Raw genomic sequence first — 53,143 nt, forward strand, 5'->3', positions numbered from 1 at the left:
GTCATCCGGAGATCACCACGCAGGGCTGCCCTGTACCGATGGCATCGGCGAATTCGCGGGCGAACTCGGCCATCTCGGCCGGGGTCAGTTCGTGCAACGTCATCGTGCAGGCCACCTGCCACGGCGCGGACAACTCCGCGATGGTCGACGCCGTGCGTGCCTCGGGCGGGCGGGCGCGCGGGGTCGCGACCGTCCGGCCGGAGGTCAGCGAGGCCGAGCTGCGCGAGCTGGACGCGGCGGGCGTGCGGGGCGTGCGGTTCAACTTCGTGCGACGGCTCGTGGACGCCGCGCCGCACGAGGCGCTGAGCACGATCGCCAGGAAGATCGCACCGCTGGGCTGGCACGTGGTGCTCTACTTCGAGGCCGCCGACCTGCCCGAGCTGGCGGGCTTCTTCGGGTCGCTGCCCGCGCCGCTCGTGGTCGACCACATGGGACGGCCCGACGTGCGAAAACCCGTGGACGGCCCGGAGTTCGGCCGGTTTCTGCGGTTCGTCGAGCGCAACGACGTGTGGGTGAAGGTGAGCTGCCCGGAGCGCCTGAGCGTGTCCGGTCCCCCGGCGCTGCACGGCGAACGCCACGCCTACACCGACGTGGTGCCCTTCGCCCGCCGCGTGGTGACCGAGTTCGAGGACCGCGTGCTGTGGGGCACGGACTGGCCGCACCCCAACCTCACCGATCACATGCCCGACGACGGCCTGCTCGTCGACTACGTCCCGCGGATCGCGGAAACCCCCGCGCTGCAACGGAAACTGCTCGTCGGCAACCCGATGCGCCTGTACTGGCCCGGCGAAACCGCCTGAGCCTCCCCCTTCCCCGGAAAGGCATGCAATGCAGCACGCCAACGCGCTGAACCGGTTGAACCGGCTGCCGATCGGCCGGTTCCACAAGATGACCCTGTTCGCGGTCGCGTTCGCCTACTTCTTCGAGTTCGCCGACATCAACAGCTTCGCGACCACCGCGCCCAAGCTGATCAAGCTGTGGGGCGTGACCGTCGACCAGGTCGCGTACGTGACCTCGCTGTCGTTCGTGGGCATGTTCTTCGGGTCGATCGTGGCGAGCACGATCGCCGACCGGTGGGGCCGCAAGAACGCGCTGCTGCTGACCACTGTGTGGTTCGGCGTGTTCTCGTTCGCGGCCGTGTTCTCCTGGGACATCGTGTCGCTGGGCGCGTTCCGCGTCCTGACCTCGGCGGGGCTGTCGGCGATGACGGTCGTCGCGGTCATCTACGTCAACGAGCTGTACCCGGCGGCGAACCGCGGCAAGTACCAGGCCTACGCGATCGTGATCGGCATCTGCGGCACGCCGGTGACCAACCTGATCGCGAGCGCCGTGGTGCCGATCAACGACTGGTCCTGGCGGCTGGTGTACCTGTGGGGCGCGCTCGGGGTGCTGCTGGTGCTGTTCACGCGGCACCTCAAGGAATCGCCGCGCTGGTACGAAAGCCGCGGCGACCACGCGAAGGCCGACGCGGTGCTGCGGGAGATCGAGGCGCAGGTCGCCGCGGAGAAGGGCCCGCTGCCGGAGCCGGCGCCGCCGGTCGAGGAGGCCCCGGTGGCCAAGGCGCCGCTGCGGTTGCTGCTGCGCAAGAAGTACCTGATGCCGACGCTGCTGCTGACCGTCCTGTGGGTGACCCAGACGATCGGGTTCTTCGGGTATTCGAGCTGGGCGCCGACGCTGCTGGCCAAGGAGGGGTTCAGCGTCGAGAAGTCGGTGTTCTACGTGGCGCTCACGACGGTCGGCGCGCCGCTCGGGTCGTACCTGGCCGCCCTGGTCACCGACCGGTTCGAGCGCAAGTGGTGCCTGGTGGTGTTCGGCACGGTCATCGCGCTGTGCGGGCTGTGCTACGGGCTGACGTTCAACCCGCTGCTGATCGTCGTGTTCGGGTTCCTGGTGAACCTGTTCGAGCGCGGCTACACCGCACTCGGGTACGCGTACTCGCCGGAGCTGTTCGACACCCGCGGCCGTTCGCTGGGCATGGGCGTGTCGTACGGCCTGGGACGGCTGTCGAACGCGGCGGGGCCGCTGATCGTGTCGTCGCTGTACACCGGCAGCGGGTACCAGGCGGTGTTCCTGTTCATCGCGGGGACGTGGATGGTGGGCGCGGTCGTGCTGGCGATCTTCGGGCCACGCACCCGGCCGGCGAAGGCCAAGTCGCGAAAGGCGGAGTCGGCCGAGGTCTGACCGGCGACGGTCAGCCGGTTGCGGCTCGCCCGCACCCACGAGCGCGACTTCCACTCACCCGTGTCTCAGGACGGCACCCACCGAACACCGCATCAGCGTGGCGGCCAAACCCCCTTCCGTTCGTGCTGCTCGGTGTGATGGCTGTCCTCATCGGACGGACCGAGCACCCGCCACACGGGACGGACGTGCTGTACGCCGCGTTCGCGGCCGCTCTCGCGGTGGGCCTGGTGGTGGGCCTCGTGGTGCGCTGGGGACGGGCCGACGGCTCCGGCGAGACGGGAACCGCGACCTTGCCGGACGGCACGCGGACCTGTTCCACGCTGCACGACCACCCGCGCGAGCTGATCGGGGAGACCGAGCACGCCGGCCCGCTCCACGTCACCCCGGCCGCTCGGGGGAAGGTCCTGGCCGGACTGCCCGGTGGCGACGAGTTCGCCCCCGTGACCCGCACGCCGTACTCCTTGTCCCGGTCCTCGCTGAAGCGGCGTCTGCGCCTGCGCACGGTCGCGTTCGCGGCCGTCGTCGCCGCGGGGGTTGCGCTCGAAGGCGCCGCGGCCGTCCTGATCGGCGGGACCCTGCCGTGGGTGCTGGCGGCGCCGGTGCTGCTCGTCATCGGCGCCACCGCCCTGTGGCGAGCCCGCGTCGCGGAGGTGGTGCGGCTGCTCGCGGCCGGGCCGTGGACCTCGATCACCGCCGCGACGATGGCCACCGACGTCGACGGCGGGCCGGTGTCCGGGTGGGCGGTGTTCCCGGACGGGCTGCGCGGTCGCTTCCACATCGAGCACTGCCCGCCGGACGTCGCGGCCGAACTCCTGCGGCGGCGGCGGTTGTGGGTCGCGGGCGAGCCGCGTCCGGGCGACGTCGCGGTGGGCCTCCCGGAGGGCGACACCTTCGCCGTCGCCTGGCTCGCCGTGAAAGACCGGCGCGCAACCCAGCCCGATCACCGGCGCTCCTGACCCCCGCACCCGGCCCGCGGCGACGGCACGCAACGCCGATCACCCGCGCTTCTGATCTCCGAACGGCTCGTCCCGCTCCCGCACCGCCGCGCGGAAACCCTCCGTCCGCGCCCGCTCCTGGAAGGCGTAACCCTCGCGCGTGTGCCGCGAGATGCCGTCGAACACGGTGCTGATCATCGCCGAGTTGTGGATGCCCTGTGTGGTCAGCGCGCTGTTCAACGCCAGTTTCACCATCATCAGCTGGTTCACCGGCAGCAGCGCGATCCTGGCCACCAGCGCCTCGGTCACCTCGTCCAGCCGGTCCGCCGGCACGGACTCCACGGCCAGCCCCCACTCGGCGGCCTGCCGCCCGGTGATCAGGTCGCCGGTGAAGAGCAGCCGCTTCGCGCGCTGGTCGCCGAGCCGGTGGGCCCACAGGCCGGTCGCGGGCACGCCCCACACGCGGGTGGGCGGGTAGCCGATCCGGGTGTCGTCGGCGGTCACGATCAGGTCGCAGTGCAGCGCGATGTCCGTGCCGCCCGCCACGCAGAACCCGTGCAGCTTCGCCACCGTCGGCTTGTTCGCGTGCAGCAGGCTGGCGTAGCCGCGGTTGAACCGGCTCATCAGCGCGTAGTCGGCCATCGGGTCCCACTGCCGGGACGGGTCGTGGTTGCGTGCCTGCGCCGCCGCGTCCAGCACGGTCCCGGCGCGGTCCTGGCCTTCCGGCGCCGCACCCTGCTCGGCGAAGATCGACAGGTCGTAGCCGCCGCAGAAACCCTTGCCCCGCCCGGAAACCAGGATCACGTGCACGCGCGGGTCGAGGTCGGCGCGTTCCACCGCGGCGGCCAGTTCGAACGGGGTGTCGGCGGTGATCGCGTTGCCCCGCTCCGGCCGGTCGAACGTGATCCGGGCGATCCGCCCGGTCACCTCGTAGGTCAGGGTCCGGTAGTCCCCGGCGTGCTGCCCGGGCTCGCCGAACAGCGGGTCCGGCCCCTCGGTCCACCCGTCCCGCCACGCCGCGGGACGCGAGCCTGCGTCATCGGTCATCACCCGACCGTAGCGTCAGCCGCGCACCGGCAGCAGCCGCACGACCTGCAGCGCCGTCGCCAGTTCGGCGACCGCCTTCGGATCGCCGAGCCCGCGGCCGGTCAGCTCCTCGACCCGCCGCAACCGGTAGCGCACGGTGTTGGCGTGGCAGTAGAGCCGCTTGCCCGCCTCCGCGGCGGACCCGGCGCAGGCGAACCACGCGTCGAGGGTGTCGACCAGCACCTTCCGGTCGGCGGGCGGCAGGTCCAGCAGCGGGCCGAACACCGTGCTCGCGACCCGCTCGGCCTCCCCGGGCGCGGCGGCGATCAGCACGGCCACCGGGGCGTCGTCCCAGGGCGCGACGTCGGCCCGCCCGGGCGGCAGGGTGCCCAGCGCCAGCCGCGCGAGCCGCAGCGCCCGCGGGGTTTCCCGCAGGTGCGGGTAGGCGGGGCTGAGCCCGATCCGCGCGGTGGCCCGGCCGCGCAGCAGGTCCGGCAGCCGCTCCCCCAGCGACGGGTACGGCAGCGCCAGCACGCCGATGTGCTCTTCGGGCGAGAGCCGCCACGCCGAACGGATCCCGCCCGCCCGCAGCCGCGGCTCGATGCCGACCAGAGAGCGTTTTCCCAGCTCCGGGTTCTCGGCGGCCACGACCACGAAGCAGCCCTCGACCGGCAGTCCCAGCGTCTGCGCGGCCTCCCACAGGGTGTCCTGGCTGCCGAGCACACCGGTGAACAGCGCCTCCACCAGCATCGACCGCTCGTGCTCGCGTTCCAGCATGATCTGCGACGCGGTGTCCCGGTAGGCGTCGGCCATCGCGTCGGTGTAGGTCCCGACCAGCCGCCACACCGTCGCCGCGAAGTCGACCAGCACCCGGTCGTCCACCTCGGACGCCCGCGCCTTGGCCACCAGCGCGTCCCACAGGTGCGCGAACCCGACGCGGTAGGCCCGCACCACCTCCGGCAACGGGGCACCCTGCTGGGCGCGCTCGCGTCCGGTGGCCCACGGCGCGGACAGGTCGGGCGCGTGCTCGCTGACGAACTGCCGCAGGATCAGCTCGGCGTTGTCCCGCACCGACTGCCGCAGCGACCCGGCGGGCACCGGATCCCCGGCCTGGTAGAGCACGACCTCGCGGCGGATGCGTTCGGAAACCGCGTCGGCGAGGTCGTCGAGCTCGCCGAGCAGCGCGGTGACCAGGGCGTCGATGCCCGAGTTGTCCGTTGGCACCCCGGCAGCTTAAATGCGCCCGCTTTGTCCCCCGCCACAAAACCCCGCGGTGGTGAGTTGTCGCCGGGGACATGGGCTGCGGTGAACGGTTCACCGAGGATTGCGCCATCCGGCGCAATCCCGGCACCGCCGCCGGGCACGCGCCGCCCACCACAGGAGAACATCGATGCCACACGCTGACAACGACGTCGGCCGCCGGGCCTTCCTGGCCAGGATCGGGGTGCTGGGCGCCGCGGTCGCCGCCGGGAGCCTGCTCCCCGGGACGGCCACGGCCGCACCGCGACCGGTCCGCGCCGCGGGCGTGACCGACGTGGTCGCCGCCCTCCGCCCGGTGCTCGCCGAACTCGCGCGCGACACCCTCAACGGCCTGGTCGTGATGACCTGCCCCGGCCCGGACGCCTACTCCCGCGCCCAGGGCACGCCACGCACCGAACCGGGCGCGCTGGAGGCCAGGGCCACCGACTTCCTGATCAAGGCCCTCGACGAGTACGTGCCGTTCCCGGACCAGCTCGCCACGCCGCTCACGCAGAGCCTCGCCACCGGGCTGTCCGGCACACCACTGCCGTCCACGCTGCTGGACCTGCCGCTCAGCGGCGTGCGGACCCTGGACGCGGCCCTGCGCACGCTGCTGGAGAACGACGACACCCTGCCGCTGTCCTCGGTGATCGCGATGCTGCTCAACCTGTTCGCCACCGAGGTGAACCCGCTCGCGCTCGGCGGCGCGTTCCTCTCCCCGTTCGCGCGGCTGTCCTACGCCGACAAGTGCCGCGTCTTCGAACAGCTCGAAGGCCCGCACGCCGGCCTCGTCGCGCTGCTCGACGCGAACCTGCCCGAGCCGCTCCGCGCCTCGGTGTCCGGCGTCCTGCGGTTCGTGGCCGGCGCGGTGCTGGAGTTCGCCGCCTACGGCAGCAGCTGCGAGTGGGCGGTGTTCGACCGGGCCACGAAGACGATCAGCGCCCGCCCGGTCGGCTGGCAGCTGTCCGGCTACCAGCCGCACGGCGTGGTGCACGGCTGGGACGACTTCCTCGGGTACTACCAGGGCCGCACGAAGGTGGAGAACGTCTGATGCGTGACGTCATCGTCATCGGCGCCGGAGCGGGCGGCTCGGTGGTCGCCAAGGAACTGGCCGGCCGCGGCCTGGACGTGCTCGTCCTCGAAGCGGGCGGGTACGCCGACCCGGAGACCGACTGGACCCACTACGAGAACGACGCGAACAACCCGCTCACCGGCTTCATGCGGTTCGGGCCGGCGGACCGCACCCGGCCGGCGTGGTTCCGCGAGACCCCGCAGAACTCGCTGCTGTGGCAGCTGGCCGGGGTCGGCGGCACCACGCAGCACTACTTCGGCAACTCGCCGCGCGCCTACCCGGGCGTGTTCGCCGGCTACGACGGGAGCGACGCGGCCGCCTACGACACCGCGCACCTGTTCCCGTTCACCTACGCGGACCTGGTGCCCTACTACGAATGGGTGGAGGCCACCCTGCCGGTGCACACCGCGGCGATGGGCACCAAGGAGTCGGTGTTCTTCCGCGGCTGCGAGAAGCTCGGCATGGCGCTGCAGACCACGAAGACCACGACCGGCGACTCCTACCGGCCGCAGGAGAACGCGATCCTGCCGCCCGGCGGCACCGCGGGCCGGTTCAGCGGGCACGACGACCCGCGCGTGCAGTGGCCGCTGGCCACCGGCTGCACCTTCTGCGGCTACTGCTTCCAGGGCTGCAAACACCCGGCGGGCGCGCCGCGCACCATGGCGGCCAAGCGGTCCGCGGACAACTCCTACATGCCGATGGCGCTGACCGCCGACGCGTGGTCGCCGCACGGCAAGCCGGTCTCGCTGGTCACCGACGCGTTCGTCACGCGCATCCGGTCCGAGCCGCGCGGCGGCGAGACGGTCGCGACCGGCGTGTCGTGGCGCTCGGTCACCACGGGCGAGGAGCACACCGAGGACGCCCGGGTGGTGGTGCTGTCCGCTGGCTGCACCGAGAACCCGCGGCTGTGGTTCAACAGCGGGCTGCCCAACCCCAACGACTGGGTCGGCCGCGGCTACACCGACCACTACTTCGACTGGGTGATCGGCCTGTTCGACGACTACACCGGGTCGACCAAGGGCGCGGCGTCGGCGGCGCGGGCGGACTTCCCCGGCCGCGGCGGCATCATGAACGTCGGGCTGCCGCCGGCGATCCAGCAGTTCGCGCTCACCTTCTCCGACAGCGGGATCCGCGGGCAGTACGGCAACGGGCGCGGCTTCACCGGCCCGTGGGACGGCCCCACCGGGCGGCTGATGGGCGAGGAGCTCAAGGAGGTGCTGACCCACGGCGCGGACCGGTTGTTCAACATCCTGGTGATGACCGACGACGACGTCGAGCCGCACAACCGGGCGACGCTGTCGGCGCTGCCCGCGGACGAGCACGGGCCGGTGGCGAAGGTCGAGGTGCGGCAGCGGGCGCGCTCGGCGCGCACGGTGGCGAACCGGGAGTTCCTGGCGCGCAAGGCGGTCGAGGTGGTCCGCGCGGCCGGGGCGCGGAAGGTGTTCCGGATCGACTGGCCGCCGCTGATCCTGCACGTCCACTCGTCGATGCGGATGGGACTGTCCGAACGCGACTCGGTGCTGGACGACGCGGCCGAGGCCCGCTGGGTGCGGCGCCTGTTCGTCGCCGACAACTCCGCGCTGGCCAACGCGCTGGGCGGCCCCAACCCGACGCTGACCAGCCAGGCCGTGGCGACCCGCACGGCGGAGCAGATCGTGCGGCGCTACTTCGGCGGCGACGGCTGGGTGCGCGCGGAGTCGCCCGTGGTGTCCACGGACGCCCGCGTCACCCGGCGATTCGCGCAGGTGGCCGCGGCCTGAGCGCGGCGGCTGCCGGGGAGCAGGGGCCCCGGCGGCCGCCCACACCCGGCACCGCCCCACGCGCGGGATCCGGAGGACCCGGCACCGGGCGCCGCGACCCGCAGCCCGGGCCGCCCCGCCGGACGCACCACCCGCGACACCACAGCACCCGCACCACCGGCGGCCCACCACCCCACCGCCACCCGGCCGGGCGACACAACACCAAACCCCGACCCCGCCGCCCGCCGCATGTCGAGAACCCGGCGGCCGCTCCGACCTGTCCGTGGAAACCACCGCGGACCGGAAGGACCTGGCATGACCCACGCGATCCCGGCGAGGGCCGGGCGGCGGGAGTGGCTCGCGCTCGCCGTGCTCGCCCTGCCCACCCTGCTCGTCTCCATCGACGTCTACGTCCTGCTGCTCGCCCTGCCGCACCTGGCCGCCGACCTGGGCGCGAGCAGCGTCGAGCAGCTGTGGATCACCGACGTCTACGGCTTCCTCATGGCCGGGTTCCTCATCACGATGGGCACGCTCGGCGACCGGATCGGCCGACGGAAGCTGCTGCTCGTCGGCGCGGCCGCGTTCGGGGCCGCCTCGGTCGCCGCCGCCTTCGCGTCCACCCCCTTGATGCTGATCGCGGCGCGCGCGGTCCTCGGGGTGGCCGGGGCTGTCCTCGCGCCGTCCACGATGTCGCTCATCCGCACCCTCTTCCGCGACCCGCGGCAGATGGGGCTGGCGATCGGGCTGTGGGGCCTGTGCTTCTCGGCCGGGGCGGTGATCGGCCCGGTGGCGGGCGGCGCCCTGCTCGCGCACTTCTGGTGGGGCTCGGTGTTCCTGCTCGGCGTGCCCGCGATGGCGCTGCTGCTGGTCGCGGGCCCGGTCCTGCTGCCCGAGTACCGCGACCCGGACGCCGGCAAGCCGGACCTGGTCAGCGTCGCGTTGTCGCTGGCCGCGGTGATCCCGGCAATCCACGGGCTCAAGGAACTGGCCCAGGACGGCTGGCGGCCACTGCCGCTGGCGAGCCTGGCCGCCGGAATCTGCTTCGCCGTCCTGTTCGCCCGCAGGCAGCGCCGCCTGGAACACCCGCTGCTGGACCTGCGGCTGTTCGCGAACCGGTCGTTCAGCACGGCGCTGGGCGCGATGATGTCCGGCACGCTGCTGATCGGCGCGCTGATGCTGTTCATCACCCAGGACCTGCAACTGGTCGAAGGACTCTCCCCGCTCGGCGCGGCGCTGTGGATGATGCCCGCGATCGCCGCGAACACCGTGTCGTTCGTCGTGTCGCCGGTCCTCGCCCGCCGGTTCCGGCCCGCGTACCTGATCGGCGGCGGGCTGGTGATCTCGGTATGCGGGCTGGTCGTGCTCACCCGGACCGGCGCCGCGTCCGGGCCGGGCGCCGTGGCGACCGGGTTCGCGCTGATCTTCCTCGGCTCCGGCCCCCTGGTCACCCTGAGCACCGGCCTGATCATGGGCTCCGCGCCGGCCGAGAAGGCCGGCTCCGCCGCCGCCCTCAACGAGACCAGCGGCCAGTTCGGGTTCGCGTTCGGGCTCGCCGCGCTCGGCAGCATCGGCGCCGCGGTCTACACCAGCCGCTTCACCCCGCCGGAGGCCGTCCCCGCCGGGGCCGCCGACGCCGCGCGGGAAAGCCTCGCCGACGCGGTCACCGCCGCCCGCGACCTGCCCCCGGACCTGGCCGCGGCGCTGCTCGCCCCGGCGCGCGAGGCGTTCACCGGCGGGCTGCACCTGGTCGCCGCGATCAGCGCCGCCGCGCTCGCCGTGGTGGCCGCGCTGATCGTCCGCCTGCTGCGCCACGTTCCGCCGACCGGCGCAGCGGAGTCCGTTGTGGACACCCGGACGGACCTTGACGCTCCGCGCGGGTGAGCACTACCGTTTCCGCACCCGTCAACTGAACACCGAGGTGAGCCCGTGGACTCCGACAGCACCCGGCTGCACCAGCTCGGCTACGCCCAGGAACTCAGGCGGACGATGTCGGGGTTCTCCAACTTCGCCGTGTCCTTCACCATCATCTCGATCCTGTCCGGCTGCCTGACGCTCTACGGGTTCGGCCTGGACACCGGCGGGCCGGCCGCGATGATCTGGGGCTGGCCGCTGATCGGGGTGTTCGTGGTGCTCGTCGGCCTCGGCATGGCGGAGGTGTGCTCCAGCTACCCCACCGCGGGCGGGCTCTACTACTGGGCGGCGAAGCTCGCGCCGCGGCGCTCGGCCGCGGCCTGGTCGTGGTTCACCGGGTGGTTCAACCTCATCGGCCAGGTGGCGGTGACCGCCGGCATCGACTTCGGCGCCGCGTTGTTCCTCAACGCGTTCCTGGACCTGCAGTTCGGGTTCGCCGCGACACCGGGGCACACGATCCTGCTGCTGGCGATCATCCTGGCGGTGCACGGGCTGCTGAACACCTTCGGCGTGCGGCTGGTGGCCGTGCTGAACAACGTCAGCGTGTGGTGGCACCTGGCCGGCGTCCTGGTGATCGTCGGGGTGCTGGTGTTCGTGCCCGAGAAGCACCAGTCCGCGTCGTTCGTGTTCGGCCACTTCGTGAACAACACCGGCTGGGGTTTCGCGCCGTACGTGTTCGCGCTCGGGCTGCTGGTCGCGCAGTACACGCTCACCGGCTACGACGCCTCGGCGCACATGACGGAGGAGACGAAGAACGCGGCGACGGCCGGACCGCGCGGGATCGTCAACTCGATCCTGGTGTCGCTCGTCGCGGGCTGGATCCTGTTGCTGGGCCTCACCTTCGCGATCCAGGACTACGACGGCGCGGTCAACTCGCCGACCGGGGTGCCGCCCGCGCAGATCTTCCTCGACGCCGCGGGCGCGACCACCGGCAAGTTCCTGCTGCTGATCGCGATCGGCGCTCAGCTGTTCTGCGGGATGGCGTCGGTGACGGCCAACTCGCGGATGATCTACGCGTTCGCCCGGGACGGCGCGATCCCGGGTTCGGGGGTGTGGCACCGCATCAACAAGCGCACCCGCACCCCGACGAACTCGGTGTGGCTGGCCGCGGCCGGCGCGCTGGTCCTCGCGCTGCCCTACCTGTGGAGCGCCACCGCCTACGCCGCGGTGACCTCGATCGCCACCGTCGGGCTGTACGTCGCCTACGTCATCCCGGTGTTCCTGCGGGTGCGCAAGGGCGCGGAGTTCGAGCGCGGACCGTGGCACCTGGGGCGGTGGGGCCGCCCGGTCGGCGTCGTCGCGACCGCGTGGGTCGCGGTCATCTTCGTGTTGTTCATGCTGCCGCAGGCGTACCCGGTCACGGTCGGCACGTTCAACTACACGCCGATCGCGTTCCTCGTCGTGCTCGGCGGCGCGGCGGTGTGGTGGTTCGCCTCGGCGCGCAAGTGGTTCACCGGCCCGAAGGTGCAGGGCACGCCCGCCGAACTGGCGGCCGTCGAAGAGGATCTACGGGCGGTGTGACGATGCGATACGGGTTCGTGGGCGCGGGCGAGATCACCGCCGCGATCGTGGAGGGCCTGAGCACGGGCGACGATCCGCCGGAGGTGTTCCTGTCACCGCGCGGGCGCGCCGTGTCGGCCGCGCTCGCTGAGCGGTTCCCGAACGTGCGGGTGTGCGCGAGCAACCAGGAGGTGCTGGACCACGCGCCGGTGGTGGTGCTCGGGGTGCCCGCCCCGGTCGCCCGGGAAGTGCTGGTGGAGCTGGCGTTCCGGCCGGAGCACGTGCTGGTCAGCGCGACGTCCGGGGTGCCGGTGGAGCGGCTGCGCGCGTGGTCGGCGCCGGCCGGCGAGGTGGTCCGGTCCATTCCGCTCCCCCAGGCCACGCGGCGCCGCAGCCTGACCGTGGTGTACCCGGAGAACGCGGCGGCGCGCGAGCTGTTCACGCGCGTGGGCAGTGTGCTGGTGCCCGGCGACGAGGCGGCGCTGGAGACGTTCCTCGGCGCGACCGCGACGTTCGCCGCGCACCTGGACTACCTGGCGACCGTCGTGGACTGGATGGCGGAGCAGGGCGTCGACCAAGACGCCGCGAACGCCTTCGTGACGCACGTCTTCGGCGAGCTGGGCCGCTCGCTGCTGGAACGGCCGGACTCCCTGACCGTGATGGCCGGCAGGCACACCACGCCGGGCGGCCTGAACGAGCAGTTCCGCGACGACCTGCGCGGCGACGGCATGCCGGACGCGGTGCGGCGCGCACTCGACCGGATCCTCGCCCGCGTGCGGAAGTGACCGCCGGTTTTGACCGGTGCACCCGGCGCGGGCAAGATCGTCACCAGGCCGAGTGGTGACGAGGGGGAAGCGTGTCCGGCATCCACGACATCGAGGTGGTCGTCTTCGACGTGCTCGGCACGCTGGTCGACGAACCGTCCGGCCTCCGCGCGGCGATCCGCGAGGCGGTCCCGGCGGCCGGGGACGAACTCCTCGCCGTGTGGCAGGAGCACATCGAGACCGAGCAGGCACGCATCGGGCGGGGTGAACGCGACTACGCGGACTCCGAGGTCCTCGACGCCGAGGCCGCACAGCTGGTGGCCGGCCGCGCGGGGATCACCGATCCGGCGGTGATCGCCCGGCTGGCCACTGCCGGACAGCGGCACCCCGCGTGGCCCGACTCCGTCGCCGGTCTCGACCAGGTGTCCCGGCGGTTCCCCGTGCTCGCCCTGTCCAACGCCGGCCACGCCGCGCTGCTGCGGCTCAACGCGCACGCCGGGTTGCGCTGGCACCAGGCCCTGTCCAGTGCCGACGTGCGGGCATACAAGCCGGCGCCGGAGATCTACCGGCACGCCATCGATGTCGCCGGTTGCGCGCCGGACCGGGTCCTCATGGTCGCCGCCCACGCCTGGGACCTGCGCGGCGCCCAGGCGGTGGGCATGCGGACCGCCTACGTGCACCGCCCGGTCGGCGACCCGCCCGCGGAGTCCGACTCGTTCGACCTGCGGGTGGACGGGCTGGACGGCCTGGTGACCGCGCTCAGCAGGCCGCCTGCTTGACCAGCAGCGCGATCCGCTCCCCGACCTCGGGGACGGTTCGGTCAGGCGAAGTTCATCGCGCCAGGTGCGGGGCGCTCGCCGCCACCACCGAGTGCAGGAGGCCGGTCGGCACCCGGTCGGACTCGGGCATCGCGGCGTTCTTCGCCAGCACGTCGCGCTCGGCCTCCGCAGCCTTGTCCGCGACACGCTTGCGGCGCGCCTTCTTCAGTCCTCTGGTTCGCAGGTGTGCGGGTGGTTCGTGCAGGCACATCAGGACAGCGCCGCGGACGTGGTGGCTTCCCAGGCGAACCCGTCCGGGTCGGTGAACGAGCCGCCGTCACCGCCAATCGCGATGCGGTGCGCGCCGCTGCCCTCCGGGGGCACCCCGGCGTCCTTGGCCAGCGCGCGGCGGCGGTACAGGCCCAGCTTGATCGGGCCCTCCCCGGCGGCGAACTCGACGTACATGCGGGCGAAGCTCTTGGCGACGGTGAAGCCGTGGCCGGTGTAGAACTTGCGGCTCGCGGCCACGTCGGACGCGCCCAGCAGCAGCACGATGTTCTGCACCTCGCGGGACGGCGGGCGGGTGTCCTTCTTCGCCGGGGTGGCGACCTTCCAGATCGTGCCGTCCGGGGCCTGGACGACGCCGCCGCAGCCCCACATGTTCTTGGCGACCGGCTTGAGCACGGTGGCGCCGGCGTCCACTGCGGACTGGAACAGCAGCTCGACGTCGGCGGGCTGGGACACGATGGGCGAGAGGGTGAAGCCGCGGAAGCCGGTGGTCTGCTCCTGGGCCGCCCGCAGGCGGAGCCGGGAGCCGAGCCCGAAGGCGGCGGTGTAGAAGCGCTCGGCGGCCGCGATGTCGGCCACTTCCAGGGTGATGGTGTTGATCGAGGTCATGTCAGGAACGTTATTCGCGGCGCCCTGACCTGCGCTTCTTGATTCCTGACCGGTTCTACGGCGGGTCGCCGACGACCTCCCGCAACTGGTGCCGCCCGCTCACGCCGAGCTTCGGGTAGGCGTTGTGCAGGTGCGAGCCCACGGTGCGCGGTGACAGGAACAGCTGCTCGGCGATCTCGCGGTTGCGCAGGCCACGCGCCGCCAACAGCACCACCTCGCGCTGCTGCGCCGTCAGCCCGGCCAGCGGGTCGGCGCCCGGAGCCGGGGCCGCGCCGCCGCCACTGGCGCGCAGTTCCAGGCGGGCGCGGTCGGCCAGGCCGGCGGCGCCCAGCTGGGCGAACGTGTCGTGCGCGGCGGACAGCAGGCCCCGCGCGTCGAGCGGGCGGCGCTGCCGGCGCAGCCACTGCGCGTAGTGCAGGCGCGCCCGGGCCCGCTCCAGCGGCCACTGCTCCCCCGCCGGGTCCACGATGGCCAGCCGGTAGGACCGTTCGATGCCGGCCTGCGCGGCGGTGTCGTCGAGTTCGGCGACGAGCGCGGCGGCGTGGTGCAGCTGCAGCCGCATCCGCGTGGTGGGCTGTTCCGGTTGCGTGGCGCGCACGGCGTTCAGCACCGCGGCCGCCTCACCGAAGTCCGCACGGGCGGCTCGGGCGGCGGCGGCGAAGTCCACAACGGACCGTGGGGACAGGAAGTAGTGCAGGGGCGTGCCGTCCACTCCGTAGAGCGCGCGCAGATGCCGGTAGGCGGTTTCGTGGTCGCCCGCCGCCGCGGCCGCCAGGCTCGTCGCCCGCAGCAAGCGGACGTGGGTGGCGCGGTTCTCGTCGAGGTCCACCGCGGACCACGCCTCCGGGCCGACGGCGGCCGTCTCGCCGCGCAGCGCCGCCAGCTCGCCCCGCAGCGCGGCGACGTCGGCGCCCAGGTAGCGGAAGCGGTGCACCACGGCGAGTTCGGCCGCCTCGTCGAGCAGCCGCGTGGCGTCGGCCCACCGGCCGGTGTCGATCATCGCCGAGGCCAGCGCCGGGATGCACATGACGACCATGCCGAGCGCGCCGTGTGCCCGGGCCCGCCGGAACGCCTCGATCGCCAGGTCCGGCTCGTCGGCGAACCACGCGGTGGAGCACAGGCACAGCAGGCGGGCCACGTCGGCGGGGCCGTCGACGCGCCGGTTCACCGCGGATCCGGTGTCCCGCACCAGCCGCACCGCGTGCGCGTCCGGATCCGCCTGGGCCAGCACGTTTTCCAGCATCGCGGGCCGCACCGGCGCCGGGACCAGGCCCGCGGGATCGCCGGGGTCGTCCTGGTCGAGCCGCGCGACCAGCGTCTCCAACGGCGCGCGGTGCCCGGGCAGGCCGGACTGGATGCGGACCGCGGCGAGCACGCCGGTCAGCGCGAGCGCGGTGCTGCCGTCACGGGGGCGGTGGTCCTCCAGCGACCGCCGCAGCAGCTCGAACGCCTCCCGCTGGTGCCCGGACAGCGACAGGCCGTGCCCCGCTCCGGCGGCCGCCACGCCCAGCACGTCGGGGTCGGTGGTGAGCCGGGTGACCTGCGCGTAGAGGTCCCGGATCCACGCCGGGTCGCCGAACTCGTCGGCGGCGGTGATGGCGCGGGCGTAGCGCCGCGCCCGCTTCCCCGGATCGGGAGTGCATTCGGCGGCGCGCTCCAGTGCGCGGGCCGTGGCGTAGAGGCCGCCGCGCAGCTGCGCCAGCGCCGCGGTTTCCTCCAAAGCGGCGGCGACGGACTCGTCCGGGGCGACCGCCGCCTCGGCGAGGTGCCAGGCCCGGCGGGCCGGGTCGGCCTCCAGCGCCGTGGCGAGGTCCCGGTGTGCCCGGGACCGCATCTCGGCCGACGCCCCGTCGTAGGCGGCGGCGCGCACCAGCGGATGCCGGAACACGACGCGGCCGCGGCCGACGGTGATCAGCCCGTCCCGTTCGGCGGGCGCCCAGCCGGAGAGGTCGTCGCCCGCGCCCGCGGCGGCCATCGTCGTGGCGAGGTCCTCGTGCTCGGCCGCGGCGGCGTAGACGAGCAGGCGGCGGGTCCCGGCGGGCAGGGCGCTCAGCCGGTCGGCGAACATCTCCTGCAGGCGCGCGCCCCGCGGCAGGTCCCGGCCGTCGGCGACCGCGCGGGCCAGCTCGACCAGCGCGAGCGGGTTGCCGGCCGCCCGCTGGAGCACCTCGATCCGGGCGCGGCCGGACGGGGCGCCCGGCAGGCTGTCCAGCAGGCGGGCCGCGGCGGACTCGGTCAGCGGGCCGAGCGTGAGCACGGGCACGGTCGCGTCGACGCGCGCGGGCGGCACGGCGGCGCGGGCGGCCAGCAGCACGGCCATCCGCTCGGTGGTCAGCCGCCGCAGCACGAAGGTCAGCACGTCGCAGCTGTCGCGGTCGGCCAGCTGCACGTCGTCCACCGTGACCAGCACCGGCCCGCGGCCGGCCACCTCGCCGAGGAGGGCGAGCACCCCCAGCCGCAGCGCGGTCGGGTCGGGTGCGGACTCGGCGATCCCGCACGCGGCGGCGACCGCCTCCGCGAGATGTTGCGGGAGCGCGGCGAGTTCGGGCAGGAGGGGGCGAAGCAGTTGGTGCAGTACGGCGAAGGACAGCTCGGCTTCGGCCGGGCAGCCCTGCGCGGCGAGGACGGTGTAGCCGTCGACGGTGGCGCGCGCGGTCGCCAGTGTGAGCAGGCTCGTCTTGCCCGCACCGGCTTCGCCGAGCAGCAGCAGGCTGCGTGGCCCGGTCCGGGCCGCGGCGACGGCGGCGGTGACCGCCCGGACTTCCTCGTCCCGCCCGATGAGGTCCATGGGTGTGCTCCCGGGTGGTCAGAGGCGATGGCCCGGTCAGTCTCGCCGATGGGATCGGGCGAAGGGAACCGAACGTGACGTTGTCGATGGCCGCCGCGGCGATCACGCTTGTAGGATCCCGGTCAGAGGTGAGGCCGATGGGATCGCAGCAGCCGGGCGCGGAGCCGCCCGAGCCCCCGCCGGTGCTCGATCCGGCGGTGGAACGCCTGGTCCGCGCCTCGGCGGGCCCGCCGCACCTCCAGGAGCTGGGCCCCGAGGACGGCCGGACCGCCCTGCTGGAATCCCAGGGCTACGCGATCGAGGACGAGCAGGTGCCCGCCCGGTTCGCGGTGGCGCCGGTCGGTCCGTCCGGTTTGGTCGGTTTCTACGACGTCCGCCCGGCCGGTCCCGCCACCGCGCGGCCCGCGGTGCTGTACGTCCACGGTGGACGGTTCATGGTGGGCGACGCCCGCACGCACTCCCGGCTGGTGCGCGATCTCGCCCTGGCCTCCGGTGCGGCGTTCCTGGTGCCGGAGTACACCCGCACCCCGGAGGCGCGGTACCCGGTCGCGGTCGAGGAGTGCTACGCGCTGCTCACCTGGGCCGTCGAGCACGCCGCCGACCTCGGCCTTGACCCGACGCGCATCGCCGTGGCCGGTGACTGCGCCGGCGCCACGATCGCGACCGCGCTGACGATGATGGCCAAGCGGCGTGGCGGTCCCCGGCTGCGCGCGCAGCTGCTCTACTACCCGCTCACCGACGCGCGGTGCGACACGCCGTCGCACCGCCGCTTCGCCGAGGGGTACCTGCTGACCAGCCGGCAGGCGCGGTGGTGCTGGGAGCAGTACGCCGAGCGGCCGGCCGACCTGGCCGAGCCGATGGCGGTCCCGATGCGCGCGTCGCTGGCGGACCTGGCCGGGCTGCCGCCCGCGCTGCTCGTCTCCGCGGAGGCGGACGTGGTGCGCGACGAGGGCGAACGCTACGCCGAGCGGCTGCGGGAAGCCGGAGTGCGCGTCACCGCGACGCGTTATCCGGGCACCACCCACGACTTCGCGTCGCTGCGCCCGCTGGAGTCGATCCCGGCCACCCGCGCCGCGGTGGCGCAAGGCGGGGAGTTCCTGCGCGGCGAGCTGGTTTAGCTGTTGTGGCTCGGATCCGCCCACGCCCAGCCCCGGACCTCCAACACCCACCGCCCGGCAGCCGTGCCCGCAAGGGGCCAGCACCACAACACTGAACGCGCACACTCCGCCCTCGCGGGCCACCCACCCATCACCCGCGTCAAGCGGCGCGCTCCGGCCGACTGGTCTCGCGCACTTGCGTCGATCGACCGATGCGCGGCGGCGGGCACGCGTGACACTGTCGGCCGCATGACGGAGAACCCGACCAGCAGACCGGTCCTCGAGCCCGCCGCACAGGAGTTCGTCGAGGCCACCAGCAAGCCGCCGTTCCTCTACCAGCTCGGCCCGGCCGAGGGCCGCAAGACCGTGGACGCGGTGCAGGCCGGCGAGGGCGTAGCCCGCCCCGACGCCGACATCACCGACCTCACCGTGCCCGGCGGCCCGTCCGGCGAGGTGCAGGTGCGCATCGTCAAACCGGCCGGGGCCACCGGAACCCTGCCGGTGATCCTCTACACGCACGGCGCCGGCTGGGTGTTCGGCAACGCCCACACCCACGACCGCCTGATCCGCGAGCTGGCCGTCCGCGCGAACGCCGCCGTGGTGTTCACCGAGTACAGCCGGTCCCCCGAGGCGCGCTACCCGATCGCGATCGAGGAGATCTACGCGGCGCTGCAGTGGATCGCGGCCTCCGGCGCGGAGCAGGGCCTGGACCCCGCGCGCATCGCCGTCGCGGGCGACTCCGTGGGCGGCAACATGTCCGCGGCGATCACGCTGATGGCCAAGCAGCGGCGCGGTCCGGCGCTGGCCGCGCAGGTCCTGTTCTACCCGGTCACCGACGCCTCGTTCGACACGCCGTCCTACCACCAGTTCGCCGAGGGCTACTTCCTCGCGCGCGAGGGCATGTTCTGGTTCTGGGACCAGTACACCACCGACCCGGCGCAGCGCGCCGAGATCACCGCCTCGCCGCTGCGCGCGACCCTGGACGACCTGGCCGGGCTCCCGCCCGCGCTGGTGATCGTCGCCGAGGCCGACGTGCTCCGCGACGAAGGCGAGGCGTATGCGAACAAGCTGCGCGCCGCCGGGGTTCCGGTGACCGCGGTCCGGTACCAGGGCATCATCCACGACTTCGTCATGCTCGACGCCCTGCGCGACACCAACGCCGCCCGCGCCGCGACCCGGCAGGCCGGCGACTTCCTGCGCGACGCGCTGCACCCGTGACCGCGAGAACCCAAGGAGATCCCATGACCACCCCCACCGTCGTCCTCGTGCACGGCGCCTTCGCCGACGGCTCCAGCTTCGCCCGGGTCGTGCCCGAGCTGCTCGCCGCCGGCCTCGACGTGCGCGTCCCGGCCGTGCCGAACCGCAGCCTGTCCGGCGACGCCGCCTACATCGCCTCGGTGGTCCGGGCCATCGACGGGCCGGTCGTGCTCGTCGGCCACTCCTACGGCGGCGCGGTGATCACCGTGGCCGGGGTCGAGGAGAACGTCCGGGCGCTGGTGTACCTGGCCGGGTACGCGCTGGAGGAGGGCGAAAGCCTCGGCGAGCTGCAGGGCCGGTTCCCCGACTCGCCGCTGGCGTCCGCGCTGGTGCAGACCCCGTACCCGGTCGAGGGCTCGGACGAGCCGGGCATCGACGTGTCGGTGGACGTGGCGAAGTTCCCGTCGATCTTCGCCGCCGACGTCGACGAGGACCTCGCCCGCGTGCTGGCCGTGTCGCAGCGCCCGCTGGCCGCGGCCGCGTTCGGCGAACCCGCGTCCGCGGCGGCGTGGCGGACCAAGCCGTCCTGGGGTGTGGTGTCCACTTCGGACACGACGATCAACCCGGAGGTGGAGCGGTTCGGCTACCAGCGGGCCGGCATGACGACCGTCGAGATCGACTCCTCGCACCTGGTGATGCTGTCGCACCCGGCCGAGGTCGCCGACGTCATCCGCAAGGCGGCCGCCACCGTTTAGTGAGCGCCGCCCGCGCGCGGATCAGCAGCGCGCGGGCGGCTGCCGCGGCGGTGATGCCGAACGCCGCGGCCGGAACCCAGTCGCCCCACCGGACGTACGGGGTGGCGCCTTGGTACAGCGGCACGTCCACGACGAAGACGCCGCGCTCGTCCGGCGGCATCCAGGCCAGCCGCCTGCCCTCGGCGTCGAACGCGGCGGACGTGCCGTTCAGTTCGACGATCACCGCGGACCGTCCGGACTCGACGGCGCGGACCGCTTCGGCGCTCGCCTGCTGCGGCTGCGCCCAGGTGCCGTGGAACGACGTGAGCGAGCCCTGCACGATCGTCACGTCGGCGCCCAGGCGGACGAGCTCGCGGCGCAGGTCGGGGAACATCGACTCGTAGGAGATCAGCGGGCCCGCCCCGGCCTCGCCGATGCGCAGGATCGCCGGCGCGCCGCCCGGGGCGCGGTCCTCCTCGGCGATGCCGGTGCCGCGCAGCACGCCGCCGAGCAGGGGGCGCAGCGGCACGTACTCGCCGAAGGGGACCAGGCGGCGTTTCTCGTACGTCCCGGCCAGGCCGTCCGGACCGTACTGCTGGGTGGTCTTGCGAATGCGCCCGTCGGCGGCGCGGGCGTCGACGTTGACCAGCACGTCACTGCCGGCCGCGGCGGCCGCCGCGCGCAGCCGGTCGACCGCGCCGGGGCGCGTGGCCGGGTCGAAGGGGGTGCTGCTCTGGCCCCAGACGACGACGTCCTGCCCCGTGGCGCGGCGGGTCAGCTCCAGGTGCGCGGTGAACCGTTCCTCCGCGCCGTGCACCGGACCGGGCTGCACACCCGCGACGCGGAGGCTGCCGGTGGGCTCGGGATCGGGCCGCAGCAGCCCGTAGCCGAGGACCAGCGCGAAAATGCCGAGGGCCAGGCCTGCCCCGAACGTCCGCGCGGGACCCGCGAGCACCGCGACGGCGAGCCCGACGTTGACAGCGACGATGACGAAGCCGAGCAACCAGACGCCGCCGAGCGAGGCGAGCGCGAGGAGCGGCCGCACCGGCCACTGGGTGAGCCCGAGCAGTCCCCACGCGCCGCCCAGGCGTTCCCAGGAGCGAACCGCCTCGACCGCGACCCACACCGACGGCAGGACGACGGCGGCGAGCGCGGCGCGGCCCGCGGTCGGTTCCCGCAGCAGCCGGTGCGCCACGACGCCGAACGGAACCCACAGCAGGCCGCCGACGAGCCCGAGCACCGGGGCGAGCAGCCCCACGTGCGGCAGCACCCAGTGGAAGAAGGCGAGGAAGAACCCGGCCCCGGCGAGGAAACCGCGCCAGACCGCCTCGCGGACCGAGCCCGCCCTGGCGAGCAGCACGAGCAGCGGAACGAGCCCGGCCCACGCGAGCCACCACAGGGCCGGCGCGGGAAAAGCGAGTACCAGCAGGCAGCCGCTCGCCACCGCGAGCCCGCGCACGAGCCAGCGGCGCACCCACATGGGAGCACGCTAGCTCGCGCCGGCCGGTGGAGCTGGAAGAATTCCGAAGGGGTTCCGGCACTGGCTCGCCGCCGCGCGACAGGGGTCTGACAGCGCGACGCCCGGTGCTGGTTCGAGGGAGCACGGTCCCCGCCTGCGGTAGCAGGACGCGGTCAGGCAGCGGCCACCGCACTCAGCCCAGTACCCGCTCGGCCAAGCCCCGCACCACGACGCGCATCGGTTCGGTGGGCCTGCGGAACAACCGCGAAACCAGGTCGGTGTGCTCGTCGTCGAGGGCGATGTACTGGGTCTCCGCCCGCACGCCGAACGCCAGCACCGCCGCGGGCTCGGCCATGGCGCGCGCGGCCACGATCAGGAAGTCGTAGGCGGTGGCGTCGTCGGCCTCGCCCACGGACTCGGCGTTGGTCACCGACTGCGCCCAGTAGTAGAGCGCGTCCGCGGCCCGGCCGCGCCGCAGCATCGCCGTCCCGGCGAGGTCCAGCACGCCGTACTTGCGGGGGCAGCCGCGCAGCCCCTCCTCGATCACCTCGAGTTCCCGGTCCGTGCCCAGGTAGGCCCGCACCAGCCAGCCGTACACGGTGTCCAGGCCGGCGTAACGCTCGTCGGCGGACAACTCGCCGGCCAGCCGGTCCATCTCCGCCGCCGAGCGCACCGCCACGATCCGGCGCAGCGTCGCGTCGTCGAGCATGCGGGGCTCGTCGTGTTCCGGGAACGCCGGGGTCAGGCAGACCGCGGCGTACTCCGGGCTGTCCGGGTCGAGGTCCTGGCGCCGCCACGCCTCCAAGGGCCACCGCGGCACCCCGGCCGTCGAAACGGGCCGCGGCTGCGCGGCGCGGTTGCGCTTGAACCTGCCGAACACGCTGACCTCCCGGTGTGGAAATGCCGCCCCATCCTCGCGCATCGCGAAGCTCCGCAGCCAGGATTCCGGCGGATGGCGTGCTTGACCGGGCGCAGCGTGGGTACCCGGTTCCGTCAACCCGGAAGGAGGACCCGATGTCGACGAGCGAGACCGGGCAGGTCACGGGCACCCAGGACAAGGACTACAACATCATCTGGTTCGTCGAGGCCTGCCTCAGCAACGCGCTGCGCCTGGAGCAGTACATCGCCGACGCCGAGCGGGACGGCGACAGCGAACTGGCCGAGTTCTTCCGCCGCGCGCAGGGTGAGAGCCGCAAGGGGGCCGAGCAGGGGAAGGCCTTGCTGCGTCAGCGCCTCGCCGACGGGGGCACGTCATCGGTCGACGAGACCGGTCTCGGGCCGACCGACGAGGCGGTCGGCTGACCGCCCGGCGCGCACGCGTCCAGGACGTGCACGACCTGGCCATGGCGATGCCGCACGTCCAGCGCGTCGAAGGCACCCGGGGCAGGCCCGTCTACCAGGTCGGCGGGCGGTCGTTCGTGTTCTTCCGCAACCCGCGCCCGGACGCGGCCGACCCGGTGACGGGCGAGCGCTACCCGGACGTGATCGTGTTCTGGGTCGGCTCCGAGGCCGACAAGGAAGCCCTCGTCGCCGACGAGCGCTCGCCGTTCTTCACGACGCCCCACTTCCGCGGGCACCCGTCGGTGCTGCTGCGGGAGGCGCATGTCGGCCGGCTGGACTACGACGAGCTGGCCGAGATCGTCCAGGACGCTTGGCTGGCCCGCGCGTCGCCGCGCCGGGCCAGAACCTGGCTCGCGGCGCACGGGCTGTCCACTTCGGACTAGCCCGCGAGCGTCACACATCGAAGCGGCGGTCTGCCCTTCCGGGCCACCGGGGATCACCGCCGCGAGCCGGGCGGGATCAGCGCCCAGCGGCCGCTGCCAACTCCAGCGCCTGGTGCCACCTCCGGCAGCTCCTCCACCACCTCCACCACCGCGCACGGAGCAGCCGCGGCCGAACCGCGGCGGCGGTTCCCCGAAGGCGGGCGCGATCAGCGCCCGACCGCCGGCGGGGCGCTCCAGCGCCTGCAGCGCCGCCAACTCGGGGAGCTCCTTCGCCCAGCCAGCACCGGCGGCGGCCAGCAACTCCAGCGCCCGGCGCCAACTCCGGCAGGCCCCAGCCGCCGCCAGCGCTCCGTCAGCGCCGTCAGCGCCCAGCCGCCGCAGGCAACTCCAGCGCCTGCAGCGCCGCCACGAGCGGCGCCAGCTCCGGCAGCTCCTCGGCCGCCGCGAGCGCCTCCGTCAGCGCCCGGTCGTGCGTGGGCCGCGCGGCGTCCAGCAGCTCCCGCCCCGCGGCGGTCACCTCGGTGTAGATCCCGCGCCGGTCGGTCGGGCACAGGTAACGCTGCAGCAGCCCCCGGTCCTCCAGCCTGCTGACCAGCCGCGTCGTCGCGGACTGGCTCAGCACGACGGCACTGGAGAGCTGGTTCATGCGCAGGTGGAAGCCGTCCTGGCGGGACAGCACCTCCAGCACCGTGTACTCGCTCACGGACAGCTCGTGGTCGCGTTGCAGCGCGCGCTCCAGCCGGTCCTCGATCCGGGCGTGCAGCGCCGCCAGGGTCCGCCAGCCGTGTGCGCGGGCTTCGACCGCGTCGTCGGGCAGTGACACGCTTCACCTCTTCCTCGCAGGCCCCCAGTCTACTTGCCTGCTAGTCTAGCCGTCGTTGGCAATAACAGGCGCATGCAACTATTGCGAAAGCGGGTAGTTGCCCACGCTGATCCCCCAATCTCTCACGAGGAACCACATGCCTGTCGCCCTCATCGCGCTGGCCATCGCCGCCTTCGGCATCGGCACCACGGAGTTCGTGATCATGGGCCTGCTGCCCGAGGTCGCCACCGACCTCGGCGTCTCGGTGCCCACGGCCGGGCTCCTGATCTCCGGTTACGCCCTGGGCGTCGTGGTCGGCGCGCCCCTGCTCACCGCTCTCGGCTCCAAGGTGCCGCGCAAGACGGTCCTCACCGGCCTGATGGTGTTGTTCATCGCGGGCAACGTCGTCTCCGCGATCGCCCCCGGATACGGTCTGCTCATGACCGGCCGCGTGGTCGCCGCCCTCTCGCACGGCGCGTTCTTCGGCGTCGGCTCGGTCGTCGCCGCCTCGCTCGTGCCGAAGTCCCGCCAGGCGAGCGCCATCGCGATCATGTTCACCGGCCTGACCGTCGCCAACGTGCTCGGCGTGCCCGGCGGCACCGCGCTGGGCCAGCAGCTCGGCTGGCGCTCCACGTTCTGGGCGGTGGCCGGCCTCGGCGTGATCGCCCTGCTGGGCGTCGTCGCGCTCGTCCCCCGCCAGCCCGTCACCGAGGGCCAGAGCCTGCGCAGCGAGCTGGCCGTGTTCCGGCGGCCGCAGGTGTGGCTCGCGCTGGCCATGACCGCGCTCGGCTTCGGCGGGGTGTTCGCCTCCTTCACCTACATCGCCCCGATGATGACCGGCGTCGCCGGCTTCTCCCCCGGCGCGGTGACCTGGCTCCTCGTGTTGTTTGGCGGGGGCCTGGTGGTGGGCAACCTGCTCGGGGGCAAGGCCGCCGACCGCGCGCTGATGCCGAGCCTGTACGTCATCCTGGCCGCGCTGGCCGTGGTGCTCGTCGCGTTCGTCTTCACCGCGCACGCGCAGCTCCCCGCCGCGGTCACGATCGCGTTGTTCGGCGCCGCCGGGTTCGCGACCGTGCCGCCGCTGCAGGCACGCGTCATGGCCAAGGCCGGGGACGCGCCGGCACTGGCGTCGGCCGCGAACATCGCGGCCTTCAACCTCGGCAACGCGGGCGGCGCCTGGCTGGGCGGGCTCGCGATCAGCCACGGCCTCGGCTACACCGCTCCGAACTGGATCGGCGCGGTGCTGGCCGCCGCCGGGCTCGGCGTCGCGCTGGTCTCCGGCGCGCTCGACCGGCGCCCGGCCGCCCGGACGCAGCCGGAGATCCCGGCCGTCCACCGATGAACGACAGCGAAAGGAAAGACATGACCGCCATTCCCACGGTCGAACTGAACAACGGCGTCCACATGCCGCAGGTGGGCTACGGGGTCTTCCAGGTCCCCGCGGACGAGACCACCCAGGCGGTCACCGCGGCCCTGGAGGCCGGATACCGCAGCATCGACACCGCCACCGCGTACGCCAACGAGGCCGCAGTCGGCAAGGCGCTGGCCCAGTCCGGCATCGCCCGCGAGGAGCTGTTCGTCACCACCAAGCTGTGGAACTCCGACCATGGCTACGACGAGACGCTGCGCGCGTTCGACAAGAGCATGGCCGACCTGGGCCTGGAGTACCTGGACCTGTACCTGATCCACTGGCCGGTCCCGGAGGCCGACCGCTACGCCGACACCTGGCGCGCGTTCGAAACGCTCTACTCCGACAGCCGCATCCGCGCGATCGGCGTGTCCAACTTCCAGCCGCACCACCTGGACCGGCTGGCGCAGGAGAGCCAGATCGTGCCCGCGGTCAACCAGATCGAGCTGCACCCCTACCTGCAGCAGGCCGAGCTCCGGGAGTACCACGCCCAGCACGGCATCGTGACCGAGGCGTGGAGCCCGCTGGCCAAGGGCGGCGAGCTGCTCGGCGAGCAGGCGATCACCGCGCTCGCGGACAAGCACGGCCGCACCCCGGCGCAGATCGTGCTGCGCTGGCACCTGCAGCTGGGCAACGTCGTGATCCCGAAGTCGGTCACGCCGTCCCGGATCAAGGAGAACCTCGACGTGTTCGGCTTCGAACTCGACGAGAGCGACCTCGCCGAGCTGGCGAAGCTGGAGAAGGGCCTGCGCACCGGGCCCGACCCGGACACCTTCAACGTCCGCTGACGCCGGAACACCCGCGGCCGGGCCGCCGCTACCGGCGGCCCGGCCGGTCCCGGCGCAGGCTCGTGGCCAGCACGGCCGCCTGGGTGCGGCGCTGCATCCCGAGCTTGTGCAGCAGCCGCGACACGTAGTTCTTCACGGTCTTCTCGGCCAGGAACATGCGTTCGGCGATCTCGCGGTTGGTCAGTCCCTCGCCAATCAGGTCGAGCAGTTTGCGTTCCTGCTCCGACAGCCGCGCCACGGCGCCGGACGGCGCGGCCTCGTCCCGGATGCGGGACATCAGCGCCGAAGCGGCCCGGTTGTCCAGCAACGACTTCCCGGCCCCGACCTGCCGCACCGCCGACACCAGTTCCATGCCCCGCACGTCCTTCACGACGTATCCGCCGGCGCCGGCCAGTATCGCGTCGAGCATCGCCTGCTCGTCGGTGTAGGACGTGAGGATCAGGCAGTGCAGCTCCGGCATCCGGGACCGCAGCTCCCGGCACAGTTCGATGCCGCTGCCGTCGGGCAGCCGCAGGTCCAGCACCGCCACGTCCGGCCGTGCCGCCGGGATCCGCGCCAGCGCCTCGCCCATCGTCGAAGCCTCGCCGACCACGGTCAGCTCCGGGTCGGCGTCCACCAGGTCCGCGACTCCGCGCCGCACCACCTCGTGGTCGTCGACCAGGAAGACCGTGATCATCCCCTCACCTCATCGGTAGCGACGGCGGTCCCGCAGCGGATCGGTCTCGAGCATGACGGCCTCGAACTTCTGCAGGCTCACCGTGAAGACCAGGATGACGATCGGTACGAGCAACATCAACCACAACATTCGCGCCCACCCCTGCTCAGCGTTCGTTGCTCACCGGCTACCCCGCCGGGTGGACCGCTAACCCGTGTCGTTACTCATCGGATACGCGACGCGTGGCCGGCCCACGCCTGGTCACGCAGCACGTATTTCTGGATCTTGCCGGTGGAGGTCTTGGGCAGCGGGCCGAACACCACCCGCCTGGGTGCCTTGAACCGCGCGATCCTCCCCCGGACGAACTCGATGATCTCCTCGGCGGTCGCCGACGCCCCCTCCTGCAGCGTCACGTACGCCGCGGGCACCTCGCCCCAGTGGTCGTCCGGCACCGCGACGACGGCGACCTCCAGCACCGCCGGGTGGTCGGCGATCACCTGCTCCACCTCGACGCTGGCGATGTTCTCGCCGCCGGAGATGATCACGTCCTTGCTGCGGTCGCGCAGCTCGACGTAGCCGTCGGGGTGCATCACGCCGAGGTCGCCGGTGCGGAACCAGCCGTCCGGCGCGGCCTGCGCGGTGGCGTCGGGATCCCGGTAGTAGCCCAGCATGACGTTGTTGCCGCGCACCGCGATCTCGCCGGTGGTCACGCCGTCGGCGGGCACGTCCGACCCGTCCCCGGTGACGACCCGGGCCCGGCAGGACACCAGGTTCCCCACGCCCTGCCGTGCCTTGAGCCGGGCCTGCGCGGCGGTGTCCAGCGTGTTCCACTCCGGGCGCCAGTCGCAGATCATGATCGGCCCGAACGTTTCAGTGAGCCCGTACAGGTGCGTGACGTCGAAGCCCAGTTCCCCCATGCGGCGCAGGATCGCCGGGCTCGGCGGGGCGCCCCCGGTGGCGACGCGAACCGGGTGCGCGACCGGCGCGGCCTCCGGGGCGTAGGCGAGCATCGACAGCACGGTCGGGGCGCCGTTGAGGTGCGTGACGCCCTCGTCGCGGATCAGCCGCCACACCAGGGCCGGCTCGACCTTCGGCAGGCAGACGTGCGTCGCCGCGGCCGCGGTCACCGCCCACGGGAAGCACCAGCCGTTGCAGTGGAACATGGGCAGCGTCCACAGGTGCACCGACGACGGCGAGAGCCCGGTGTGCCCGACCATCGCCAGCGCCTGCAGGTACGCCCCGCGGTGGTGGTACATCACGCCTTTCGGGCGACCGGTCGTGCCCGAGGTGTAGTTGATCGACAGCAGGCCGCGCTCGTCGCGCGGCGCCTCGGCCCGCGGTGCCGCGCCGGCGAGCAGCCCCTCGTACTCCTCCCCCGCGCGGATCACCTCGACCGGCCTGCCCAGCCTGTCCAGCACCTCGGCGACGAGCTCGTCGAACACCGGGTCGTGCACCAGCACCGCGGCCTCGCAGTGGTCCAGGATCCAGGCGATCTCGCCGGCGGACAGGCGCGTGTTGACCGCGACCAGCGGCACCCCGGCCCACGGCACCCCGAAGTTGGCTTCCAGCAGCACGTGCGTGTTCGGCGCGAACACGGCGACCGGCCGCTTCCGCGCGAGCGGCGCGAGCGCCCCGGCCAGCCGGCGGCACCGGTCGGCGAACTCCGCGTAGGTGAACCGCCGCTCCCCGTCGACCACCCCGACCCGGTCACCGTGGGCCGCCTCCGCCCGGTCCAGGAAGGACACCGGCGACAGCGGCTCGAAGGACAGCTCCGTCACGCGGTCGAGCGTAACCCCGGCGAGATCGTTTCCGGTGCGGTCGAAATCCGCGGTAGAACCGGTCCATGACCGAGCGCGGACGCAGCGTGCTGGCGATCCCGGTGCCGGCCGCCGACCCGCTGCTGGCACGTGCGGCCGAACTGTCGCCGGCCGCCCGCCGGGGCCTGCCCGCGCACATCTCGCTGCTGTACCCGTTCCGGCCGGCCGCCGACCTGGACGAGGCCACCGTCACGGCGCTGGCCGAACTGCTCGAACGGCAACCCGCGATGGAGGTCCGCTTCGAACGCTGCCACCACCACGACGGGTTCGTGTACCTGCGGCCCGAGCCGCTCTATCCGCTGACCGGGCTGATCGCGACCCTGCGGCGGCGGTGGTCCGCGGTCCTCCCCCAGGGCAGCCGGCCCGGCGACGACGTCGGCGCGCACCTGACCGTCGCGATGGGCGCGAGCCCCCGGGAGGCCGCCGCGCTGGTGCGGTCGGTCGAGGCCGCGCTGCCACTGGCGGCCCGGCTCACCGAGGCGTGGCTCGCCGTCTTCGACGGCGTCTGGCAGCCGCGAGACCGGTTCCGGTTCCCGGGCCCCGCCCGCTAGACCGGATCTAGCGGCCGATCTAGCGCCTACCGGTCGAGAACGGGAGGAGGCCGCCATGGAGGACGTCCTGAGGGTCCTGGTCCTGATCGGGAGCACCCGGGAGGGCCGGGCCGGTCAGCAGGTCGGGCAGTGGTTCGCCCGCACCGCGGGCGAGCGCGACGACCTCGAGCTGTCCGTGGTGGACCTGGCGGAGTTCGACTTCCCGGCCCGCTACCCGGCCCGCGCCACCCCGGCGATGACGGCCTTCACCTCCCGGATCGACCGCGCGGACGCGTTCGTCGTCGTCACCCCGGAGTACAACCGCAGCTTCCCGGCCTCCCTGAAGCAGGCGATCGACTTCGCCTACGACGAGTGGCAGGCCAAACCGGTGGCGTTCGTGTCCTACGGGTGCAGCTGCGCCGGGCTGTACGCGGTCGAGCAGCTGCGTGTGGTGTTCACCGAGCTGCACACCGTGACGCTGCGCAACACCGTGAGCTTCAACCTCTTCGACATGGGGCCCGACGGCGGCCCGCGGGACGAGGCCGTCCGCCACGCGGCCGACCCGATGCTCGACCAGCTCGTCTGGTGGGGCACCGCGCTGCGCGCCGCCCGCCGGGCCCGCCCCTACGTGGCGTGAACAAGGAAGGAAGGACCATGAGCGACCTGGCGATCGAAACGTCCGGGCTGGTCAAGGTGTTCGGCAAGACCCGCGCCGTGGACGGCGTGGATCTGGCCGTGCCCGCCGGCACCGTGTACGGCGTGCTCGGACCGAACGGCGCGGGCAAGACCACCGCGGTGCGGGTGCTGGCCACCCTGCTCCGGCCAGACGGCGGCCAGGCCAGGGTGTTCGGCCACGACGTGCTGCGGGAACCGGACGCGGTGCGGCAGCGGGTGAGCCTCACCGGCCAGTACGCCTCGATCGACGAGGACCTGACCGGCATCGAGAACCTCGTGTTGCTGGGCCGCCTGCTGGGGCACCGCAAACCGGCCGCGCGGCGCCGCGCCGACCAGCTGCTGGAGGCGTTCGGGCTGACCGACGCCGGCGGCAGGCAGGTGAAGAACTACTCCGGCGGCATGCGGCGGCGCATCGACATCGCGGCGAGCATCCTGCGCACCCCGGACGTGCTGTTCCTGGACGAGCCGACCACGGGACTGGACCCGCGCAGCCGCAACCAGGTGTGGGACATCGTGCGGATCATCGTCGCGCAGGGCACCACGGTCCTGCTCACCACCCAGTACCTCGACGAGGCCGACCACCTCGCCGACCGGATCGCGGTCATCGACCACGGCAAGGTGATCGCCGAGGGCACCCCCGGCGAGCTGAAGGCCTCGGTCGGCGCCGGCTCGATCCACGTCCGCCTGCGCGACGGCGCCCAGCGCGCCGAGGCCCAGCGGGTGATGGCCCGAGCACTCGGGTCCACTGTGGAGCTCGGCGGCGACCCGGTGTCGCTGACCGCACGCATCGGCGGCGGCGAGTCCGACCTGGGCGCGGCCGAGCACGCCGCCCGCGCGCTGGCCGAACTGACGCAGGCCGGCATCACCGTCGACGACTTCGCCCTCGGCCAGCCCAGCCTCGACGAGGTGTTCCTGGCCCTGACCGACCACCCCGCGGAAGAGGAGGCAGCGGCATGACCGCGACCACGACCGACACGACCCCGGCCTACACCCCGGCGGCCGAAAGCCTGCACGCCGTGCTCGACGCCGGCGAGCAGCCGCAACGGCCCAGCGCGCTGTCGGCGTCGCTGACGTTCGGCTGGCGGGCCATGCTGAAGATCAAGCACGTGCCCGAGCAGCTGTTCGACGTCACCGCGTTCCCGATCATGATGACGCTGATGTTCACCTACCTGTTCGGCGGCGCGCTGGCCGGGTCGACCACGCAGTACCTGCAGTTCCTGCTGCCCGGGATCCTGGTGATGAGCGTCGTGATGATCACGATGTACACCGGGCTGGGCGTGAACATCGACATCGAGAAGGGCGTGTTCGACCGGTTCCGCACCCTGCCTATCTGGCGGCCTGCCGCGCTGGTGGGCGCGCTGCTGGGCGACGTGTTCCGCTACAGCACGGCCTCGGCGGTCATCCTCAGCGTCGGGCTGATCCTCGGCTTCCGGCCGGCGGGCGGCGTCGGCGGCGTGCTCGCCGGCATCGGGCTGCTGCTGGTGTTCTCGTTCGCGTTCTCCTGGATCTGGACCATGTTCGGGCTGCTGTTGCGCACCGAGAAGTCGGTGATGAGCGTCAGCATGATGGTGCTGTTCCCGCTGACGTTCCTGTCCAGCGTGTTCGTCGACCCGGCCACGATGCCCGGCTGGCTGCAGGCGTTCGTGAACGTCAACCCGGTGACGATCCTGTCCGACGCGGTCCGCAGCCTGATGATGGGCGCCCCGGACGGCAGCGACGTCATGTGGACGTTCATCGCCAGCGGCGCGCTGCTCGCGGTGTTCGGCACGCTGACGATGCGGCTCTACAACCGCAAGTGACACGGAACTGTCGCCCCGCCGGCCTGCGTGGCGGTGCGGGTAGCGGAGCGAGTTGCGGGCGTGGTTCGGACGGCTCCGCCGCCCGAAACCCACCTAAAGCCGCCAGGTGATGCCGGGTTCGCCCGGGTCGTAGCGGCAGCTCGCGCCGGTCGAGACGGTCGCCCGCAGGTGCTCGGCGAGCTGGGGGTGGCGACCGTCCAGCCGGCGCAGGGTGTCGCGGATCCGGGCGGTCACGGTCTTGCGGGCGCGCTCGGCCTCGTCCCCGAGACGCCGGGTGCGCCCGCCGAGACCGGCGGCGGCACGCAGTTCCTCCAGCAGGGCCGCCCGCTCGCTGTCGAGCCGGGCGGCCCTGTCGTCGTCGCCGCGGGCGGCCGCCGCGTCGATCTCGTCGTCCAGCGCGGCGAGACGGCGCCGGTAGGCCGCCTTCGCCGTGTCGTCGAGGACCTCGTCCCCGCCGAGGCGCCGGGTGGCCACCACCACCTCGCCGCCCGCCGGGTCCAGCAGCCGCACCGCGGGCACGTCGGTGCCCGGGTGGCTGAGCAGGAAGTGCAGGTCCCGCAGGCCTTTCGCGTCCGGCAGGTGCACCGTGCGCCCGGCCAGCGCGAGCGTCCACGTCGTGCCGGTGAACCGGAACTCCCCGGTGGCGGCCGGCTCGTGGCCCCGGGCGCGCAGGCGCCGCACGCGTTCCGGCACGTGCCGCAGGCCCAGCTCGGCCGCCTCGGCGGCGATGACGTCCAGCAGCTCGGCGGCTTCGCGCTCGTCGCCCGGCTCGGCCCGGTCCAGCAGCGCGGTGGCCCGCGCCAGCCGGGCTTCCACCACCCACGGCCGGGCCCACATCGACTCGGCCGACCGCTCGGCCGCGCGGTACCGCTCCAGCGCCTCGTCCCAGCGCCGCCCCGACGCGGCCAGTTTCCCCAGCCAGAGGGTGACCGGGCCGCTGATCTCGAACCCGAACACCGACACCAGCCACTGCCCGTCGTAGGGCAGCAGCGCTTCCCTGGCCCGCTCGGCCAGCCGCTCGTCACCGGCGGCCGCCGCGGTCTGCGCCTGCAGCCGCAGGAACATCGGCAGGTACGACCGCGGGAACGGATCCCGCTCCCCCAGCCCGGCCAGGTACTCGGCCGCCGCGGCCGCGTCGCCGCGCTGCGCCGCGGTGGTGGCCTCCAGCAGTCCCGGATAGGGGTAGTCGCCGGGGCCGAGGCCGGCGTGGAACTCGGCGAGCTCGTCGAACCGGCCCTGCTGCAGCAGCAGCGACCACCGGTGGTGGCGCAGCATCGGCAGGAAGTGGGTGTGGTGCACCTGTTCCGGCGTCGACAGGACATCGTCGAACAGGGCCTCCGCGTCGGCGAAGCGGCCCTGGAACCCGGCGAGGATGCTCTGGTCGATCTGCGCGCCGAACTGCATCCGGCGGGAGTCGCCCTGCTCGGCCAGCGCCACGAACGCCCGCATCTGGTCGAAATACCGCGGATCGCCCAGCTCCAGCAGCGCGACCCAGCGCAGCGAGGTGGCGTACTGCTCGGTCTCGGTGTCCCCGCTGCGGTGCGCGACCTCCGCCAGCTCCGCCATCAGCGCTTCGCGCTCGACCGCCGTGCCCAGCCCCCAGATCGAGTCGTGCAGCGTGGACAGGCTGAAGCCGAGCGCCTCGTCGTCGCCGTCCTCGCGGGCGAGCCTGCCCAGCTGGACGATCACCTCCCTGGCCCGGTCCTCCAGCGGGCGTTCGGTTTCGCCCGGCCCGATCAGCGCGCGGTGGGCCTCGGCGATCAGCCCGGCCTTCAGGTCGGCGCGCTCCGCGTCGTCGCCCCAGCGGTAGGCGGTCAGCGCCACGCGGGCCAGCAGCTCCGCGTCGCCCAGCGCGCGGGCCTGGGCGCTCGCCTCCTCGAACACCGCCCAGCCCTCGGTGGGCTCGTCGAAGTGGTGCAGCTCGCCGCCCAGTTCGAGCAGGACGAGCACACGCCGCCGCGGCTCGTCGGTGATCTCGGCGGCGCGGCGGAAGTGCCCGATGGCTTCCTCGAACGCCATCCGGCCGGACGCGGCCCGCGCGGCGGCGACGAGCAGGTCCACCGCCCGTGACGGCGGCACCAGCGGGCCGGCGAGGTAGGCGTGCCGCGCGGCTTCGGCGGGCAGGATCCGGTCCGCGAGCGCGGGGTTGCCCTCCAGCGCGGTGACCACCGCGGCGTGGCGTTCGCGGGTCTCGTCCTCGCCGAGCGAGTCGTAGAGCGTTTCGCGCACCAGGTCGTGGGCGAAGGCGAACCGGCCGCCGCCGCGCACGGCGACCAGCCGCGCGGCCACGGCCTGGTCGAGCAGCCGGTCGGCGGGCGCGGCGGGGATCGCGGCGACCGCGGCGAGCACCTGGCGGTGGAACTGCTGACCGAGCACCGCGGCGGTGGTCAGCAGCCCGACGACCGGTTCCGGCAGCAGCGACAGGCGGCGGCGCACCGCGTCCCGCACCCCGGGCGCGATCGCGGTGACCGATCCGCCGCTGTGCCACAGGCGCGCGGCCTGCTCGACGAAGAACGGGTTGCCGCCGGTGCGCCGGTGCACCTCGGCCACGACGTCCTGGCCCGGGGTCTCGCCGACTGTGCGGGCGATGAGCCGGCCGACCTCGTCGGGTTCCAGGCCGGTGAGCGTGATCGTGCGGGCCTTGGCGACCAGGGAGGACAGCATCGGCCGCAGCGGGTGCTCGGCGACCTCGACCTCCGCGTCGCGGTAGGTGCCGATCAGCAGCAGCCGCTCGAACCAGGTGTGCCCGGCGGCGAACTCGAGCAGCTTGAGGGAGGCGGTGTCGGCCCAGTGCAGGTCGTCCAGCGCGACCACCACCGGACGGCTGTGCGAGGCGGTGACCAGTGCGCTGGTGACGGCGTCGTAGAGGCGGAACCCGTCCGGAGTCTCCCGCGGGTCCGCCTCGCCCAGCAGCACCGCCAGCCCGCCCCCGGCGTCCCGTTCCACGGCGGCCCACTCGTCGGCGGTCGCGGCGCGCCGCAGCCCGCGCAGGACCTGCACCCACGGCCAGTAGCCGGGCGCGCTGCCGGAGTCCCAGCACGCGCCGCCGAGGACGAGCGCCCCCAGCCGGCGCGCCTCGTCCGCAGCGCCGGTGACCAGGGTGGTCTTGCCGATCCCGGGCTCCCCGGTGACCAGCACGAGCCCGCCGTGGCTGTCCACCGCCCGCCCGATCTCGGCGCGCAGCAGGCCCGCCGGGTGGTCACGGCCGATCAGGGCGGGTTCGAGGTGGGTGTCCATCACCCCTGACGCTAGCGCGCCGATGTCCGGATTGTCCGCCGGTTAACAGTTCCCGGTCACCGTGTGTCCGCGCGGTAGCGGCGCGGCGTGGTGCCGACGACGGCGGCGAAGGCCGCGATGAAGCTGCTGGGGTTCGACCAGCCGCAGGCGTGGGCGACGTGCGTGGTGTCGTGGCCCTCGGCCAGCAGGACGAGCGCGTGGTAGACGCGCACCTGGGTCCGCCACTGGTAGAAGCTCATGCCGAGCTCGCGGCGGAAGAGCCGGCTGAGGGTGCGGGCACTGGCCCCGGTCCGCCGTCCCAGCCCGGCCAGCGGGGTGTTGTCCGCGGGCTGCTCGTACAGGATCCGCGCGACCGCCCGCAGCCGGTCGTCGCGGGGCTCCGGGAGTTGCAGCGGCTGCTCGCCGGCTTCGCGGAGTTCGTCGACGAGCACCCGGCGGAGCCGCGCGTTCGCGGCGCGGTCCCGGTCGCGGGGACCGGTCAGCGCGAGCAGGACCTCCCTGGCGAGGGCGGAGGCCAGGAACACGGCCGGCCGGGCGGGCGCCAGCTGGGCCGGCGACGGCGGCAGGAAGACGATCCGCATGTCGGTGTGCCCGTGCGCGCGGTGGTGGTGCGGGCAGCCCGCCGGGATCAACGCGACGCGGTTGGCGGGGACGATCGACGTGCCGCCCTCGGTGTGCACGGACAGGACGCCTTGGGCCGCGTAAACCAGGTGCCCTCGCGTGTGGGAGTGGTCGGCGCTCGTCCCGCCCGCCACCTCCGGCGCCCGCGACAGTGGATCGCATGAGGACGCCCGCACGATTTCGCCCATCACCGAAGCGACGATGCTGCCCTCCGCCAGCCGTGGGTCGGTCGACGGCGCCAGCTCGCCCACGCACTCGATTCCCAGCACCCGCGGGAAGACCACGGAGGGGGAGTGGCCCTGGCGGGTTCGCAGCTCCGACCGGTTCAGCCCGGCGCCCCGCAACCGCAGGAGGCTGATGCCGGTCGAGACTCGCCTGCCGTGGGAGGCGCTCGCCGCGCTGCCGGAGACGTACCTGACGGCGCAGGGCGCGCTGGACGCGCTGGGGGTGGCGCGCGGTGAGCGGTTGCTGATCCGCGGGGGCACATCGTCGGTGGGGATGGGCGGCGGCGTCGATCGCGGCCGCGCTCGGCGCCGAGACCGCCGCCACGACCCGGCGGCGGCACAAGGCCGCGGCGCTGGTCGCCGACCACGTCCTCGTCGACAACGGCGGGCCGCTGACGATCGCGGCGTGGCCGGAGGGCCCTGATCACGTCCTCGACCTGGCCGGCACGAGCACGGCGCTGGACTCGCTGCGGCTGGTCCGCCGTGGCGGAACGGTGTGCGTGGCGGGTCCGCTCAGCGGCTGGCTGATCCCGGCGTTCCAGCCGATCGCGATGATCCCCACCGGCACCAGGCTGACCGCCTTCCACAGCGACACCGTGCGCGGCGCGGCGGGTAGCGGGTCGTCGACCAGGTCGAGGCCGGGGTCCTCCAACCCGCACGTCGACCGGGTCTTCAGCCTCGACGACGTCGCCGAAGCGCACCGCTACCTGGAGGACGACCAGGCGACCGGGAAGGTGGTGCTCGTGCCCTGACCGGCCGCGGATCTCCCCCGGGGGCGGCGCCGATAGCCTCACCGCATGAACCGGCTCCGAGTGGCGGGAGATCCCGGACCTGACCGGTCCGAGCGCCACCGTTCCGGGTTCGTCGCTGTCCGCCATCGGCTTGTGGTGCTCGGCCTCTGCGGATCCTCGTGCGCCGTCTGTCCGCGGCGAGTCCGAAGGTCCCTGTGCTCAGGACGTAGGCGTGGTGTTGACCGGGCACGGCGGCGAATTCCGTGTCCACCTTCGACGTGAACTCCCGTCGGTGCCCGACGAGTCCGGCCGGGGACTGGTGAACCGGCAGGCCTCCGGGGCGCAGTGCTCGACAGTGACCTCGAGCCCGTCCTGCGCGACGTGCTGGCCGAACCGGCGCACGCATAACGGTTACGGGCTGTTCATCCGGCCCCGCCTTTACACCGGGAGCCACCGCCACCACACTCCACGCAGTACTGTGCGGATCCGCTGGGGAGGCGAGGATGCGCTGGCGTGAGCTGCTGCCCAGGGCGGGCGAGGTCCCGGGGCGGGGCAGGGCGGCCTCGACCGCCGTCGCCGCTCTCCTGTTCGCCGCGCTCGGCACCGGGTTGTACCTGGCTTTCGCCGAGGACACCGGGATCGCCGGGCGTCAGCTCGGCGGGCGCGGCCAGCCGCTGCCGTTCCCGCCCGGCACCGCCGCCACCCTGTGGTGGGACTTCGCGCTGATCGCCGGCTACGGGCTCGCCGTGCTGCTGGGCACCACCGCCGCGCTGTGGGTCTGCCGGCCGGGCACCGCGATGTACGAGGTCGCCCGCTTCGGCCGCATCGCCGGGCTGGTCGCGGTCGTCTCGGACGTCCTGGAGAACGTGTTCCTGCTGGTCGCCACCCGCGATCCGGCCCCCGTCCCGCTCGAGCTGGCCAGTGCGGCCGCGGTCACCAAGTTCGCCGGGCTGCTCCCGGCGCTCCTGCTCGCGCTTTACGGCATCGTGCTCACCCTGCTCCGCTCGGCGCGGCCGGTGAAGCACGACCCGCCCGACGGCGTGTGCTCCGCCGCGCTCAAACCAGAGGACCCCGACGGCGCCTGCGACGAAGGCGAAACCACGGCAGCCACCCGGTGGCGCAACGGGTACCGCCTGCCCCCGGGCGAACCGACCGGCGGCACCGGGTTCGCGTTGTCCGGCGGCGGGATCCGCTCGGCCAGCGTCGCGCTCGGCGCGCTCCAGCCGCTGCGGCAACGGCTCCTCGGCGCCCAGTACCTGGTGTCCGTCTCCGGCGGCGGCTACACCGCGGGCGCGCTGGTGCAGGCCCTCACCACGGCGACCGATCCGAAGGAGCCGCCCCGCGGCCGTCCGGTCGCGACACCGGAAACCGCGTTCGGCCCCGGCAGCGTCGAGGAAGACCACGTCCGGCGTCACGTCAGCTACCTCGCAGGCACGCGGGCCGAGCTGCTCACCGCCCTCGGTGTGATCGCCCGCGGCCTGGTGCTGTCGCTGTTCCTGGTGTTCGCCCCCGCGGTCGTGCTCGGCGTGGCCGCCGGCTGGCTCTACCAGCAGGTCCCGCTCACCGTGTTCCCCGGCGACGGCGGTTACCCCGCGCCCCGGCTGGGCGCGCTGCTGTCACTGGGCCTGACGCTGGTGTTCGCCGCCGCGGTCTCCCTGGTGGCCCGCTGGCTCCCGCCGGCGAAGCCGCTGCTGCGCCAGATCGCCCGGCGCCTGTCCACCAGGCTCGCGCTGCTCGCCGGCCTGATCGCGCTGCTCACGCTCGGCCTGCCCGCCATCGCCTGGCTGGCCGACCGGCTGCTCACCCTGACCCCGCCCTCGATCACGCTCGGCAGCCCGTTCGTCGCGCTGCTGCTGACCTACGTGTCCGCACTGGCGACGATGGGCTGGCGCAACCGCAAGGTCGTCACCAAGGCGCGCGACTCGCTCGACGCGCTCACCGCGGCGCTGCCGACCAGCCTCACCCAGCGCCTCCTGGTGATCATCACGACCACGGTCCTCGCCCTGGCCTGGCTGCTGCTGTTCGCCTCGGTGATCACGCCGCTGGGCGAGCCGGACCTGCTGTGGGCCGCGCTCGGTCTGGTGGTCGTGCTGATCGTCGTCGGCGGGCTGATCGACGAGACCTCGCTCAGCCTGCACCCCTTCTACCGGGAACGGCTGGCGTGCACGTTCGCCGTGCGCCGGGTCCGCCGTGACGACGGGCAGGTCGTCGCCGCGCCCTACCCGAGCACCGAACGCAGCTCGCTCGCGACCTACGGGCACGCCGAGAACTTCCCGCGCGTCGTGTTCGCGGCGGCGGCGAACCTCACCGGCGAAGGCCGCACCTCCCCCGGCCTCGGCGCCGTCTCCTTCACGATGAACAGCCGCTGGGTCGGCGGCCCGGACGTCGGCTGGATCGAGACCGCGCGGCTGCAGGAGTCGGTGCCGGGCCGGTTCCGTCGAGACCTGACCGTCCAGGGCGCGGTCGCGATCAGCGGGGCGGCGTTCGCGTCGTCGATGGGCCGCGCCTCGCGCTGGTACCAGATCCTGCTCGCCCTGTCCGGGGCCCGGCTGGGCACGTGGCTGCCCAACCCGGACGTGCTGCTGCGCTGCCCGCCGCGCACCGACCGCGCCGCCTGGGCCTACCCCGCGCTGCCGCACGCACGACGACTGCCCTACCTGCTGCGCGAAGTGCTCGGCATCCACTCGCACGCCGACCGGCTGCTGCACGTCACCGACGGCGGGCACTACGACAACCTCGGCCTGGTCGAGCTGTTCCGCCGCCGCTGCACGACGATCTACTGCATCGACGCGGGCGCGGACGCGCCGCCGACAGCGGGCGGGCTGGCCTCGGCGCTCGCGCTGGCCGCGCAGGAGCTGGGCGTGCGGGTCACGCTGGACGACCCGTGGCGGTCCGAACCCGGCGGCGGGGAGCCGCTCTCGCCGGAGCACCCGCTCAGCAACCTGAACAGCAGGCTGTCGGAGAGCCCGGTGATCACCGGGACGATCCACTACCCGCCGGAGAGCGGACAGGCCGGGGTGGGACGGCTGATCGTGGCGAAGGCGCTGCTGTGGCGGGACCTGCCCTACGAGCTGCTGTCCTACGCCGCGCACCACCCGGAGTTCCCGCGGGACGGCACGAGCGACCAGTTCTTCGACGACGGCAAGTTCGGCGCCTACGCCGAGCTCGGCAGGCAGCTGGGCGAGTACGTGGTGGCCAGGGAACTGGCCGAAGCGGCCGGCCTGCCGGAGGTGACGGAGGGCACCAGCGCGCCCGACGGAGTCGCGCCACAACCGGCCGGAAGCTAAGATCGCGGACACGACGAAACACCCGCATTCGCGTCGAATACGGGTGCTCGTCGTTGTTCTACCCGAAGAACACCGGGTGCGGACGGGAATTAGTACCAGTAATTCCCGTCCGCACCCGTTTTTTCCGTGACCCGGCCGGCTCTCACCCAGAAAACCGTCCCGGGGATCCGGAGTGCAGTCAGACCGCACCGGGACTCTCGGCCGGATCAGGGTCGGTCGACCCAGGACCCCGTGGGGTCCGGTCTCAGTTGTCGGCCTCGGCGATGCAGGTGTCCGGGGCGGAGCCCGAGTCGGCCTCGGAGGCGCCGGTCAGGATCGGCACGGTCACGCCCACGCCGTTCAGGGCGTCGGCCACCTGGACGCCGAGCACGTTGACGTTGTTGTCGCAGACACCGACGTTGTTGTCGTTGAGAACGTCGTCGACGTTGATCAGACCCAGCTGACCGGTGTCGCCGCCGTCGTCCCATCCCCCGCCCTGCGTGGCGAAGGCCGGGGAACCGATCATCATGAAACCGGCCGCAGCAGCGGCAACAATTGCGGACTTCTTGAGCACCTTTTTATTCCCCATCAACTCGACTACAGTTCCGCCGCGACGAGACTTCCGTCGCGAGCACGGCAGACATTATCAGCAGGCAAGGTGCGCCGAAAGCAAATGCGCGGGCTTGTCGCCATCACCCGGACGAACGACGTTTCGCTACCCGTGAACCAGTCTTCCGCACGCCCATACGCGATGCGCTGCGATTATCCGCCCGTTTCGCTCACACTGGTTTTCACACCGCGTGATCGACCGTGCAGCGCGCCGGTTGGACAGCGTCTAAACCCCTCGATCAGGTAGAAGCTCGACCACGCTGGGTGAGTAGACAAGATCGGGCAATTAGCCCGGCCGTGTGACTTACAGGCATGTAATTCGCCCCCGGCCTGCTCTCCCACGTGGCTCGGCAGCGCGCGCGAGGCACCGGATCGGCCGCACGGACCCCGCTCCACGACCCCGTTCGCGCGCACGAAAAAACACCCGCATCCGAATCCGAATGCGGGTGCTCGCGTTTCCCACTAACCCGAAGAAAAGGCGCGGACGGGAATCAGTACCAGTGATTCCCGTCCGCACCCGTGCACAGCACCCCGGCCGGCGGAGCCGGTTCAGGGTCGTCGCGCAGACCTCAGTTGTCGGCCTCGGCGACGCAGGTGTCCGGCGCGTCGCCGGACTCGGCGTCCGAAGCGCCCGACAGGATCGGCACGGTCGCGCCGACACCCTCCAGCGCGTCCGCCACCTGGACGCCCAGGACGTTGACGTTGTTGTCGCAGACACCGACGTTGTTGTCGTTGGCGACGTCGTCGACGTTGAGCAGGCCCAGCTGGCCGGTGTCGCCACCCTCGTCCCACGCGCCCTGCGTGGCAAACGCCGGGGAACCGATCATCATCAAGCCGGCCGCGGCAGCGGCGACAATCGCAGACTTCTTCAGCACTCTCTCATCCGATCGCTCGGCTACAGTTCCGCCCGCTCCGGGTGACCCCGTCGCGAGCACGGCAGACGCTAGCAGCCGGTGATCGGGAAGTTCGGTGATCGCGAAAGCGGCCGTGGCTCACCCGGACGAACGACGTTTCAAACGCCGCCGGCGCCCGCTGGAACGGCCGCACCGTCGTGCGCTGCGACAACGCGAGCGCCGGTTTTCACGCTGGGTCATCGGGTCCGGCGCGATCCGATAATGCCGCGATTAAACCCCCTGATCCGGTGGAGTAGCGGATACCGCGCGTGGCCGGATTCGCCGCGCAGATTAGACCACGCGGGTGACTTACAAGCGTGTCATTCGGCGCGGCGGCCGCCGCCGAACCGCATCCGGAAGTCGCGGGCGACCAGGCTGAGCAGCGGCCGGCGCCCGGCCAGGAACGCCAGCGGGCCGTCGGCGCCGACCCGCCACACCGATCGGGCCACCCCGAGCCGGGCGGTCACCCGCACGCCGCTGCGCTTGGGGCCGCGCTGCAGGACGGAGAAGGCCAGCGGCAACCGCACCGGCAGCGCACGACGGCGCCGGAATTCCGCTCCTGCCAAGAGGTCCCCGTCCACGCGGGCCTCCGCGGCGAAGCCGGGTTCGTCGGTGAGGATGAAGTCCGCCAGCTCCTTCGGGATGTGCCACAGGGCGCGCCCGCCTGCCAGCGAGGCTGGGCTGTCGACCCAGATGTGCGGGATGGTCACGGCAATCCCGCCGCGGACGACGACGGTCACCATGAGCTCCCGGTAGGACAACACCCCGGGCGGCTGGTAGTCGACCCACGCGGCGAGCACGACCGCCCGCCCGGCCACCGTGAGCGGCCGCACGCCCGGCGGCAGTTCGGGCAGCTCCCCCACGGGCACGAACCAAGCGGAGACGTGCAGGTGGCCACGCAGGTGCCACGGCTCGGGCGGGTACTCGATCGGATCGGACATCAAGGCAACCTCAGCTCGAAGGGACAGGACAATCGCGGCGGGGCGGGCGTTCTGTGGCGGTCAGGCCCGGAGGGCCGGGAGTCGGCGGGACAGTGGAGAAGGCCGGGCAGAAGCCCCGCCCGAATCGGCTGGCGGCCGTGGCCCCCAGTGGGCAATGCCTCCGCGCCCACGGCACGGCTGGCAAAGCCAGCCGACCCCGCCCGGAGTGGCGGGACGGCGGTGGCCTGCGCGGCTCCGCGGGCAAAACCGGATAACCCGCCCGCAGCGGCGGGCAGCCTCGCCCGCAGCGCGGTGGCCATCGTCGCCTGGCTGCAGGCCTGGGCGACAGCAGCAGGCCAGACGCAGTCCCGCGGAAAATGCCAGCCGACCCCGCCCGGAGCAACGGGACCGTGGCCCCCGCGGCACGGTGGACGCCACGAGGCAGCCCAGAACGCATCGGGGCAAGCGTTCGGTGGTGGCGGCGGAATCGCCGCCACCGGCCCCACCACCAAACAACGCACCGGCCTCAGACCGGCGTCACCGGCAGCCGCAGCGCGCCCGGTGCGGCCTCGGGCACCACCGGGTTCTTCGGCGCCACCGGGGCCAGCCGGGCGTAGGGCGCGCCCAGCGGCGGCCGCTGGTCGGCCTCGCCCTTGTTCGGCCACAGCGCGAGCGCCCGTTCGGCCTGGGCGGTGATCGTCAGGGACGGGTTCACCCCCAGGTTCGCCGAGATCGCCGAGCCGTCCACGACGTGCAGGCCCGGATAGTTGTACAGCCGCTGGTAGGGATCGACCACGCCGGTCTCCGGGGAGTCGCCGATCGCGCAGCCGCCGATGAAGTGCCCGGTCAGCGGGATGTTCGCCATGTCGGTCCAGGCGCCCTGCGGCACGCCGTCGATCTTCTCCGCCACCCGCCGCGCGACCTCGTGGCCGTGCGGGATCCACGTCGGGTTCGGCGCGCCGTCGCCCTGGCGCGTCGTCATCCGGCGGCCGAACAGGCCCCGCCGCGTGTAGGTGGTCACCGAGTTGTCCAGGCTCTGCATCACCAGCAGCCCCACCATCTGCTCCGACCACTTCCGCGGGTTCTGGATGCGCGGCAGCTCCCGCCAGTGCCGCGCCAGCTCCCGCAGGCCCAGCACCCACCGCCGGTGCCCGTCCTTGCCGTCCACCAGCACGGTGGCGAGCAGGCTCATCAGGTTGCTGCCCTTGCCGTACCGCACCGGCTCGACGTGCGTGACCTCGTCCGGGTGCATCGACGACGTGATCGCCACCCCGTCGGTGTAGTCGGCGTTCTTGTCGCGCGAGCGCACCGCCAGGATCGCCTCCGAGTTGGTGCGCGACAGGTACCCGAGCCGCTTCGAGATCTTCGGCAGCGAGCCGCGGTCACGCAGCCGGTGCAGCAGCCGCTGCGTGCCCAGCGCGGACGCGGCGAACACGACCTGCTCGCAGGTGAACGTCCGGCGGTGCCTGCGCGACCCGGTGCGGACGGTGGTCACCTCGTACCCGCCCCCGGGGCGCGGCCGGACGTCCACCACCGTCGTCAGCGGGTGCACCACCGCACCCGCCCGCTCGGCGAGGTGCAGGTAGTTCTTCACCAGCGTGTTCTTCGCGCCGTGGCGGCACCCGGTCATGCACGAGCCGCAGTTCAGGCAGGTGCGGCGGGCCGGGCCGGCGCCGCCGAAGAACGGGTCCGGCACCTCCTGGCCGGGCTTCTGGTCACCGGTCGCGAACAGCACCCCGACCGGCGTCGGCCGGAACGTGTGAGCGATGCCCATGTCCTCGGCCACCTCGCGCAACACCCGGTCCGCCCGCGTGGTGCCCGGGTACGGGGTGACGCCCAGCATCCGCTTCGCCTGGTCGTAGTACGGGGCCAGCTCGTCGCGCCAGTCGGTGATGTGCGCCCACTGCCGGTCGGCGTAGAACCGGGCCGGTGGCTCGTACAGCGTGTTGGCGTAGACCAGCGACCCGCCGCCGACGCCGGTGCCGCTCAGGATGAAGGTGTCGCGCAGCAACGTCAGCCGCTGGATGCCGAAACAGCCCAGCAGCGGCGCCCACAGGTACTTCCGCAGCCGCCACGAGGTCTTGGCGAACTCGTCGTCGGCGAACCGGCGGCCCGCCTCCAGCACCCCGACCCGGTAGCCCTTCTCCGTCAGGCGCAGCGCGCTCACGCTGCCCCCGAAACCCGAGCCGATCACCACGACGTCGTAGTCCAGCTCGCCGGTCATGCGCCGTCCCCTCCCGCCACGATCGCGCGGTAGTCGTTCAGATCCAGGGCCCGGGTCTTCAGCCGGTACTGCGTGACCGTGCCGGGCCAGTTGTTGACGATCCGGCCCGCCTCGTTGCGATACCAGCTGGAACAGCGGGTCCACACCGAGCGGCCGAGCTTGCGCTGCAGGACGGTGTCGAAGCGCGCGGCGACCTCGGGCTTGACGTCCAGCGCCACGCCCGGCCTGCTCGCCAGCGCGCGCACCGCCTGCACGATGTAACGGGCCTGCGACTCGAGCATGTAGACGATCGAGTTGCCGCCCAGGTTCGTGTTGGGCCCGTAGACCAGGAACAGGTTCGGGAACTGCGGCACCGTGATGCCGAGGTAGGCCCACGCGCCGTCACGCCAGGTGTCGGCCAGCTCCGCCCCGCCGCGGCCGCGCACGGTCATCGGGACCAGGAAGTCGGTGGCGCGGAACCCGGTGCCGTACACCAGCACGTCCGCCTCGTGCACCACGCCGTCGGCCGTGCGCACGCCCTCCGGCACGATCTCCACGATCTTCTCGGTCTCGACGGTGACGTTGGGCCGCGTCAGTGCCGGGTAGTAGTCGTTGGAGAACAGCGCCCGCTTGCACCCGGGCTCGTAGTCCGGGGTGAGTTTGGCGCGCAGCTCCGGGTCCGGCACCTGGCTGGTCAGGTGCCTGCTCGCCAGCCGTTCCAGGTAGCGGCGCACGAGCGGCAGGTCGACCAGCCCGAGCGAGAGGAACTCGCAGATCAGCCAGATCCGGAACCGCTCGATCTTCTGGGTGACCGGCAGGCGGCGGAACAACGCGCGGTGCCAGGGCCGGTAGGCGATGTCGTTCTTGGGCACGATCCACGGCGCCGACCGCTGGAACACGGTCACGTGGCCGGCGATCTGCTGGAGTTTCGGCACGAACTGGATCGCGCTGGCGCCGGTGCCGATCACCGCGACCCGCTTGCCCGTGAGGTCGGCGTCGTGGTCCCAGGCCGCGGAGTGGAAAGCCCGCCCGCGGAACGACTCCCGGCCCGGCAGGTCGGGCACCGCCGGGCGGGACAGCTGGCCCACGGCGGGCACCAGGACGTCGGCCTCGATGATCTCGCCGGCTTCGGTGCGGACGCGCCAGCGGCCGGTGGCCTCGTCGAACTCCGCCGCAGCGACGCCGGTGCCGAACCGGATCCGGCCGGTCACGCCGTACTCGCGGGCGACGTCTTCGAGGTAGGCCTTGATGTCGGCCTGCAGGGAGAACCGCATCGGCCAGTCCGGGTTGGGCCGGTGGGAGAACGAGTAGAGCGGCGACGGGATGTCGCACCCGGCGCCGGGGTAGGTGTTCTCCCGCCACACCCCGCCGATCTCGTCCGCTCTCTCCAGGATGGTGAAGTCGCGGAACCCGGCGCGGACCAGTTCGGTCGCGACGGCCAGGCCGCCGAACCCGGCGCCGATGATGACGACGGAGGGCGGTCGGTGGGCGGTGGTGCGTGCCATGCTGCTCCTCGGCGGTGAGTGGGGCTACTCCACAGTAAGTGCTGCGGGTCACTCCGCCACAGAGACCAGCGGCCAGGAAACCGAGATTTTCGGCCACCCCGGCCGCGAGCCGGTGACCGGCGGAATCCATACTTCCGGCCATGAGTCAGCAGCTGCCGGTCGCCGTCCGGGACTGGGACTTCCCCCGCGGCGTCGCGAGCGTCGCCCTCCTGGTGCGCTTCGGGGCCGAGCGCGGCGTGCCGCGGGACGCCCTGCTGCGCGGCACCGGGCTGCCCCCGTCGCGCTTGGAGGACCCGGCGGCGCAGGTCGACGCGCACCAGGAACTGACCGTCGCGCGCAACCTCGTGCGGGAGCTGGGCGACCCGCCGGGGCTCGGCGTGGACGCCGGCGTGCGCTACCGGGTCACCACGTTCGGCGTGTTCGGGTTCGCCTGCATCAGCAGCCCGACGCTGCGCGACGCGATCACCTTCGCCCTGCGCTACCTCGACCTCAGCTTCATCTTCTGCCTGCCGGTGGTCGAGCTGGCCGCCGAGGAGCTGCGCTTCGAGCTGCGGGACGACGGGCTGCCGCACGACGTGCGCCGGTTCCTGCTGGAGCGCGACATCAGCGCGATCCACACGGTGATGCAGGACCTCCTGCCCGGCGGCCTGAACGTGCGGCGCCTGGAGTTCCGGTTCCCCGAGCCACCCGATCCGGTCCGCTACGAGGAGGTCTTCGGGTGCCGTCCGGCGTTCGGCGCGCCCGCCCACCACGTGGCGATCGACGCGGCCGCATTGGGCCAGCCGCTGCCGCAGGCCAGTGAGCACACGGTCGCGTTGTGCGAGGCGCAGTGCCGCGAGCTGGTCAGCCGCCGCCGTGCCCGCTCCGGCATCGCGCACCAGGTGCGGGACAAGCTGATCCGCGTCGGCGGCACGCTCGCGATGGAGGACGTGGCGCGGGAGCTGAACGTCAGCACCCGCACTCTGCGGCGGCGGCTGGAGGACGCCGGCACCAGTTTCCGCGGCCTGCTCGACGAAGTCCGGCAGGCGCTCGCCGAGGAGATGCTCGCGACCGGCGCGCTGTCGGTGGAGGATGTGGCGCTGCGGCTGGGATACGCGGAGGCGTCGAGTTTCATCTACGCGTTCCGCCGGTGGACCGGCACGACCCCGGCGCGGTACCTGCGGTCCGGGAGACGGGACTGACTTCGCGTCCCCTTTCGACGGTGGGATAAGGCTCCAGGTGTCAACCACGCGGATCCTGGGTAGATCAATGGTCTCTTCAGCTGCGAGGAGGCCGCACATGTTGACGCTGCTCCAGCCCGCGCGCGAAGCGGGCGAAACGATCCGCACGGCCGCGCGCGAGCACCTGTTGCTGGCACTGCTGGACATCCCGCGACTGATGCGTCATCCGATCTGGCGGCCCGAGGACCCGGAGGAGGGCGCCGGGCTGGGTGTGCTGCTGGTGCCCGGTTTCGGGTTCGGCGACCGCAGCTTGACACTGGCGAGCGCGTGGCTGAAGGCACGTGGATACCGGCCTGCCGGGTCGCGGATCGGTTTCAACGTCGGGTGCACCACCGAACTGGTCGACCGCATCGAGGCCCGGCTGGAGCAGCACGCCGAGGAGACCGGCGGCCGCGTGGTGATCATCGGGCAGAGCCGCGGCGGGTGGCTGGCGCGGCTGGCCGCGATCCGCCGGCCGGATCTGGTGCGCGGGCTGGTGATGCTCGGCAGCCCGGTGCTGGACCCGCTGGGCGCGCACCCGAAAGTGGTGCGGGTGGCCCGCGTCCTCGCCCGTCTGTCCACTTTGGGCATTCCGGGGCTGATGGATCTGGACTGCTTCACCGGGCCGTGCTACGACGAGAACATCAAGGCGCTGGCCGCGCCGCTGCCGCCGGAGGTGCCCGCGCTGGCGGTGTACTCGCGCGAGGACGCGATCGCGCCGTGGCAGCTGTGCCTGGATCCGTACGCCGAGTGCGTCGAGGTCCGCAGCACGCACACCGGCATGGGGCTGGACCCGGACTTCTACGTGGCCGCCGCGCCGCGTCTGGCCCGCTGGGCGCGGGACGAGGCCCGCGCGCAGTCCGGCGAGCCGACCGGGGAGCTGTCGCAGGCGAGCTGAGCCCGGTCCGGCAGGATCGGGGTATGGCGGAATGGGCGCGCGCGATCGGCACCGGCTGGGTGCCCGACGGTCCGGTGACCGGTCCGGACGTGGACGAGTTCGCCGACACCGACGAGATCACCGCGGCGCTGGCCGCGGAGCCGGGGGATTCGCTGCTGGCGGTGCAGCACCCGCACCGGCGGCCCGGCGCGGCGTCGCTGCGGGAAGCGCTGCCCGCGGCGCGCGCGATGCTGGACCGCTTGCGGGAACGGGACTACCGGCGCGTGCGCGAGGTGGTGGCGCCGTACCGGATCGCCGGGCACGACGGGATCGCCGCGGGGGTGTTGTGCCTGGTCGACCCGTCGGCGGTCGGCGCGCGGATCCGGCACAGCGAAGAGGTCTACGCCGGTGTCGTCGCCGAACGTGCCGCGGCGCTGCGGGCTCTCGGCTGCGCGACGAGCGCCGCGATGCTGGTGCCGGTCACCGGCGACGAGCTCACGCCCGCCGTGCTGGCAGCGATGCACGGTGAGCCCGTGGTGGACCTGACCGACGGCGCGGGCCGCTCGCACCGGTTGTGGCTCACCGGCCCCGGGGACGAGCAGGACCGGTTGCTCGCCGCGGTGCGCTCCGCTCCCCTGCTGGTGGCCGACGGCAACCACCGCGTCGCCGCGGCGGCCGAGGCGGGCACGCCACTTCTGGCACTGGTGACCGCGGGACCGGACCTGCGCATCGGCGCGATCCACCGCACGATCAGCGGCACCGGCCTCGGCGCGCGCGAACTGGCCACCGCCTGGCGCGCCGCCGGGCTGACGGTGCGCGAGGTACCCGAAGTGTCCGAAGTGTCCGGTGTCGAGCCCGGCACGGTGACGGTTTCCGCCCGCGGCGGCGGGCTGGTGGTGGCGCTGCCCGGCGGTGGACCGGACCACGCTGCGGTGGAGAACCTGTTGCTGGACAGGGCACTCGGCCTCGACCCGGAAGGCCCGCACGTGCACGCGCTGCCCGAGGGGCATTCCCCCGGACCGGGGACGGACGCCGTGCTGCGCCTGGCGCCCGTCCCGCTGTCCGAAGTGCTCGCCGCGCACGCGCAGGGCCGCCGCATGCCGCGCAAGAGCACGTATTTCACCCCGAAGCCGCGCAGCGGGCTGCTGCTCGCCGCGCTCGAGGGGTGAGTCAGACCGGCACTGGCCCGTCCACCCGCAACCCCTCCGCCCCGTGCACGCAGCGGCCGCCGACGAACGTCGCCAGCACACCGATCTCGCCGATCCGCCCACTCGGCACCGCCGTCGGGTCGTCATCGAGCAACACCATGTCCGCACGGAGCCCCGCGGGGAGCCGGCCGCTGCCCGCCGCCCTGGAAGCGTGGCTCAGACCGGCACCGGCCCCTCCGCCCGCAACCCAAACGTCGCCAGCACACCGATCTCGCCGATCCGCTCACCCGGCACCGCGCTCGGGTCGTCGCCGAGCAGCACCATGTCCGCACGCAGACCCGCGGCGAGCCGGCCGCTGCCCGCCGCCCTGAAGGGGTGAGTCAGACCGGCACCGGCCCGTCCGCCCGCAGCCCCTCGACACCGTGCACGCAGCGGCCACCGACAAACGTCGCCAGCACACCGATCTCGCTGATCCGCTCGCTCGGCACCGCGGTCGGATCGTCATCGAGCAGCACCATGTCCGCACGCAGCCCCGCGGCGAGCCGGCCGCGTTCGTGTTCCTGGTGCGAAGCCCACGCCGGGTGCGCGGTGTAGGCCCGCAGCGCCTCTTCCGCGCCGACCCGCTCGTCCGGGCTCAGCACGACCCCGGCGCTGGTCGTCCGCTCGATCATCGACCGCAGGCCGGCCAGCGGCGCGCCGACGCCGACGCACGGCCGGTCGGAGCTGCCCGGCACCCGCAGCCCGGCGTCCACGAAGGACTTCTGCCGGTACAGCCACGGCACCCGCGCCTCGCCCAGCGCCTCGGCCATCGTGTCGCCGATCTCGTACAGGAACCGGGCCTGCGGCACCGGGACCACCCCGAGCGCGACCAGCCGCGGCAGCTGGTCCGGCCGCACCATCGCGGCGTGCTCGATGCGGTGCCGCACGTCCGGGCGCGGCAGCACCCGCTGCGCCTCCTCGAACGCGTCCAGCGTCAGGTCGATGGCGCGGTCGCCGATCGCGTGCGCGGCCACCCGCCACCCGCTGCGGTGCGCGGCGACGATGGTGTCCCGCAGCACCTTCGGATCGTCCTGCAGCACGCCGAGCCCGCCGTGCGAGCAGAACGGCTCGGTCAGGGCGGCGGTCCGGCTGCTCAGCGCGCCGTCGGTGAAGATCTTCATCGGGCCCAGGCGCAGGAACTCGTCGCCGAACCCGCTGCGCAGCCCCAGGTCGACGCCGATCGTGCCGGTGTCGGCCGGGTTGCCGCCGAGCGGGTGCAGCACCTCGCTGGCCGGCATCAGCTCCACCCGCAGCGGCAGCGCCCCGCGTTCGCGCGCCAGGTGGTAGGCCGTCGCCTCGGCCGGGCTGTGCCCGATCCAGCCGCCGCCGATCCCGGCCTCGGTCACCGCGGTGAGCCCCTCGCTGACGTAGACCTTCGCGGCGCGCTCGATCGCCGCGGCCAGCTCCTCCACCGGGTAGGGCTTGACCAGTGCGTCCACCAGCTGCTGGGCCTGCTCGGCGAGCAGCCCGGTCGGCGCGCCGTCGTCGTCGCGGGCCACGACCCCGCCCTCGGGCACGCGCGCCGAGCCGTCGAGCACCCCGGCCTGGGCGAGGATCGCCGAGCTCACCGTGCACATGTGCGCCGACCGGTGCTTGAGCCACACCGCGCGGCCGCCGCCGGCGCGGTCCAGCGCGGCGCGGTCGGGGTGACCGCCCAGCACGAAGTCGTCGTACTTCGAACCGATCACCCACGCGTCCGACGGCAGTTCGGCGGCCCGCGCGGCGACCGTGTCGTACAGCTCGTCCAGCGTGCGGCAGCCGGACAGGTCGATCTCGGCCAGCGACAGGCCGTACCAGACCATGTGGTTGTGCGCGTCGGCGAAACCGGGCGTGAGGACCGCGCCGCCGCCGTCGACCACGGTGCGGGCGGCCAGGCCCTCGACCTCCTCGTCGAGGCCGACGATCCGCCCGTGCAGCACGCCCACGGTGTGCGCGCGGGGACGCTCGTCGGACACGGTCAGCGCACGGACGTTGCGCACCAGCAGGTCGAGCACGTGGAATCCTCTCGGTCGGGGGCCCTTCCCCGCAGACTAGGGGTCCGGGCCGCCCGGCCGCACGCACCAAGGCCGCGCGGTATAGGTCGTTATACGCCCGGCCGGGACTCGCGGTAGGCGTTGACCGACTCGGTGAGCCCGCGCAGCGTCGCCCGCAGCTCCTCCAGCTCGTCCACGGGCAGGCCCATCGCGTCACCGATCACGCCCGGCAGCGGCACGGCTTTCGACCGCAGCCCGTCGCCTTTGTCCGTGAGCCGGATGCACACCGAGCGCTCGTCGTCCGCGCGGCGTTCCCGGCGGACGAACTCCAGCTTCTCCAGTCTCTTGAGCAGCGGCGACAGCGTGCCCGAGTCCAGCGACAGCGCCTGCCCGAGGTCCTTGACGGACAGCTCGCCGTGCTCCCACAGCGCCAGCATCACCAGGTACTGCGGGTAGGTCAGGCCGAGCTCGTCGAGCAGCGGCCGGTAGAGCGAGGTGACCGCGCGGGACGCGGCGTACAGCGCGAAGCAGACCTGATCGTCGAGCCGCGGTGCGGCCGGTTCGGCCATGACTCCTCCTTGGTCAGCACTCGATCATCCCCCATCCGGCGGTCGCGCGCCATCCAGGGGTGACACATCCCATAGTAGGCAATTAAGTTGTGCACAAGATGGTTTGATGCAATAGACCGACCGGGAGCGACCCGGTCCCCGAAGCCTCAGGGAGACAGCGATGACCGCCAACCCGCACAACCTGGCCCTGGAACCCGCCGCGCAGGCCTTCGCCGAGGCGACGGACAACCCGCCGTACCTGTTCCAGCTCCCGCCGGAGGAGGGCCGCAAGGCCGTCGACGAGGTGCAGTCCTCGGAGATCGCCAAGCCCGAGGCCGACATCGAGGACCTCACCATCGAGGGCGGGCCGACCGGCCAGGTGAAGGTGCGCATCGTGCGCCCCGCCGGCGCCACCGGCACGCTGCCCGTCGTCCTCTACATCCACGGCGCGGGCTGGGTGTTCGGCAACGCGCACACCCACGACCGGCTGATCCGCGAACTCGCCGCCGGCACCGGCGCGGCCGTCGTCTTCCCGGACTACGACCGCTCCCCCGAGGCGCGCTACCCGGTCGCGCTCGAGCAGAGCTACGCCACCGCGAAGTGGATCGTCGCCGAGGGCGCGAAGCACGGCCTCGACGCGAACCGCCTGGCGATCGCAGGCGACTCGGTGGGCGGGAACATGACCGCGGCCGTGACGATCCTCGCCAAGCAGCGCGGCGACGTGACCTTCCGCCAGCAGGTGCTGTTCTACCCGGTCACCGACGCGAGCTTCGACACCGGCTCCTACCGGCAGTTCGCCACCGGCTACTTCCTCGCCCTCGAGGGCATGAAGTGGTTCTGGGACCAGTACACCACCGACCCGGCGCAGCGCGCCGAGATCACCGCCTCTCCGCTGCGCGCGAGCCTGGACGAGCTGGCCGGGCTGCCGCCGGCGCTGGTGATCACCGCCGAGGCCGACGTGCTCCGCGACGAGGGCGAGGCTTACGCGAACAAGCTGCGCCAGGCCGGCGTCCCGGTCACCGCCGTGCGTTTCCAGGGCGTCATCCACGACTTCGTGATGCTCAACGCGCTGCGTGAGACCAACGCCGCCGAAGCCGCCATCAACCAGGCGGTCGAGGTGCTGAAGAAGGCTCTGCAGGACTGAATTCCCGAAGGAAGGGACCGAAGTGATCCTCGACGAGGTGGCCACCAAGACCGTCGCCACCGCACTCCAGCGGACGCTGACCGATCTGATCGACCTGGGCCTGCTGGCCAAGCAGGCGCACTGGAACGTCACCGGCCCGCACTTCCGCGCCGTCCACCTGCACCTGGACGAGCTGGCCGCCACCACCCGCGAGCACGCCGACAGCGTCGCCGAGCGACTGGCCGCGCTCGGGGTCTCCCCGGACGGCCGCGCGAGCACCGTCGCCGCCGAGTCCACGCTGCCCGGCCTGCCCGCCGGACCGCTGGCCGACCGGACCGTGGTCGAGGCCGTGACCGGCATCCTGGCCGCCACGATCAGCGGCCTGCGCGCCGGGATCGAGGCCACCGGCGAGCCCGACCCGGTCAGCCAGGACCTCCTCATCGGCATCACCGCCGACCTGGAGAAGCAGCGCTGGATGTTCCAGGCCCAAACACGCTGACCACCGACGGCGCCGGCCGGGTTCGCCCCGGCC

47 protein-coding genes are annotated in these 53,143 nt (G+C 73.1%); 27 read left to right on the forward strand and 20 right to left on the reverse strand.

From position 1 onward, the window contains the following. The 3 genes from ABZ193_RS26580 to ABZ193_RS26590 form a co-directional block, all read left to right on the forward strand. On the forward strand, window positions 1-800 hold an 800-nt coding region (locus tag ABZ193_RS26580; RefSeq protein ID WP_354711881.1), incomplete at its 5' end, for an amidohydrolase family protein. 28 nt (window positions 801-828) lie between these two features. Then, window positions 829-2,181: an MFS transporter gene (locus ABZ193_RS26585; protein ID WP_354711882.1), complete on the forward strand. Its 1,353-nt coding sequence runs from the start codon at window positions 829-831 to the stop codon at window positions 2,179-2,181. 137 nt (window positions 2,182-2,318) lie between these two features. Continuing rightward, the gene (locus tag ABZ193_RS26590; protein WP_354711883.1) at window positions 2,319-3,137 is read left to right on the forward strand and encodes a hypothetical protein; all 819 of its coding nucleotides are present in this window, start codon (window positions 2,319-2,321) and stop codon (window positions 3,135-3,137) included. A 39-nt stretch (window positions 3,138-3,176) separates the two neighbouring features. Here the strand turns inward: ABZ193_RS26590 and ABZ193_RS26595 are convergent, their stop codons facing one another. Then, window positions 3,177-4,163: a crotonase/enoyl-CoA hydratase family protein gene (locus tag ABZ193_RS26595; protein ID WP_354711884.1), complete on the reverse strand. Its 987-nt coding sequence runs from the start codon at window positions 4,161-4,163 to the stop codon at window positions 3,177-3,179. A gap of 15 nt (window positions 4,164-4,178) precedes the next feature. Next, window positions 4,179-5,366: a helix-turn-helix domain-containing protein gene (locus tag ABZ193_RS26600; protein WP_237335040.1), complete on the reverse strand. Its 1,188-nt coding sequence runs from the start codon at window positions 5,364-5,366 to the stop codon at window positions 4,179-4,181. A 166-nt stretch (window positions 5,367-5,532) separates the two neighbouring features. On the opposite strand from ABZ193_RS26600, the gene ABZ193_RS26605 reads away from it, so the two are divergent. The 6 genes from ABZ193_RS26605 to ABZ193_RS26630 all read left to right on the forward strand — a co-directional run bounded on the left by ABZ193_RS26605 (window position 5,533) and on the right by ABZ193_RS26630 (window position 13,146). Further along, complete coding sequence (locus ABZ193_RS26605; RefSeq protein WP_354711885.1) at window positions 5,533-6,432, forward strand: hypothetical protein; 900 nt, start codon at window positions 5,533-5,535, stop codon at window positions 6,430-6,432. Next, window positions 6,432-8,213 carry a GMC family oxidoreductase gene (locus ABZ193_RS26610; protein WP_354711886.1) on the forward strand — a complete coding sequence of 594 codons (1,782 nt, stop codon included), beginning with the start codon at window positions 6,432-6,434 and terminating at the stop codon, window positions 8,211-8,213. The genes ABZ193_RS26605 and ABZ193_RS26610 overlap by 1 nt, the downstream gene beginning before the upstream one ends. Window positions 8,214-8,507: 294 nt before the next feature. Then, window positions 8,508-10,073, forward strand: a complete 1,566-nt coding sequence (locus ABZ193_RS26615) for an MFS transporter (RefSeq protein WP_354711887.1) — start codon at window positions 8,508-8,510, stop codon at window positions 10,071-10,073. 45 nt (window positions 10,074-10,118) lie between these two features. After that, complete coding sequence (locus ABZ193_RS26620) at window positions 10,119-11,624, forward strand: amino acid permease (RefSeq protein WP_354711889.1); 1,506 nt, start codon at window positions 10,119-10,121, stop codon at window positions 11,622-11,624. A 2-nt stretch (window positions 11,625-11,626) separates the two neighbouring features. Next, window positions 11,627-12,388 carry an NAD(P)-binding domain-containing protein gene (locus ABZ193_RS26625; RefSeq protein WP_354711919.1) on the forward strand — a complete coding sequence of 254 codons (762 nt, stop codon included), beginning with the start codon at window positions 11,627-11,629 and terminating at the stop codon, window positions 12,386-12,388. A 71-nt stretch (window positions 12,389-12,459) separates the two neighbouring features. Next, a complete protein-coding gene (locus ABZ193_RS26630; protein WP_354711890.1) occupies window positions 12,460-13,146 on the forward strand; it encodes a haloacid dehalogenase type II in 687 nt (228 codons plus the stop codon). A 52-nt stretch (window positions 13,147-13,198) separates the two neighbouring features. On the opposite strand, the gene ABZ193_RS26635 is transcribed toward ABZ193_RS26630, so the two are convergent. Genes ABZ193_RS26635 through ABZ193_RS26645 form a run of 3 tightly spaced genes read right to left on the reverse strand, consistent with a single transcriptional unit; the run spans window position 13,199 to window position 16,810 of the window. Further along, the gene (locus ABZ193_RS26635; protein ID WP_354711891.1) at window positions 13,199-13,396 is read right to left on the reverse strand and encodes a hypothetical protein; all 198 of its coding nucleotides are present in this window, start codon (window positions 13,394-13,396) and stop codon (window positions 13,199-13,201) included. Further along, window positions 13,396-14,022 (reverse strand): glyoxalase, encoded by a 627-nt coding sequence (locus ABZ193_RS26640; protein WP_354711893.1) that lies wholly within the window; start codon window positions 14,020-14,022, stop codon window positions 13,396-13,398. Before ABZ193_RS26640 ends, ABZ193_RS26635 begins: the two co-directional genes overlap by 1 nt. A 55-nt stretch (window positions 14,023-14,077) precedes the next feature. Beyond that, entirely contained in the window at window positions 14,078-16,810 is a 2,733-nt protein-coding gene (locus tag ABZ193_RS26645; RefSeq protein WP_354711894.1) for an AAA family ATPase, read from the reverse strand. A gap of 137 nt (window positions 16,811-16,947) precedes the next feature. Between ABZ193_RS26645 and ABZ193_RS26650 the strand changes: the two genes are divergently transcribed. The 3 genes from ABZ193_RS26650 (at window position 16,948) to ABZ193_RS26660 (ending at window position 19,859) form a co-directional block, all read left to right on the forward strand. Continuing rightward, window positions 16,948-17,928 (forward strand): alpha/beta hydrolase, encoded by a 981-nt coding sequence (locus ABZ193_RS26650; protein ID WP_354711895.1) that lies wholly within the window; start codon window positions 16,948-16,950, stop codon window positions 17,926-17,928. A gap of 228 nt (window positions 17,929-18,156) precedes the next feature. After that, window positions 18,157-19,125, forward strand: coding sequence for an alpha/beta hydrolase (locus tag ABZ193_RS26655; protein WP_354711897.1), 969 nt, complete (start codon window positions 18,157-18,159; stop codon window positions 19,123-19,125). A 23-nt stretch (window positions 19,126-19,148) separates the two neighbouring features. Continuing rightward, on the forward strand, window positions 19,149-19,859 hold the full coding sequence (locus ABZ193_RS26660) for an alpha/beta hydrolase (RefSeq protein ID WP_354711898.1): 711 nt from the start codon (window positions 19,149-19,151) through the stop codon (window positions 19,857-19,859). On the opposite strand, the gene lnt is transcribed toward ABZ193_RS26660, so the two are convergent. Further along, a complete protein-coding gene (lnt, locus tag ABZ193_RS26665; protein ID WP_354711899.1) occupies window positions 19,831-21,318 on the reverse strand; it encodes an apolipoprotein N-acyltransferase in 1,488 nt (495 codons plus the stop codon). The genes ABZ193_RS26660 and lnt overlap by 29 nt on opposite strands. A gap of 172 nt (window positions 21,319-21,490) precedes the next feature. Beyond that, on the reverse strand, window positions 21,491-22,177 hold the full coding sequence (locus ABZ193_RS26670) for a hypothetical protein (protein ID WP_354711900.1): 687 nt from the start codon (window positions 22,175-22,177) through the stop codon (window positions 21,491-21,493). 134 nt (window positions 22,178-22,311) lie between these two features. Between ABZ193_RS26670 and ABZ193_RS26675 the strand changes: the two genes are divergently transcribed. Continuing rightward, the gene (locus ABZ193_RS26675) at window positions 22,312-22,599 is read left to right on the forward strand and encodes a hypothetical protein (RefSeq protein ID WP_237335049.1); all 288 of its coding nucleotides are present in this window, start codon (window positions 22,312-22,314) and stop codon (window positions 22,597-22,599) included. Window positions 22,600-22,625: 26 nt separating this feature from the next. After that, complete coding sequence (locus ABZ193_RS26680; RefSeq protein WP_020419133.1) at window positions 22,626-23,021, forward strand: MmcQ/YjbR family DNA-binding protein; 396 nt, start codon at window positions 22,626-22,628, stop codon at window positions 23,019-23,021. Window positions 23,022-23,382: 361 nt separating this feature from the next. On the opposite strand, the gene ABZ193_RS26685 is transcribed toward ABZ193_RS26680, so the two are convergent. Beyond that, entirely contained in the window at window positions 23,383-23,844 is a 462-nt protein-coding gene (locus ABZ193_RS26685; RefSeq protein ID WP_017982288.1) for a MarR family transcriptional regulator, read from the reverse strand. A gap of 136 nt (window positions 23,845-23,980) precedes the next feature. Here ABZ193_RS26685 and ABZ193_RS26690 point away from each other — a divergent pair, with 136 nt between their 5' ends. Together ABZ193_RS26690 and ABZ193_RS26695 are read left to right on the forward strand one after the other, a co-directional pair. Beyond that, entirely contained in the window at window positions 23,981-25,165 is a 1,185-nt protein-coding gene (locus ABZ193_RS26690; protein ID WP_354711901.1) for an MFS transporter, read from the forward strand. 20 nt (window positions 25,166-25,185) lie between these two features. Then, window positions 25,186-26,019: an aldo/keto reductase gene (locus tag ABZ193_RS26695; protein ID WP_354711902.1), complete on the forward strand. Its 834-nt coding sequence runs from the start codon at window positions 25,186-25,188 to the stop codon at window positions 26,017-26,019. 28 nt (window positions 26,020-26,047) lie between these two features. On the opposite strand, the gene ABZ193_RS26700 is transcribed toward ABZ193_RS26695, so the two are convergent. Beyond that, the gene (locus ABZ193_RS26700) at window positions 26,048-26,695 is read right to left on the reverse strand and encodes a response regulator transcription factor (RefSeq protein WP_020419129.1); all 648 of its coding nucleotides are present in this window, start codon (window positions 26,693-26,695) and stop codon (window positions 26,048-26,050) included. A gap of 203 nt (window positions 26,696-26,898) precedes the next feature. Then, window positions 26,899-28,452 (reverse strand): AMP-binding protein, encoded by a 1,554-nt coding sequence (locus ABZ193_RS26705; protein ID WP_354711903.1) that lies wholly within the window; start codon window positions 28,450-28,452, stop codon window positions 26,899-26,901. A gap of 65 nt (window positions 28,453-28,517) precedes the next feature. Here ABZ193_RS26705 and ABZ193_RS26710 point away from each other — a divergent pair, with 65 nt between their 5' ends. The 4 genes from ABZ193_RS26710 to ABZ193_RS26725 are packed head-to-tail and all read left to right on the forward strand — an operon-like array spanning window position 28,518 to window position 31,495. Continuing rightward, entirely contained in the window at window positions 28,518-29,042 is a 525-nt protein-coding gene (locus ABZ193_RS26710; RefSeq protein WP_354711904.1) for a 2'-5' RNA ligase family protein, read from the forward strand. Window positions 29,043-29,097: 55 nt separating this feature from the next. Further along, complete coding sequence (locus ABZ193_RS26715) at window positions 29,098-29,658, forward strand: NAD(P)H-dependent oxidoreductase (RefSeq protein ID WP_354711905.1); 561 nt, start codon at window positions 29,098-29,100, stop codon at window positions 29,656-29,658. Window positions 29,659-29,675: 17 nt separating this feature from the next. After that, a complete protein-coding gene (locus ABZ193_RS26720) occupies window positions 29,676-30,653 on the forward strand; it encodes a daunorubicin resistance protein DrrA family ABC transporter ATP-binding protein (protein ID WP_020419124.1) in 978 nt (325 codons plus the stop codon). After that, window positions 30,650-31,495, forward strand: a complete 846-nt coding sequence (locus ABZ193_RS26725; RefSeq protein WP_020419123.1) for an ABC transporter permease — start codon at window positions 30,650-30,652, stop codon at window positions 31,493-31,495. The genes ABZ193_RS26720 and ABZ193_RS26725 overlap by 4 nt, the downstream gene beginning before the upstream one ends. A 93-nt stretch (window positions 31,496-31,588) precedes the next feature. On the opposite strand, the gene ABZ193_RS26730 is transcribed toward ABZ193_RS26725, so the two are convergent. After that, the gene (locus ABZ193_RS26730; protein WP_354711907.1) at window positions 31,589-34,732 is read right to left on the reverse strand and encodes an AAA family ATPase; all 3,144 of its coding nucleotides are present in this window, start codon (window positions 34,730-34,732) and stop codon (window positions 31,589-31,591) included. Between the two features lie 56 nt (window positions 34,733-34,788). After that, complete coding sequence (locus ABZ193_RS26735) at window positions 34,789-35,637, reverse strand: helix-turn-helix domain-containing protein (protein WP_354711908.1); 849 nt, start codon at window positions 35,635-35,637, stop codon at window positions 34,789-34,791. 230 nt (window positions 35,638-35,867) lie between these two features. Here ABZ193_RS26735 and ABZ193_RS26740 point away from each other — a divergent pair, with 230 nt between their 5' ends. Both ABZ193_RS26740 and ABZ193_RS26745 read left to right on the forward strand, forming a co-directional pair. Continuing rightward, on the forward strand, window positions 35,868-36,329 hold the full coding sequence (locus ABZ193_RS26740; protein ID WP_354711920.1) for a zinc-binding dehydrogenase: 462 nt from the start codon (window positions 35,868-35,870) through the stop codon (window positions 36,327-36,329). A gap of 482 nt (window positions 36,330-36,811) precedes the next feature. After that, window positions 36,812-39,595 (forward strand): hypothetical protein, encoded by a 2,784-nt coding sequence (locus tag ABZ193_RS26745; protein WP_354711909.1) that lies wholly within the window; start codon window positions 36,812-36,814, stop codon window positions 39,593-39,595. Window positions 39,596-39,839: 244 nt separating this feature from the next. Here the strand turns inward: ABZ193_RS26745 and ABZ193_RS26750 are convergent, their stop codons facing one another. The 5 genes from ABZ193_RS26750 to ABZ193_RS26770 form a co-directional block, all read right to left on the reverse strand. Continuing rightward, window positions 39,840-40,148 (reverse strand): hypothetical protein, encoded by a 309-nt coding sequence (locus ABZ193_RS26750; RefSeq protein WP_026153109.1) that lies wholly within the window; start codon window positions 40,146-40,148, stop codon window positions 39,840-39,842. Window positions 40,149-40,752: 604 nt separating this feature from the next. Beyond that, window positions 40,753-41,058 carry a hypothetical protein gene (locus tag ABZ193_RS26755; RefSeq protein WP_020419116.1) on the reverse strand — a complete coding sequence of 102 codons (306 nt, stop codon included), beginning with the start codon at window positions 41,056-41,058 and terminating at the stop codon, window positions 40,753-40,755. Window positions 41,059-41,396: 338 nt separating this feature from the next. Beyond that, window positions 41,397-42,017, reverse strand: coding sequence for an acetoacetate decarboxylase family protein (locus tag ABZ193_RS26760; protein WP_354711911.1), 621 nt, complete (start codon window positions 42,015-42,017; stop codon window positions 41,397-41,399). Window positions 42,018-42,522: 505 nt separating this feature from the next. Continuing rightward, complete coding sequence (locus ABZ193_RS26765; RefSeq protein ID WP_354711912.1) at window positions 42,523-44,220, reverse strand: GMC family oxidoreductase; 1,698 nt, start codon at window positions 44,218-44,220, stop codon at window positions 42,523-42,525. Beyond that, entirely contained in the window at window positions 44,217-45,704 is a 1,488-nt protein-coding gene (locus ABZ193_RS26770; protein ID WP_354711913.1) for an NAD(P)/FAD-dependent oxidoreductase, read from the reverse strand. Before ABZ193_RS26770 ends, ABZ193_RS26765 begins: the two co-directional genes overlap by 4 nt. 140 nt (window positions 45,705-45,844) lie before the next feature. On the opposite strand from ABZ193_RS26770, the gene ABZ193_RS26775 reads away from it, so the two are divergent. From ABZ193_RS26775 to ABZ193_RS26785, 3 genes are all read left to right on the forward strand, one after another. Continuing rightward, window positions 45,845-46,885, forward strand: coding sequence for an AraC family transcriptional regulator (locus ABZ193_RS26775; RefSeq protein ID WP_354711914.1), 1,041 nt, complete (start codon window positions 45,845-45,847; stop codon window positions 46,883-46,885). A 97-nt stretch (window positions 46,886-46,982) separates the two neighbouring features. Next, window positions 46,983-47,801 carry an alpha/beta hydrolase gene (locus ABZ193_RS26780; RefSeq protein ID WP_354711915.1) on the forward strand — a complete coding sequence of 273 codons (819 nt, stop codon included), beginning with the start codon at window positions 46,983-46,985 and terminating at the stop codon, window positions 47,799-47,801. A 23-nt stretch (window positions 47,802-47,824) separates the two neighbouring features. Further along, window positions 47,825-48,949 carry a DUF1015 family protein gene (locus ABZ193_RS26785; RefSeq protein WP_354711916.1) on the forward strand — a complete coding sequence of 375 codons (1,125 nt, stop codon included), beginning with the start codon at window positions 47,825-47,827 and terminating at the stop codon, window positions 48,947-48,949. 1 nt (window position 48,950) lies between these two features. Here the strand turns inward: ABZ193_RS26785 and ABZ193_RS26790 are convergent, their stop codons facing one another. The 3 genes from ABZ193_RS26790 to ABZ193_RS26800 form a co-directional block, all read right to left on the reverse strand. Further along, complete coding sequence (locus ABZ193_RS26790; protein ID WP_237335064.1) at window positions 48,951-49,088, reverse strand: hypothetical protein; 138 nt, start codon at window positions 49,086-49,088, stop codon at window positions 48,951-48,953. Between the two features lie 220 nt (window positions 49,089-49,308). Then, complete coding sequence (locus ABZ193_RS26795; protein ID WP_020423245.1) at window positions 49,309-50,961, reverse strand: amidohydrolase; 1,653 nt, start codon at window positions 50,959-50,961, stop codon at window positions 49,309-49,311. 89 nt (window positions 50,962-51,050) lie between these two features. Next, entirely contained in the window at window positions 51,051-51,509 is a 459-nt protein-coding gene (locus tag ABZ193_RS26800; RefSeq protein WP_020423244.1) for a MarR family transcriptional regulator, read from the reverse strand. A gap of 160 nt (window positions 51,510-51,669) precedes the next feature. Here ABZ193_RS26800 and ABZ193_RS26805 point away from each other — a divergent pair, with 160 nt between their 5' ends. Together ABZ193_RS26805 and ABZ193_RS26810 are read left to right on the forward strand one after the other, a co-directional pair. Then, entirely contained in the window at window positions 51,670-52,632 is a 963-nt protein-coding gene (locus tag ABZ193_RS26805) for an alpha/beta hydrolase (RefSeq protein ID WP_354711917.1), read from the forward strand. A 22-nt stretch (window positions 52,633-52,654) separates the two neighbouring features. Then, the gene (locus tag ABZ193_RS26810; protein ID WP_354711918.1) at window positions 52,655-53,110 is read left to right on the forward strand and encodes a DNA starvation/stationary phase protection protein; all 456 of its coding nucleotides are present in this window, start codon (window positions 52,655-52,657) and stop codon (window positions 53,108-53,110) included. Window positions 53,111-53,143 lie beyond the last annotated feature (33 nt).

The sequence above is a fragment of the Amycolatopsis sp. NPDC006125 genome (assembly GCF_040614195.1).
GTDB classification, from domain to species: Bacteria; Actinomycetota; Actinomycetes; order Mycobacteriales; family Pseudonocardiaceae; genus Amycolatopsis_E; species Amycolatopsis_E tucumanensis.

Bases quoted from the DNA above. Each gene is read 5' to 3' on its own strand.
- ABZ193_RS26770 (WP_354711913.1), bottom strand. From the start codon at position 45,704: ATGGCACGCACCACCGCCCACCGACCGCCCTCCGTCGTCATCATCGGC.
- ABZ193_RS26790 (WP_237335064.1), bottom strand. From the start codon at position 49,088: ATGGTGTTGCTCGATGACGACCCGACGGCGGTGCCGAGTGGGCGGATC.
- ABZ193_RS26585 (WP_354711882.1), top strand. From the start codon at position 829: ATGCAGCACGCCAACGCGCTGAACCGGTTGAACCGGCTGCCGATCGGC.
- ABZ193_RS26635 (WP_354711891.1), bottom strand. From the start codon at position 13,396: ATGTGCCTGCACGAACCACCCGCACACCTGCGAACCAGAGGACTGAAG.
- ABZ193_RS26660 (WP_354711898.1), top strand. From the start codon at position 19,149: ATGACCACCCCCACCGTCGTCCTCGTGCACGGCGCCTTCGCCGACGGC.
- ABZ193_RS26700 (WP_020419129.1), bottom strand. From the start codon at position 26,695: ATGATCACGGTCTTCCTGGTCGACGACCACGAGGTGGTGCGGCGCGGA.
- lnt (WP_354711899.1), bottom strand. From the start codon at position 21,318: ATGTGGGTGCGCCGCTGGCTCGTGCGCGGGCTCGCGGTGGCGAGCGGC.
- ABZ193_RS26615 (WP_354711887.1), top strand. From the start codon at position 8,508: ATGACCCACGCGATCCCGGCGAGGGCCGGGCGGCGGGAGTGGCTCGCG.
- ABZ193_RS26625 (WP_354711919.1), top strand. From the start codon at position 11,627: ATGCGATACGGGTTCGTGGGCGCGGGCGAGATCACCGCCGCGATCGTG.
- ABZ193_RS26760 (WP_354711911.1), bottom strand. From the start codon at position 42,017: ATGTCCGATCCGATCGAGTACCCGCCCGAGCCGTGGCACCTGCGTGGC.
- ABZ193_RS26650 (WP_354711895.1), top strand. From the start codon at position 16,948: ATGGGATCGCAGCAGCCGGGCGCGGAGCCGCCCGAGCCCCCGCCGGTG.
- ABZ193_RS26715 (WP_354711905.1), top strand. From the start codon at position 29,098: ATGGAGGACGTCCTGAGGGTCCTGGTCCTGATCGGGAGCACCCGGGAG.
- ABZ193_RS26720 (WP_020419124.1), top strand. From the start codon at position 29,676: ATGAGCGACCTGGCGATCGAAACGTCCGGGCTGGTCAAGGTGTTCGGC.
- ABZ193_RS26780 (WP_354711915.1), top strand. From the start codon at position 46,983: ATGTTGACGCTGCTCCAGCCCGCGCGCGAAGCGGGCGAAACGATCCGC.
- ABZ193_RS26690 (WP_354711901.1), top strand. From the start codon at position 23,981: ATGCCTGTCGCCCTCATCGCGCTGGCCATCGCCGCCTTCGGCATCGGC.
- ABZ193_RS26710 (WP_354711904.1), top strand. From the start codon at position 28,518: ATGACCGAGCGCGGACGCAGCGTGCTGGCGATCCCGGTGCCGGCCGCC.
- ABZ193_RS26800 (WP_020423244.1), bottom strand. From the start codon at position 51,509: ATGGCCGAACCGGCCGCACCGCGGCTCGACGATCAGGTCTGCTTCGCG.
- ABZ193_RS26785 (WP_354711916.1), top strand. From the start codon at position 47,825: ATGGCGGAATGGGCGCGCGCGATCGGCACCGGCTGGGTGCCCGACGGT.
- ABZ193_RS26605 (WP_354711885.1), top strand. From the start codon at position 5,533: ATGCCACACGCTGACAACGACGTCGGCCGCCGGGCCTTCCTGGCCAGG.
- ABZ193_RS26725 (WP_020419123.1), top strand. From the start codon at position 30,650: ATGACCGCGACCACGACCGACACGACCCCGGCCTACACCCCGGCGGCC.
- ABZ193_RS26590 (WP_354711883.1), top strand. From the start codon at position 2,319: ATGGCTGTCCTCATCGGACGGACCGAGCACCCGCCACACGGGACGGAC.
- ABZ193_RS26730 (WP_354711907.1), bottom strand. From the start codon at position 34,732: ATGGACACCCACCTCGAACCCGCCCTGATCGGCCGTGACCACCCGGCG.
- ABZ193_RS26805 (WP_354711917.1), top strand. From the start codon at position 51,670: ATGACCGCCAACCCGCACAACCTGGCCCTGGAACCCGCCGCGCAGGCC.
- ABZ193_RS26675 (WP_237335049.1), top strand. From the start codon at position 22,312: ATGTCGACGAGCGAGACCGGGCAGGTCACGGGCACCCAGGACAAGGAC.
- ABZ193_RS26745 (WP_354711909.1), top strand. From the start codon at position 36,812: ATGCGCTGGCGTGAGCTGCTGCCCAGGGCGGGCGAGGTCCCGGGGCGG.
- ABZ193_RS26595 (WP_354711884.1), bottom strand. From the start codon at position 4,163: ATGACCGATGACGCAGGCTCGCGTCCCGCGGCGTGGCGGGACGGGTGG.
- ABZ193_RS26645 (WP_354711894.1), bottom strand. From the start codon at position 16,810: ATGGACCTCATCGGGCGGGACGAGGAAGTCCGGGCGGTCACCGCCGCC.
- ABZ193_RS26765 (WP_354711912.1), bottom strand. From the start codon at position 44,220: ATGACCGGCGAGCTGGACTACGACGTCGTGGTGATCGGCTCGGGTTTC.
- ABZ193_RS26695 (WP_354711902.1), top strand. From the start codon at position 25,186: ATGACCGCCATTCCCACGGTCGAACTGAACAACGGCGTCCACATGCCG.
- ABZ193_RS26610 (WP_354711886.1), top strand. From the start codon at position 6,432: ATGCGTGACGTCATCGTCATCGGCGCCGGAGCGGGCGGCTCGGTGGTC.
- ABZ193_RS26640 (WP_354711893.1), bottom strand. From the start codon at position 14,022: ATGACCTCGATCAACACCATCACCCTGGAAGTGGCCGACATCGCGGCC.
- ABZ193_RS26655 (WP_354711897.1), top strand. From the start codon at position 18,157: ATGACGGAGAACCCGACCAGCAGACCGGTCCTCGAGCCCGCCGCACAG.
- ABZ193_RS26775 (WP_354711914.1), top strand. From the start codon at position 45,845: ATGAGTCAGCAGCTGCCGGTCGCCGTCCGGGACTGGGACTTCCCCCGC.